The organism is Bartonella sp. CM86QHHN, from assembly GCF_042194695.1.
Lineage (GTDB): Bacteria > Pseudomonadota > Alphaproteobacteria > Rhizobiales > Rhizobiaceae > Bartonella.
In genome coordinates, this window is sequence record NZ_JBHIND010000057.1 from 1 (window position 1) to 56,795 (window position 56,795).

The following is a 56,795-nucleotide window of genomic DNA, read 5'->3' on the forward strand; positions in this document are numbered from 1 at the left end:
GGGCGCCTCCTTTGAAGCAGGTTATCGACTTAAGACGTCAAAGAACAGTTGGTTGCAGCCTTATGGACAATTTACATGGTTACAAGTTGAGGGTAAAGAAATCAAGTTATCGAATGACATGACAGGTGACATGCGTCCATTCACTTCATTACGCAGTGAGGTTGGCTTATCTTTAGGATATGAATTTGGTTTTCACATGGATTCCTCATCGCTTGCGTATATTACAGCAGCATGGTTGCGTGAGAATAAAGATGACAATCAAACGTTAATTAATCAACGCCATCCATTTACCACTGGCTTATCGGGGAATGCAGGTAAATTAGGAATAGGTTTAAGCAGTTTAGTGAGTGAGAAGTTAAAGTTATATGGTGAGGCCCATTATATTAAAGGGCGTAAAACAAAACAGTCCTTTCAGGGTATTTTAGGTGTACGCTATCGTTTCTAACGATATGGTTATTTTTTAATTGATCTCAATGATAATTTTGATAGGAAGCATTTAAGATTATGAAAGAAGATTCAATATTTATTGAGATTCTGTAGCGTATCTTTATGATGGGATGAGCAATTGCAGGTATTTTTATTAAAGTTTTCTTTATAATTTATTCTATGTTTTTGAGAATTTGTGTAGATTTTTGCAGAGTCACTTGGCAAAGGGCTCCTTGCTCGCTATAGAAATGGCTAGAGAATATTATAAATGAAATAAAGGTGGTTAAATGGCTTTAGAGCGTACTTTTTCGATGATTAAACCAGACGCAACCCGTCGTAATTTGACTGGCGCAATTACTAAAATGCTTGAGGATGCGGAGCTACGTGTTATTGCGTCTAAACGTGTCTGGATGAGCAAACGTGAGGCTGAAAAATTTTATGCTGTTCATAAAGAACGTCCTTTTTTTAGTGAATTGGTTGAATTCATGTCTTCTGGTCCAACCGTTGTACAAGTTTTGGAAGGTGAAAATGCAATAGCTAAAAACCGTGAAGTAATGGGGGCTACGAATCCTAGTGATGCAGAAGAAGGGACAATTCGTAAGGTTCATGCTTTATCGATTGGCGAAAATTCTGTCCATGGATCCGATAGTGCTGAAACGGCAAAAACAGAAATCGCCTTTTGGTTTCCTGAGGTAGAAATTGTTGGTTAATAAAGCGTTTATAATAATAAAGCGTATATAAGAAGCAAAAATCCGAAACACTATATTTCGGTTTTTTGCTTATGAGATTATAGATTTTTTTGAAAGCATATGGAGCATTAATCGTTTTTTTAGCTTTTAATATTGCAGCTGCTTTTACGAAAATATAAAGGCTATTTACTCTTTTCTGAGGAGTTTTTATCTACACGCTACCCTTGCTTGTAATGTGCAAAAAAGCATTTTATTGATCTATCATTAATAGATTTAAAATAAATCAATCTTATGCTATTCTCATCTCTTATTTAAGTACAAAAAGATAAATCATCATTATAAAATTCCATACTATTCATAGGATAACGTGTTTTAAACCTGCACGAAAATAATCCCACCCTGTCCACAATGTAAGGAGGGCAGAAATCCACAGCATAGTAATGCCAAACTCTACTGTGTAAGGGAAAATTTTATTACCGGCTGGTCCAGCTAAAAGAAATACAATAGCGATCATCTGTACAAAAGTTTTCCATTTTGCAAGACGAGAGACAGGAACACTAACTTTTAACTCCGCCAAATATTCACGTAATCCTGATACAAGAATTTCTCTGCAAAGAATGATAATAGCTGCCCATAGAGTCCATCCAGCGATGGTACTGTCTGCGGCAAGCAAGAGCAAACAAGCAGAGACGAGAAGTTTATCGGCGATTGGATCTAACATGCGGCCAATATTGGATGTTTGTTCCCAAATACGCGCAAGGTAACCGTCAAGAAAGTCAGTAATGGATGCAACGATAAAAATGGAAACAGCAATCCAGCGAGTGATATCACTTGATTGTAGTCGCCCTTCTAAAAAAAAGCATGCAACAACCATTGGGACTGCAACAATTCGTGCATAAGTTAAAATATTTGGAAAAGAAAAAGTATGATTTTTCATGGAGCCATTTTTAATTCTTGTGAAAGAGAATATATTTCCTAAACGTAACAAGGCGAAGGTTATGAAACAAGCCTATTTTTCATGAAAATGGTTATGAATTTTTTGTGCAATTGTCATAGAAATTCCCGTAACTTTTTTTAAATCTTCAAATGAGGCACTAGCAACAGCTTTGGCACTTCCAAAATGATGAAGCAATGCACGCTTTCTTGTCGGACCGATATTTTCGATTTCATCAAGTGGGTTTTTGAATGTTGCTTTTTTTCGTTTTATCCTATGAGTTCCAATCGCAAAACGGTGTGCTTCATCACGCAGACGTTGCAAAAAATAGAGGATAGGATCACGTGGAGGAAGTGTAAAGGGGGGGATACCTTTTATAAAAAATCGTTCATGTCCCGCATGACGGTCAACCCCTTTGGCGATTCCAACAACTGTGAAGAGATCATTTAATTGTAATTCAGCAAGTATTGCATGTACGCTGTTGATTTGTCCTTCGCCACCATCGATTAAGATAAGGTCAGGCCAAATGGGAAAAAGATCATCATCTTTTATGTTATGACTTCTATTTGGCAGATCATGCTCTTTAATAAGGCGTGACAATCTTCGTTTAATCACTTCTTTCATCATGCCAAAATCATCGCCAGGCGTGATATCTGTTGAGCGAATGTTGAATTTTCGATATTGATTTTTAATAAATCCCATTTGACCAGCAACAATCATAGCTCCTACAGCATTTGTTCCCATGATATGAGAATTGTCATAGACTTCTATCCGGCGTGGAGGAAAAGGTAGTTGGAATGTTTTAGCAAGACCTTGAAGCAATTTTGTATGGGTGGCTGTTTCAGAAAGCTTATGTTCAAGTGCTTCATGAGCATTGAGATAGGCACGATTAACAAGAGTTTTTCGTTCACCTTGTTTAGGTAAAGAGAGGGACACTTTGTGGTTTGCTTTGAGACTAAATGCTTCTGTAAGAAGTGCCTTTTCTTCAATTTCTTCAGATAAAAGGATGCTTTTGGGAAGTGGTTTATCATCGTAAAATTGGGCAAGAAAACTCGCTAAAATTTCAGTGCGGGAAAAAGAGGGATCTGCTTTAGGAAAATAGGCACGGTTTCCCCAATTTTGCCCCATGCGAAAAAAGAACACTTGAATACAGGTCATTCCTTCTTTTTGCGCAATTGCAAATACATCCGCTTCTTTTATTGTTTGAGGATTAATACCTTGATGGCTTTGTATGTGAGAAAGGGCTGATAAGCGGTCACGATAGGAAGCTGCTTGTTCAAAATCAAGATTTTCTGCGGCTTTATGCATAGCTTGAACCATATCGCTTTTAATAGATTGATCTTTTCCCGAAAGGAACGCTTTTGCTCCTTTCACCAGTTCTTTATAATCACTGTCACTAATTTCATGAGTACAAGGTGCAGAACATCGCTTAATTTGATAAAGCAAACAGGGGCGTGTACGGTTTTCAAAAACTGAATCAGTACAGGTTCGTAATAAAAAGGCGCGTTGTAAAACATGAACTGTTTGTGTCACTGCACCAGCAGAAGCAAAAGGACCAAAATAGTGAGCTTTTCGTGTTCGAGCACCACGATGTTTGTAAAGTGCAGGCACTCGATGATCATCTGTAATCATAATATAAGGGAAACTTTTATCATCACGCAGGAGTACATTAAAATGTGGATGCAATCTTTTGATGAGATTGGCTTCTAAAAGGAGTGCTTCTGTTTCTGTATGGGTGACGATAAATTCCATATGATATGTTGCACGAATCATGCGGGTAATACGATTATTGTGTCCTTGTTCACGTGTATAGTTTGAAACACGTTTTTTGAGATTACGGGCTTTGCCAACATAAAGAATATCACCATTTTCACCAATCATCCGGTAAACCCCTGGCTTATGCGGAAGGTGTCTAACAAACTCTTGTATGAATTTGATACCTTGGAACTGATTTTTCTCATTGCTTTGATTGGCATTATGCCATGTAACATTAGAGAGAAAAGAAAGTTTTTCCCGTTCATTTTGCGGACAATTTGTATTATTTTTCAGGACCATTCCGTTTGTTACGAATATGTTGTTTGTTTAATATATGAAATATTCTTTTTTATTAAATAATGATTATTTATGTCTTTATAATTTTTTTCTATAAATAATATCTTATAACATAAGAGTATGATTTTAGAGAGCCGATCTTTCATAAAAAATATGAGAGTTGTTATTCATAAGACAGCTTTATGAATTTGCCCAATTTATCCATTAAAATGATTGAAATAAGAAATCCATGATGATTAAGAGGATAGGCTTTCTAAAAAAAATAATTCACGCTGATCGTTATTAGCTTACCATTATAATATGTTGATATTATCCAAAGAATCAAAGAACTTGATCATTTAATGCCTTTGTATTTTACAACATGATATTTGATTTAGGAAAAATATCAGAGAAAGATCTAAAATAATAGATGTTCTTTTTGAAGCCACTTATGCGTTATTTTGGCATTTTCATCTTGTCCAAGACGGTTGATAAGAAAGGGGCTGAGTTTTTTCATTTCTTCTTCCAAAAGGTAGGGAGGGTTAATAATAATCATACCACTTCCATTCATTGTTGGTGGACTTGAACTTTTTCGGATACGCATTTCAAGTTGTAGAATCTTAGGAATTCCGGTTTGATAAAGCGCGTGAAGAAAACTTTCAATTTCTTTGTCATATTTAACAGGATACCATAAAGCGTAGATTCCTCCAGAAAAGCGACGATAGGCTTTCGTTAATCCATCAATAAGGCGGGAAAACTCTCCAGTTTTTTCAAAGGGAGGGTCAACAAGGATAAACCCACGTTTTTCTTTTGGTGGTACATGAGCATTTAAGGAAAGCCAACCATCTAAATGCAGAACTTTTGTCTGATAATCTCCTGCAAAGTTTTTTGCTAAAATATGATAATCTTCATTGTGCAATTCTATTGCGGTGAGGCGATCTTGTGTCCGTAATAATTGACGAATAAGAACAGGAGATCCAGGATAAAACATAATTTCTTTTTCCCCTTTATTGAGGGCATCAATGATATCACACCATGGACAAAGGAGTGTTCTTAAATCTTCTGGGATAGGAGTTGAAAAAAGTCGTTGGACACCTTCACGCCACTCTCCTGTTTTATGTGCTTCTAAAGAAGAAAGGTCATAAATACCGATTCCAGCATGCGTATCTATAACGCGAAAAGCTTTTTCTTTGCGTTTGAGATATTCTACAATGCGAGTGACAATAATGTGTTTAAAAACATCAGCAAAGTTGCCAGCATGATAAATATGCCGATAATTCATGGAGTAAACTCTATCATATGTATAACTGTACCGGATTATTAGCATAGAATAATAGAATTGATATCCATAAAAATATTCTTATAGAAATCAAACAATACCCTCACTCCCACATTATACACTACAGAAAAAATATTAATGTCATCGGAGCATTTATTCACAAGGCTATTTTTATATTATGAGATTAATCGTTAAAATTTTAAATTTTTTATATGAAAGATAGACAAGAAGAGATCAAATATTTCAATAGAGATATTTATGTTGTAAGAGATTTTTCTTTATGATCGCCGACTCTTCCAGGAAGACTATAAAAAACACTCAATTAACGAGAATATTAGTGAAGTTTTTTGAAAAATTGAAGGCTATCTTTCAAATTCATTCATAAATTTTCTTGTTTAAAGATTAAAGAATTTCAAATGCTTGATAAAAACATTGTTACATTTATAAGTTTTTTAGCAAGCGTAAAATTATGGATGGAGCAATAAAGTGCTGGTGTTATAGTGATGGATTTTTGTAAAAGTGTGAATGAATCTCATTGCTTTAAGCGGAGCCAAAGCTTTACATTATACACGCTAAATGGCTAGGTTATTGTGTATAATGCTAAAATAAAACTTTTGAAAATTGATATGTGCTCTGCAAGCTATCTCAATAAAATGAGGAAGTTTAAACTAAAGTAAATAGGTTTATCTATCTCTAACACTATATTATCGAGCGGCTTTATAAGGTAATCTTATAAAAAAGGCTAGGATAAGAAATTCTTTTTACATGGATTATGCTTCGATGCCATGCTTTTGATTGAATGTAATTTTCTATTAATGCCCATTCTGGTTTCAATACTGAGATAGGTTAAACACATGATATTATGAGAACGCATGCCCAGAATCCTGAGACTTGTAATAGTTAGGGCATGCAGTGGCTTAGAAAGCTGGTTATATGGAGGTACTTTACTGAATAAAGGCGCAAGCTGGTACCTTTTTTATTTTTTAGCAGTATTGCCATACCTCTTGGCACTTGAGTTGGTTCATAAAGTACATTTTTACTCTTTCCGCTAATAGTTTTTATTTACACGACAGATATTTAATTGAATGCGATGATGGCTCATATTTCGTATTGTATATGAAATAATGGATGATAAAATTCCTACCCCAACGCAAAGAATAAATGTTGTGCGTAAGATGATTGTTTTTGAAGAGATTGATGATGTGTTAAGAAAGTTTTTTAGAGATTTTTCTTTCTGATTTTTTTAATTGAATACGTAAAATGTTTTACAGCATGTTATGATTTTTATCAGTAAAGGATAATTTGGCGGAAATGTTTGTAATGATACGTACAACATTGTTTAAAAGGAAAGACATTGGCTATAGTATTTACAGGAAGATGAGTAACCTAAGAGATCAGATGAAGTTATTTTAGAAAAGTTTTTAAGTGTTTTGAACTTTGTATGAAGTGGTTTATCATTTTTGAATGGTTTGTGTTATAATACGCTAAAAAAGGATGAGAGGATAAAAAGTTCTTTTTGCAATAAAAGCGTGTAATTGCTTTTAAATTAAGAAGAAAATATATAAGTAAGATATTATATTTGATACCTCCTTCAGAGGAAGCATGAATAAATGAAATCAAATTTAAAAGCATAAAGTTAGAGAGAATAATGGGTAATATTTTTTCACCAACGCATTTAATTATAATTTTATTGATTATCTTTGTGCTTTTCGGTCGCGGTAAAATTTCTGAATTAATGGGCGATGTTGCTAAAGGAATTAAAGCCTTCAAAAAAAATATGAAAGAAGAAGATGATAGCATTGAGGATAAAGTTGGAATGGCTCCTACTTCCCAAATGATTGATGTAGAATCTCAACAATCTCAGCCGTTATCGGTAAAACATGCAACAGCGCGCAGAAAGGTTTCTTCTGCTTCTAAAAAAAGCAAAACATCTGTTGCTAAAAAATAGTAACAAAAACGCAATCATCATTGTGCAATATTTTTTGATGAGAAAGTCGAATTAAGAGATGTTTGGGATTGACGGACCAGAGTTTATCGTAATCTTACTTGTTCTCATCATTGTCGTTGGACCAAAAGATTTACCTAAAATATTAAAGACAGTAGCAAAGATAAGAGCGTATGTGTATTCAACAGCAAATGAACTTCGTCATCAGTTTGATGATGTAATAAAACAAATCGAGTGCGATGATTTGCAAAAAGTATGTTCGGATATTAGCGATTCAAGCAAGAAGTTGGCAGAAACTTTTGATCCCACTCAAAATATATTAGAGGATATCCACGATAATTGGGATGTTAAGGAAACACATCATAAATCAAAAAAAGATAAAGAAATTTTGGAATGTGATCAAAACGTAACCAATAAAGATACGACAGTATCTATTGCTTCTAAAGATAAAGAAGATATGTCATGAATGTTAAGAAAGATGGAGTTGATGCTCATATGGCACCACTTTTAGAACATTTAATTGAACTTCGTCAGCGAATTATTGCTGCCTTGGTTGCATTTATGATCGCTTTTATGATGTGTTTTCTTGTTAAAGATTATATCTTAAATTTTTTACTATGGCCATATCAGTGGGCAATGAAAATAGCAGGGGGTAATCCTGAGGGTATTCGTTTGCAATCAACGCAAGTATGGGAAACTTTTTTAACGAAGATGAAGCTTTCTGCTTTTGGGGGAATTATTTTATCTTTTCCCTATACGGCTTTTCAGTTTTATAGTTTTATTGCACCAGGGCTTTATAAAAATGAGCGGATGGCTTTTTTACCATTTCTCATTGGGGGGCCTATTTTATTTTGTATTGGGGGAGCGTTTGTTTATGGTCTATTAGCGCCAATAATACTATGGTTTAGCCTTTCTCAACAATTTCTTCCAGATGTTCATTTAAAAATAGAGTTTATAGTGCGTATTTCTGATTATTTGGGCTTTATGACATCATTTATCCTAATTTTTGGTTTGATTTTTCAATTACCTCTTGTCATCAGTCTTTTAACAAAAATTGGATTTTTAACGTCTCATGATTTGGTGTCTAAACGAAAATGGGCTATTTTGCTCTCTTTTATTATTGCGGCAATCATAACGCCGTCGGATTTTTTTACGATGTTTGCAGTGGCTTTACCAACGATAGCACTTTACGAGATTTCAATTTTAATTGCTTACAGTATAGAAAAGAGAAGAAAATCCGCTTAAGAAAAGTGTATAATCTTATGCGATAAGGAATGAATAAAAACAATATAAATGAGGAATTTTTATGCTTGATATTAAGTGGATTCGTGACAATCCTGAGAAATTAGATAAAGCACTCGTAAGTAGAGGTCTTGAGCCACAAGCTGAAAGGTTAATACAACTTGATCTTGCACGTCGCTCGCATATTGCTAAGGTGCAATTGGCGCAGGAACGTCGCAATGCTGTTTCAAAGGAAATAGGACAGGCTTTAGCGGTATCGGATCAGCAAATGGCTGAACGTCTTAGAGCTGAAGTTGAAGAGATTAAAGCTTTTCTTTCCTCTGCAACAGTGGAAGAAAAACAGCTGACGGAGAGTCTTGAGAAAATTCTTTCAGCACTTCCAAATATTCCATTAGATGATGTTCCAGAAGGTAAAGATGAAAGTGATAATGTCGTCATTCGACATTTTGGTACACCTCCAACATTTAATTTTACACCAAAGGAACATTTTGATCTTGGTCAAGATCTCAAGCAGATGAATTTTGAACGAGCTAGTCGTTTGTCTGGAACACGTTTTACAGTACTTTCAGGGGCATTAGCACGGCTAGAACGAGCATTAGGCCAGTTTATGCTTGATGTGCATGTCAATGAGAATGGTTACACAGAAGTCTCAATACCTCTTCTTGTTCGTGATGAGATTGTTTACGGAGCGGCACAATTACCGAAATTTGCTGAAGACCTTTTTCGTACAACAGATGGTCGATGGCTTATTTCCACAGCAGAAGTGCCATTAACCAATTTGGTCAACGATGAAATTCTTGAAATATCAGATTTACCACTGCGATTTTCTTCTTTATCTCCTTGTTTTCGTTCAGAGGCGGGAGCAGCCGGTCGTGATACGCGCGGTATGTTGCGTCAGCATCAATTTTGGAAAGTTGAAATGGTCTCGATTACCAGTGAAGAGCAGTCTTTAATTGAATTGGAACGTATGACTGAATGTGCAGAAGATATATTAAAACGGCTTGATTTGCCTTTTCGCACAGTGGTTCTTTCTACGGGTGATATGGGGTTTGCAGCGCGTAAAACCTATGACATCGAGGTTTGGCTTCCTGGTCAAGAATGTTATCGTGAAATTTCTAGCTGTTCAGTTTGTGGAGATTTTCAAGGTCGTCGTATGAATGCGCGCTATCGTAAAGACGGCGATAAAAAATTGCATTTTGTTCATAGCCTTAATGGTTCTGGTACGGCTGTTGGACGTTGTCTTATTGCCGTACTTGAAAATTATCAACAGGCTGATGGATCAATTATTATTCCAGATGTTTTACAACCTTATATGGGAGGCATGCGCTGTATTACTGCTTAATTTTACGAAAGGAGAGACAATATGCGTTTATTGCCAAGAGGTGATGATACACAGGCGCAAGTTTTTGCCATTTTAAAAGAAGCAGTTTGTCAGTATGATAAAAGTGCACCTTCATTGGAGATTGAATGATACTATGGGGCAAAAGGGTATTTTACAATTTCGTGAGGAGTTAGCCGCTCTTGTACTGAAAATGCGTAGCAAAGGCATTGATGACGTGCGATTTTTTTCTGCATTAGAGAAAATTCCGCGTCAACAGTTTGTTGCTGCTCCTTGGTTCAATAGTGCTTATGATAATAAAGTTATTCCCCTTGAGTGTGGTGAATATATGGAACGTTTGGAAGAACAACTCTTAATTCTTTCGGCATTATCGTTGAAAAAAAGGCATCGTGTCTTAGAAATTGGTACAGGATCTGGTTTTTGTACTGCTCTTATAGCATGTCTGAGTGACCGTGTGACAACGATTGATCGTTATAAAACGCTTGTTGATTTAGCACGACAAAAATTTCAAACTTTAGGAATTGAAAATATTGTTATACGGCAGATTGATGGAAGTCATAGCGTGACAGGCTTAGGATCATTTGATCGCATTCTTATTTGGCCATCACGTTTTGATGAACCAAAGGAATTTTTAGAACTTTTAGCTGAAAATGGAATTCTCATTCAGGCGATAGGACCTGACGAAGGGGTACAAACGGTGACGCGCTATACAAAAATTGGTAGTCGATTTGAGTGTTTAGAACTGTTCCAAGTGCGTTACCAACCTTTTATTAAAGGCATTGCGGAGATACTTTAATTTTTAAAAGCTAAGAAGTTTCTGCGAATTGTCTACGTTAAATTCATTTTGATCTTATATAAAGATATTTATGAATAAAACATCTCATTTTAACTCTTCGGTAATTTAAAAAAGCTTTAATGGAGTGAGTTGATTATTGATGAGTGAGCAAAACGATGTGTCTAAAAGCTTTGGATAATATTTTCCAGCATAATTTTCAGAGAATAACTTTGTTAGCGGTGGTAACTATTGTTGCTGGTTGTAGTTCTGGTACACAGCGTTTTTCCAATACGTTCTCTCATCGTACGGTATCATCTCAATCAAATATATCAAGCACTATGTATACAGACCCGCGAATGCTATCATACGGTAGTGGTATGATACAAAGCACTGAATTGCCACCTGTGGAATCAAGCGATGATTCGTGGGGAGATGATAATTCCCCCTATAATTTTCCACATCAAGATAGGATAACTTCTTCTGATGGTCGCGTTATGGGCTCCCCTCCACGTAATCTTGGAACACTTTCTCGTTCACAAATGGATAAATCTCCTATTTTTCGGCGGAATTCTTATATTGTCCAGAGTGGAGATACACTGCTCAGTATTGCACGACAAGTAGGGGTTAGTGTTGAGGCATTAAAATTAGCAAATGGTATAAACAGCAATTCCATTTATATCGGTCAGGTCCTTGTTGTTCCAAGCAGGCGTACATTAGCAGCTTCAAATGCACACAATAATAACGATTGGGCAGTGTCAACAACAGAATCTGCATCCCAATCTCAAGTGATGTTCTCTATAAAAAACAAGAAGTCCTCTCCTATATATAAAGCTCCTGTAACAACGCCACCCTCTGCAAAGATGAACAAATCAAGTTCTGAGAAAAATTTTTCTAAACAGATGACGCAATTGAAACATGAGACTGGTTTGTCAAGTACTGTTACGAATACAGATAATATGACGACTCCGCAAGCCACAGGAATTTCTAAGATGCGTTGGCCAGTACGAGGGCGTTTATTAAGCCAGTTCGGTCAAAAAAAGGGAACAGTAATGAATCGAGGAATAGATATTGCAGTGCCTGAAGGGTCTTCGGTAAAGGCGGCAGAAAATGGTGTGGTTATTTATGCGGGAGATGGACTAAAAGAGCTTGGTAATGTTGTGATGATTCGACATGAAAATGATATTATCACTATTTATGGATGTAATAGTAAGCTTGTTGTTAACAAAGGACAAAGGATAAGACGCGGTGATGAGATTGCTAAATCTGGTGTTTCAGGAAATGTTAAAACGCCACGTGTCTATTTTGAGATGCGTAAGAATTCATTACCTGTTGATCCCCTTAAATATTTAGAAAACTAATTTATTGATGACTTTTACATTTGAATAGTCTTACAGTTTATAGAAAATTCATGAAAAACAATTGATTTTCTTAAATCAATAACATTGCAGCAAAAAATCATTGGTTTCAGGAAAGTAGTTCGTTGGGGTCGTTAGATATTACCATCTTTGTATTTATGAAAGTGTAAGACAATAGTATCATACTATTTGTCAGCTTTGAGTGTTTAAATTGCTCTTGCATTTGAAAGAAGCATGAAAAAGATATTTTCACGCCTTTCTTAAAAAGTTTTTATCTACAGGCTCATTTAATATGTGTGACGTGCAAGAAAATCGTTTTGATTAATTCAGAAGGTTTGAAATGAGAGCGTTTTATTGTATTTAGATCTGTCATTTGATATCAAAAACGATAAATTATCTATATAAATTAAGTTTGTTCATTAGAAAAATTATCTTGTATAATTTATTGAGTTAGTGAAAAGATTTGTATTGTAGGATATACAATAGGGGAAAGTGAATCTATTTTTTAAGATTTTTCTCATTGTATTTTGGTATTCTGCCTCTTAAGGATTTATTGTATTTTTGTAAAGCTGTGATTAGATTATGTAGTTATTGCTTTTTATGATAAATTCTTTAGGAATTTTTTCTGTATCGGAATTTCATTTTAATAGAGTGGGAAATACCTGAGGTTTAACTATAGGAGATAAAAATGTTTATTACGAACGCTTATGCTCAAGTTGCAGGCGATGTTTCCGGTGGAATTTCATTTGCTAGCGCTGTCCCATTCATTTTAATTTTTGCAATTATGTATTTTTTTATCATTCGTCCACAGCGTGCCCAAATGAAAAAACGCCAAGAAATGCTTAATGCAGTACGTCGTGGTGATACAGTTATAACGGGTGGTGGTATTATCGGCAAGGTTACGAAGGTTCACGACGAGAGTGGTGAATTAGAGGTTGAAATTGGTGAGAGTATGAATATTCGTGTTATTCGCTCAACATTAGCTGATGTGCGTGTTAAAGGTGAGCCGGTTGCAGAAAAAAAATCAAAACTTAATGCTAAAGCAAAAAGACCACAAAAGTCTAAATCTAAAACGACAACGAAAGAAGATATGAGTATCTCTGAAGAGAAAAAAGCTATATCAAAGGAAAATGCATCTTAAGGTGTAATGGCAGTTTATTACATTTTTTAAGCATTTTTATAAAAAGCTTGGCAAGATCAAGACAATTTCATTGAAAAAGAGGCTTTTATAGTGGCTACAGAAAATGGAGTTTTTGTTTTCTTTAGATTATTAAAATAGTTGTTTTATTTATAGAATATTACGCAATTTTTTTCTGTTTTTTAAACAAGATCATTGTTTTTATAAAAAGCAATTTGTGAGTAAATAAGCTGAGGAAACTTTTTAAAAGATAGATTTATTTAAGCAGGTATAGCATTTTACAGCGGTTTATTCCCAAATTTTCATATATTTGTTGTATGAGAAGATTAGGGCATTATATAAAAATTTTCACTTCAATACTAGGCTATGTTTAACATATCAATGTTTATATTAGCCTTATTTTAATTTTTATGGTGAGAAGAAGCAAAGACAATTGGATTATTCAAAAATAAAAGGTGCATATTCATGTTCGATGCAATTCAAATTCGTGAAGCACATTTTCCAAGTCGCGCACCTATTGATGCTTATGGAAATGGTGGGTTTCGTTTTGCTGATATGTCTCATAGAGGTTCTATTATTTGTGTACCATCAGGTATTTATGGCATTGAGATGGCAGGGCCTGTTCCCACTCAAAGGGATATATCTCGTATTTTAGAAGAAGCTTCTGAAATCGAAGTTTTATTAATAGGTACTGGAATTGAATTATTACGATTACCTGAAGAGTTACGGGTGCTTTTATGGGAAAAACGTATTTCATCAGATACAATGAGTACGGGAGCGGCGGTGCGTACATTTAATGTTTTATTGGCTGAAGATCGCGCTGTTGCGGCGTTATTATTTGCGGTAGAATAGAGTATTGTTTAATAAAACAAAGGCTCTGGTCTAGCATGAAAGACTTGTGTGATTATTTTCTGCGCTGTAAAATACTGTCGTTTAAGGCGGTGATATAAGGGTATAGAATATACATAACTTAACACATTAAGTGTTTTTAAATACAGCAGCAAGTATTCAGGACAAAGTTTGCTCATAGTTCCTAATAAATCACATGAGTGATCAGCTCTTGGCACTTAAGACGGTTCATAAGAGGCATTTTAATTCTTTCTTATACAGTTTTTACCTACAAGCCAGTTCCGCTTGTGACGTGCAAGGGAATAGTTTTTATTGATGTAACATGGAATTGGTTTGAAATGAAAGCATATCTACGATATTTGGGATTCTAATTTAACATACAAAACACAAAATTATCATTATAAATCAATGCGTTTATAGTAACAGAAACGTACCGAGAGCAATTGGATTTTTTAGAAATTGGTGTTGGTAAGAACCTTTGTCTTTTAGGATGGGGAGGAGGTCAATGATTTGATGAAGTTTTTGTGATCAGTGCATTTTTTATAAAATAACATTGTCATTTATCCACTGAAAAAGTGTCTTGCATTGTTTGTTGTTCAAGTTTTACTATGCATGTTACGATTGGTTTTTAGCTTTTTATTGCAAATGAAAACTTGAAGTCCGATAAGATAAGTTTTATCAGAAAAATTATTTATTTAATTTTTTTCTTTCTAAAACGAAAAGGGACTAGAAAAGAAATTTTAATTCATAATACAGTTAAGAGACACATTTAAAAATCTTATTTTCTGAACTGTATTTGCTTATCCTTCATTTTTTAATATGAATAAAAAGAGGGTATTAATTTAATTGCTAAAAAAGGGACGTTAATAGGTTCATTGAATGATAGGCTCTCTTCCTTATTGTCTTGATATTTTACGTACCATAGATCGTGATCGCTATATATCGGTTTTATTTGCACCTAAAAAAAAGCGCCAAGCATTGGCTGCTCTTTATGTATTTAATGCTGAAGTTTCTCGTATCCGCGAAAGTGTACATGATCCTCTCATAGGAGAAATACGGTTACGTTGGTGGTATGATGCTATTGCTCATGGTGAAATGCAAACGAGTGGAAACAATCCGATTTTGAATGATTTATTAAAAGCAATGACTCTTTTTAATTTACCTAAGATAGCTTTTTTACGTTATTGTGATGCGCAAATTTTAGATCTTTATCACAATCCAATAGAAACACTTCATGATCTAGAGCATTATTGTGGTGAGACAGCAGGCATAATTTTACAGCTTTCTTGTCAGATATTAGATCCTGAAACTGCACAAGAGTTTACAGATATCTATGAACATGGAGGGATTTCTCAAGGATTAAGCGGTGTATTGCGTCTTTTATCATTCATGCAATCACGATATCAATATTATTTACCCACTGATATATTAAAGGCTGTAGGAGTGAATAGGGAAGATTTGGAATCTCATCGTCTCAGCGATCAACAAAAGGGTTGTATTGTTGAAGCTATGGTAGCATTATCGCGCGATCATTATACCCAATTTTACGAGTATTCTTGTACTTTACCTAGAGTTCTTAAGCCAGCTTTTCTTCCATTGGTCATTGTACCAGCTTCTCTTCAAAAAGCTATACAGCTGGGGGCAGCAATTTTTCAAGAGAGTGCAACTTTGCCATTGATGTATCGCTATTGGTTGATAACAAGGGCAGCAATAAGCGGCAATTTTCCAAAGATATTGTAAAAAAATATTACTACGTTGGAATGCGTAACATGTAGACTGATTTTTTCATATGAAGATAAAAGGAGCTATTGTGATTCCAAACCATTTTTTTGTTATAAAAAATGTTGATGTTTTGGTTGTTATGAACGCAAAAGAATAAGAAATTTTATGATCTTGAAAATACGCTGTATTTCTTCATCAGTAATATGTTTTATTCAGTGTATTGGATGGGTGAGATGCAGAGAAAGAAAAACATGAGCTAAATCTTAATACATTGGTTTGTTTGAAGAAGAACTTTTAAGTACTCTGAATGTATTGATTGTATCTCATTTGCAAATGAAATAAAATTTCTATTTTATGAGAGAAGTTATCTTAGCAGTCTATAAGTCTATAAAAAACTCTTATTTTTGAGAAATTATAACATCATAATTGATGACTGTTATGATTGATGAATATATTGATTTATAATGATAATTCGTTTTTTCTCATATTGAATGAGAGTCTTGAATAGAAAAAGATTTCTCCATTTTTATAATGAATTTTAAAAATAGTTTTTTTATCTATTATAAGTTTGGTGTGTAAATGAAATCATTTAAGGAAGAAGCAATATGCTCCCTATGAATGAATATTAAGAGTAGCAATATAATGAGCTATGAATGAATGACGATAGGGATGATATTTATAGCTTAATGGGCGGCAACCTTTACAACCTTTTGGATGGATAATGTTTTTTAATGCATTGCAAAAACGATTCTACATTCCATTGACTATTTTCTCGCAAATCCATACATGCACTGTTTTGCGAGAAAATGAATCATTATACAAACGCTGATCCTAAGATATGCAGACAAGAAATCCGTCTTACCTCTTCAACTATAGAAGAAGAGCTGATGAAAACTTTATCAATAAGTTCTTAAAATTATGCACAATCTTTTTATTGGAGAGCGTTAAAGATCTGATTATAATTTGTGCTATTAATTTCCAAAGGATGTTCTTTATTGGCAACTTGTAGCATTTCTAGCTTGAGATCTTCTCTTATCATCATATCTATATTGGCGCGGACCTCAGTTGAAAGAGTATGAGACGTGATATCTTTAGGCATGGTTACAGTCTTTATTTGATAAATGATACGGTTTGTTGCAACCGGACCTTTTATGATGCCATAATGACCTTTGGGAGCAGCAAATAATGCTTTAATCCCTTCAACGCCAAGGATTTCAGATGCGTCTTGACGCCGGAGGGCGGGTGTTGTTTGTTTTGTAACACCAAGGGTATGAGCAAGAGCAACAAGACTTTTTCCTTCTGTGAGCTGTTTGAGAGCATTTTGGGCTTTTTCATCAAGAAGACGTTGGATTTCCTCATTTTTCCATTGAGAAAGAACATCTAGCTTAGCCTCTTCAAGTGTCTTATCGCGGGCAGGAATAATTTTATCGACCTTGTACCAGAGATATCCACCATTTTGAAAAGAGAGAGGATCAAGATCGACTCCTTCGTTTGATTGATAGATGGCATTCAGTAAAATATCTTTTTGAGGTAAATCCGTGAGTATTGCACCTTCAAACGTTTTTCCCGTTTTATCAATAGTAATTGTGCGCAAAGATAACTTGTATTGGTCAGCTAACTCTTTGAGAGAAGCTCCCTCAAAACGAGCATTTTCAATGGCAGCATAATTGTTATGGATATCATCAGTAGCACGATTTTTGGCAAGTGTTTGGCGAATATTTTCTTCTACACTTTCAAAAGGAAGAGAGCTTGAAGGTTCAATATGCGTAACGCGAATGAGAACAGGTCCCTGTAAGTCATTGATCACAGGACTGACTTGGCCTTGTTGAAGTTCAAAAATTTCAGTTGTCAGATGATTAGGAAGTTCATTTTCTGCGAGAGGACCTTTTTTTATGTCATTAAGAGTCTTTTTTTCAGCTTTTACCAGTTCATCAAAACTCAATCCATCAGCTATTTTTTTTGCTGCATTATCGGCTTCTTCGCGTGAGGGGAATCGCAGTTCTTCGAATGTACGCTTTTCAGGCGTTACAAAACGTGAAGCATTTTGTGTATAATAGGCTTTCGCCTCATCTGTTGAGATATCTTTAGGTTTTACAAAATCATTAAGTTCCATAGATAGCAAAGAGACAGTACGGTATTCTGGAGCACGAAATTGACTTTGATGTGTTTCAAACCATTTTTGTAATGTTTCGTAATCAGGATCAGCAATTGTTTCCTTTTCTTTTAGATCAATAACGAGATAATCAGCAATACGCATTTCTCCTTGATAAAGAGCAAGTGCTTTATAAAAGAGATTTGGTGCCTTCATATCAGAAAGTAAAGCAGCAATAAGCTGATTACGCTTTTCTTGTTTGGTGTAATAATTAAGAAAAGCACTTTCACTAATACGTAAATGCTGAAGATAGTTATAAAACAAGTTTTTATCAAAAGTGCCATTTACCTGGAACATCTTATCAGAACCAATCGTATGAGCTATTGTATCTTTTGAAAGACTTATTTTCATTTTACGTGCTTGTTCATCAAGCAGTACATTTTGTTGTAATTGATTAAATACAAAAGCAGGAATTTGGTATTGCTGCATTTCATTTGTTGTAAACATTCGTCCAAGATGAGCAGCATATGCTAAACGTGCGCTTTTATCGGCGAGTGCAAGACGATAATCATCGACAGTTACTGTGGACTTTCCAGAAGTAATAAGATCTCTTTCACTTTTTTTGTGTAACTGCGGTACCCCCCATAAAAGAATGAAGCATAAGAGTAAAATAGCAAGGAAAATTCTAAAAATCCAAGAATTTGTAGCATTTCTTATGATGTCAAGCATTGTTCAAGTCCATTTTTAATGTGAGTTATTATCAAAGCTGTAATGGAATTTGCAATAAAGAGATGAAAGATGCAAGCTTTAAAGACTTGCTTTCATTTTATAATTTGGTAACTACAGATAAACAATGTATTGTAAAAGCTCTTGAGGTGAAAATATGTCTCAAAATATTCGGCCTTTTCTTGCTGGAAATTGGAAAATGAATGGAACGAGTGAATCGCTTGGAGAGTTGCGTGCTATTGCTACAGGCGTTAGCTCTGATCTAGGTCATCTATTTGAAGCCCTAATTTGTGTTCCAGCAACGCTTTTATCGCGTGCTTCTAATACGCTGAATGGTGAAAATCTCCTTTTAGGAGGACAAAATTGTCACTTTGATGATCATGGTCCTTATACTGGAGATATTTCAGCTTTTATGCTTAAAGAAGCGGGAGCAAGTCATGTTATTATTGGGCATTCAGAACGTCGTACAGTGTACCAGGAAAATGATGCGATTGTCTGTGCCAAAGTGCAAGCTGCGTGGCGAGCAGGTCTTGTGGCTCTTGTATGTATTGGTGAAACATTGGAGGAGCGTAATAATAATAAAGTACTGGATATTCTCACGCAGCAGCTTGAAGAATCTCTCCCAGATGATGCAACAGCAGAGAATACCATTATCGCTTATGAACCAGTTTGGGCAATAGGCACCGGCAATACAGCGACTCCAGAAGATATTGCAAAAGTACATCATTTCATTCGTGATAGGGTGCGCTCTCGTTTTGGTGATGAAGGCAATAAGATACGTTTGCTTTATGGTGGATCCGTAAAACCATCCAATGCATTTGAGCTTTTAAGCATTGCTCATGTTAATGGTGCTTTGATAGGTGGAGCAAGCTTAAAAGCGATTGATTTTTTAACTATTTGCGATGTTTGTCGTAAACTATAGCAGAGAAATTTGAGTTTCCCCTTGGATTGTGCGTTATTTATGTGTAAATAGCTATTAAAGAGTTATTTGAAGAGCAGGGTTTATGCAAACAGTACTTATAGTTATTCATTTTTTGATTGTGATTACTTTGGTTGGTGTTATATTAATTCAACCTTCAGAAGGTGGTGGGCTAGGTGTGAGTAATAGCTCAGGGTTGATGAAAACTCGTGGATCTCGAAACCCTTTAACACGTTTGACTGCTATTTTAGCCTGTTGTTTTTTTGTTGTGTCTATTGGACTTACCGTGGTGAGTAATATATCAAATTCTAGTTCTGATATCTTAAAGCGTATACCGGTTAATTCAGAACAGAATTCTACCAATAAAGACTCAGGATCAGTCCCATCGTCAGGTGGTGAGTCTTCCCCTTCTATTCTTGAACAGCTAGGAGGCACTTCGAATTCTTCGCAGGAACAGAAACAGTCCACAAATCCTGAAGCAGAAAGTCCAGTTCCTCAGGTTCTTGAAAATACAGTTCCCGATAACAGTACAAAATAGTTTTTTAAGAAAACATAGACTTTTTAAAAAAGGTGATTTTTTTCGCCTTTTTTATTTTAGAAGAAAAATTGTTTCTTTTTGCATTTTTTGCTGGAAAAATCATTATAAATTGCTTATCACCATAAGCCCATGGCACGTTATGTTTTTATTACTGGTGGTGTGGTTTCTTCCCTTGGAAAAGGCATCGCAGCGGCGGCGTTAGCAGCGTTATTACAGGCTCGTGGCTATCGCGTACGTCTTCGCAAACTTGATCCTTATTTAAATGTTGATCCAGGTACGATGTCACCTTATCAACATGGTGAAGTATTTGTGACCGATGATGGTGCAGAAACGGATCTTGATCTTGGTCATTATGAGCGTTTTACTGGGCGTTCTGCAAATAGCCAAGATAATATTACAACAGGGCGTATTTATCGCAATATCATTGAACGAGAGCGGCGTGGTGATTATTTGGGGGCAACAGTCCAAGTTATCCCTCATGTTACAGATGAAATTAAGAGATTCATTACGATGGGAAATGAAGAATTTGATTTTGTTTTGTGTGAGATAGGTGGAACGGTTGGTGATATTGAAGCAATGCCTTTTCTAGAAGCGATTCGTCAGCTTCGCAATGAGCTACCGAGACAAAATGTCGTTTATGTCCATCTCACATTAATGCCTTATATTCCTTCAGCAGGTGAATTAAAAACGAAACCAACACAACATTCTGTCAAAGAATTGCAAGCAGTTGGTATTTCTCCTGATATTTTGCTTGTACGTGCAGATCGATCTATTCCAGAAACAGAACGGTGCAAATTATCACTTTTTTGCAATGTTCGCTCCAATGCAGTCATTCAGGCATTAGATATGCCAACAATTTATGATGTTCCTATGGCATACCATAAGGAGGGTTTGGACTCTGAAGTTCTTTGCGCTTTTGGAATCGATTCGGCACCTTCCCCCAAGATGGATCGTTGGGAAGATATTACGCATCGTATTCACCATCCTGAAGGAGAAGTTACGATTGCTGTTGTGGGAAAATATACGGGCTTAAAGGATGCTTATAAATCTCTTATTGAAGCGATTGCGCATGGTGGTTTAGCGAATAGAGTGAAGGTTAATATTGAGTGGATTGATTCGGAGCTTTTTGAAAAAGAAGATTCTGTTTCAGCTTTACAAAAAGCCCATGGAATTTTGGTTCCAGGTGCTTTTGGGGCACGAGGGGCAGAAGGGAAGATTCGAGCAATTCAATTTGCGCGAGAGCGTAAAGTTCCATTTTTAGGGATTTGTTTTGGGATGCAATTAGCTTGTATAGAAGCTGCGCGCAATATTGCACAGATTGAGAATGCTTCATCAAGTGAGTTTTGTGAAACAGACAATCCAATTGTAGGTTTAATGACAGAATGGCTTAAAGGAGACGTTCTTGAAAAACGTACAAGAAATGGTGATCTCGGCGGTTCAATGCGCCTTGGTGCTTTTGCTGCTGAATTAAAAGAAGAGAGTCATATTGCTCAAATTTATGGGGTGACCAAGATTGTCGAGCGACATCGTCATCGTTATGAGGTCAATATTGATTATAAGGATAAGTTAGAACAGTGTGGTTTGATTTTTTCTGGGATGTCTCCTGATGGTATTTTACCAGAAACGATAGAATATGTAGATCATCCATGGTTTATTGGTGTTCAATATCATCCAGAATTAAAATCCCGTCCTTTTGATCCACATCCGCTTTTTTCTTCTTTTATTGAAGCTGCTGTAGAACAAAGTCGATTAGTTTAATGCATAAATTGGGTTACTTTGCTTTTGAGGGATAAAATGACTAAACCAAATGCCCGTGTGAAAGTTGGAAATATGATTTTTTCAAATGAAATGCCTCTTTCATTAATTGCAGGGCCGTGTCAGATGGAAAGTCGTGATCATGCTTTTGAAATGGCTGGTCGTATTAAAACAATTACCGATCAGCTTGGTATCGGGTTTGTTTATAAATCAAGTTACGATAAAGCCAACAGAACCTCTTTGGGGGCGGCACGTGGTATTGGTCTTGAAAAAGCAATGTCCATTTTTTCTGATTTAAAAAAAGAGTTTAATTGTCCCATATTAACTGATGTGCATACAGAAGAGCAATGTACAATTGTTTCTTCTACAGTTGATATTTTACAAATACCGGCTTTTTTATGTCGTCAAACAGATCTTTTGGTAGCAGCCGCCAAAACAGAATGTGTTATTAACATTAAAAAAGGTCAGTTTTTAGCGCCGTGGGACATGGAGAATGTTTTAAAAAAGGTTGTTTACAGTGGTAATCCGAATGTTATGCTTTGTGAGCGAGGCACGTCATTTGGTTACAACCGACTTATTTCTGATATGCGTTCGTTGCCTATTTTACGTTCATTTGGTGCTCCTGTTATTTTTGATGCAACGCATTCTGTTCAAGAACCTGGGGGGCAGGGGGCTTCATCTGGTGGGCAGCGTCAATTTGTTGAAATTTTAGCGCGTGCAGCTGTTTCTGTTGGGGTAGCTGGTATTTTTTTAGAAACACATCAAGATCCAGATAATGCACCTTCTGATGGACCCAATATGGTTAAAGTTGATGATTTACAAAGATTGCTTGAGACTTTAATGGAATTTGATTATCTGTCAAAAAAGTTGAGTTGAGAAGAGAAAAAATATTTCATTAATAGGGCTTTATAAATGAATCGAGACTTTTATTGGATAAGGAAACACATATGACTATAATTGTCGATATCATTGGGCGTGAAGTTCTTGATAGCCGTGGTAATCCAACGGTAGAAGTTGATGTTCATTTGGAGAATGGAGCTTTTGGTCGCGCTCTGGTTCCTTCGGGAGCTTCAACAGGAGCACACGAGGCTATAGAGCTTCGTGATGGTGGTTTGCGCTATCAAGGGAAAGGTGTTGAAAAAGCGGTTGCTGCAGTTAATGGCGAAATTCTTGAAGAACTTGGTGGGCGGGATGCAACAAATCAAATTGCTATTGATCAAGCAATGATTGCTTTGGATGGAACGCCAAACAAAGCCCGTCTTGGTGCCAATGCACTTCTTGGTGTTTCATTAGCTGTTGCAAAAGCAGCTGCGGATTCATTAAATTTACCTTTGTATCGTTATATTGGTGGTACACAAGCGCATATTCTTCCAACCCCCATGATGAATATTATTAATGGTGGTGTTCATGCTGATAATTTGATTGATTTTCAAGAGTTTATGATTATTCCTATAGGAGCTCCTACTGTAAAAGAAGCTATCCGTTATGGCGCTGAGATTTTCCATGCATTAAAAAAGCGTTTAAAAGATGCGGGTTATAATACCAATGTTGGTGATGAAGGTGGTTTTGCTCCTCAATTTAAAAGTGCTGATCAAGCAATTGATTTTATTATGGAATCTATCATGATATGTGGTTATAAACCAGGTGAACAAATTGCCATTGGTTTAGACTGTGCTTCAACCGAATTTTATAAAAATGGTTCGTATTTTTATAAAGGTGAGGGGAAATGCCGAGACACCCAAGAGCAGGTAGATTATTTAGCGCAGCTTGTGAAAAATTATCCTATTATTACAATTGAAGATGGAATGGCAGAGGATGATTGGGAAGGTTGGAAGCTACTTACTGACACAATTGGAGAAAAATGTCAGCTTGTTGGCGATGATTTGTTTGTAACGAATTCAGCACGTTTGCGTGATGGTATCAAAATGGGGGTAGGCAATTCTATTCTCATAAAAGTTAATCAAATTGGTACATTGAGTGAAACACTTGATGCTGTAGAAGTAGCACATAAAGCAGGTTATCGTGCCATTATATCTCATCGTTCAGGCGAGACAGAGGATTCTTTCATTGCAGATCTTGCTGTTGCAACGAATTGTGGACAAATTAAAACAGGTTCTCTTGCACGTTCGGATAGATTAGCAAAATACAATCAACTTATTCGTATTGAAGAAATGCTAGGAGCCCAAGCGCATTATGCTGGTGATTTATATCGTGTATAGTTGTGAGCACAAAATATGAAAGTATAAGATCATTTAGATTATGAAATTGATATTTCTTATCAAAGGCATATACGCAATAATTTTTAAGTGTTTAAATTTATAGGGATTAAGATGAGAGGTATAATTATTAGTCAAGATCAAGGAAATTATCTCGTTTCGGGTGATGATGGTAAACGTTATCAGTTTGCGACTTGGGATTGGTTGGGAAAGAATCCACCAAGGATTGGTAATGCTGTTGATTTTGTCTGTGAAGGAGGTGTTGTCAGTTCTGTTTTCCCATTGTTGAGACCAGGTACAGAGAACACAAAGATAATGTTCGCACTGCTTTGTTGGGTTGCAGGTATCTTTGGTGTCCATCGCTTTATGGTTGGTAAAGTTAGGACTGGTGCTTTAATGCTGGTTCTATCTTTATCATTGTTTGGATTGATAATTACCGGAATTTGGGCAGTTGTTGATTTTATAGTCATTCTTGGAGGAAGATTTACGGATAAAGATGGGAATCAGATTACAGATTTTTAAAAATTTTATAATAAAGAGAAAGTAATTCAGTTCGCTTTTTATTTTTATAAATAATTAAGTTGCATTATGCAAAATTATTGTACTATATTTATTTGATATGAGATATTAAAAAACATGTATAGCTAAGTAAAAGTATTGAAAAAGGCAATGCTATTTTATACGGGTAAAGAAAAGACGCAAATTAATTAAGGCGTGCATTATTTTTCTGCTTATAGCAGTGGATAGCATTGGATTATTGGAGGCTCCAAACTATCCTAATTTCACGTTTATTACGGCTGCTACAAATTGTATTTACACCGTGAGGTTAATCCGCATATTATCAAATTAGAAATAATCTCTTTATGAATAACACATAAGGAGCGTGGGTAAGGATGAAGAGTAAAATTATTGTTCAAAATCAAGGGGTTTATTTCGTTTTGGGAGGTGATGATAAGCGTTATCAATTTGAGGATTGGAATTGGTTAGGAAAAAACCACCAAGCAGAGGGGATACCGTTGATTTTATCTTCATTTTAATAGGAAATTTTAGGAAAAAAGCTACAAATTAGAGGATATCCAATATTTATAATATAAAAAGTGAGGCATTCAACTTACTTTGATCGTATTAAGGGGGGGATAAATTGAAATAACAAATTATTTTGGTGTAGATTTGGTAATGAGGTATTAATCAAAATCATGCATAGTTGGGCAAAATATCAAGAAATTTGTGCTGTAAAGACTGTGCTATTTTATGTGGACAAAGCAGAAACGTCGATCAATCAAAGTACGCTTTGTACTACCTCTTATGACGGTGGGAGTCTTAAGCTATTTCAGTTATCACATTTATCATGGTGAGTATGGATTGTATTCACGCAGTGAAGTTAATCAGCATATTAGCGAATTAGAAAAGGAGCTTCATGAAATAGAAGCTGAGCGGATATTCATGGAAAAGCGTATTTCTCTTTTACGCAATGGGCATATAGAAAAAGATATGTTGGATGAGTATGTCCGAAAGAATTTGAACTTTTCTAAGCCAAATGAATTGACAATCTTAATACCTTGAAATGATACCAAAGGTAAATGAAAAATCGCTTAATTTAAACAACAATCAGCAATGATATTGTTTAAGCCGATTGATAAGGCTTGTAACTTTTGTTCGTAAAGGTTATTCCTAAATAATCATAAAAGGGAGTTTAATATGGCAGAACGACTTAAAAAAAATTCTGCGTCGGCGGCGCGCACTGCATTATCAAGCACCACAAAGAAAGCACCAATAGCAGATTTTACAAAAGAAGAAGAAATTGATGCCTATCGTGAAATGCTTTTAATTCGCCGTTTTGAAGAAAAAGCAGGACAACTTTATGGTATGGGGCTTATTGGGGGATTTTGTCACCTTTATATTGGTCAGGAAGCCGTTGTTATAGGAACATTGAAAGCGGCAAAAGAAGGTGATCAGGTTATTACGTCTTACCGTGATCATGGTCATATGTTAGCCGTTGGGATGAGTCCGCGTGGTGTTATGGCAGAATTAACGGGACGTCAAGGTGGCTTTTCCAAAGGGAAAGGTGGCTCGATGCATATGTTCTCTAAAGAAAAGAACTTTTATGGGGGACATGGTATTGTTGGTGCGCAGGTTCCCATTGGTTCAGGTTTGGCATTTTCGAATCAGTACCTTGGTAAAGATAATGTGACATTGGTTTATTTTGGTGATGGTGCTGCAAATCAGGGGCAGGTTTACGAGAGTTTTAATATGGCTTCACTTTGGAAGCTTCCCGTTGTTTATATTATTGAAAACAATCAGTATGCTATGGGAACGTCAGTTTCACGTGCATCTGCAGAAACTGATTTTTCCCGACGTGGTCTTTCTTTTGAAATTCCAGGTATTGTTGTTGACGGTATGGATGTTCGATCAGTAAAAGGAGCTGCTGATAAAGCAATTTCTTGGGCACGCTCAGGTAAAGGACCGATCATTCTTGATATGCAGACCTATCGCTATCGTGGTCATTCCATGTCTGATCCAGCAAAATATCGTTCAAAGGAAGAAGTCCAAAAAATAAAAGAGGAGCACGATCCGATTGATCAAGTAAAAAGTCGGATTCTTAAAAAAAATTGGGCGAGCGAAGACGATTTAAAATCTATTGAGAAAGAGGTCCGTGCAATTGTTGCTGATGCGGTAGATTTTGCACAAAGTGATCAAGAGCCAGATGCTTCTGAGCTCTATACTGATATTTTAGTTTGATGCGAGGGAAGCAAGTATGTCTATTGATATTTTGATGCCGGCGCTTTCACCAACTATGGAAGAAGGTAAACTGTCTAAATGGCTCAAGAAAGAAGGTGATAAGGTTAGCTCTGGCGATGTTATTGCTGAAATTGAAACGGATAAGGCTACAATGGAAGTAGAGTCCGTTGATGAAGGTACTCTTGGTAAAATTTTTGTGCCTGAAGGTTCAGATGGCGTAAGGGTTAACACTGTTATCGCAATTTTGTTAGAAGAAGGTGAGCGTGCTGAGGATATTTCGCAACCTACTGATACAGCACAAAAACCTAAGGAATCTTCTCTTTCTCTGCCTTTGTCAGTTCCGCAGGCTGCTCCTACTTTTGATACATCTCTTAATTTTGATATTCCAGCGGGAACACAAATGGTTACAATGACAGTTCGTGAAGCGCTTAATCAGGCTTTGGCTGAAGAAATGCGGCGTGATGAAACAGTTTTTCTTATGGGGGAAGAAGTTGCGCAATATCAAGGTGCCTATAAGGTTAGTCAAGGTTTGTTGGAAGAATTCGGAGAACGCCGAGTTATTGATACCCCCATTACAGAGCACGGCTTTGCTGGGCTGGCTGTCGGGGCTGCTTTTGGTGGGTTACGTCCTATTGTCGAGTTTATGACCTTTAATTTTGCGATGCAGGCGATGGACCAAATTATTAACTCAGCAGCCAAGACACGTTATATGTCTGGTGGACAAATGACCGCTCCTATGGTTTTCCGAGGTCCCAATGGTGCGGCTGCCCGTGTTGGTGCTCAACATTCTCAATGTTATGCAGCATGGTATAGTCATATACCAGGTCTGAAAGTTGTTATGCCTTATAGCGCTGCAGATGCAAAAGGTTTGCTGAAAGCTGCTATTCGTGATGATAATCCTGTTGTTTTCCTTGAAAATGAGATTTTGTACGGGCATCAATTTGATGTTCCTCAACTCGATGATTTTGTTTTACCTATTGGTAAGGCGCGTATTCATAAGTCTGGACAAGATGTGACAATTGTTGCATGTGGGATTGGAATGCATTACGCGGTTGAAGCATTACCAGAAATTGAAAAACTTGGTATTGATGTTGAATTGATTGATTTACGAACCATTCGCCCGATGGATCTTCCAACAATTCTTTCTTCAGTTAAAAAAACAGGTCGTTTGGTAACAATTGAAGAGGGATTTCCTCAGTCATCCGTGGGAACTGAAATAGCAACGCGTGTTATGCAGCAGGCTTTTGACTATCTTGATGCGCCAATTGCTACGATTTCTGGCAAAGATGTTCCGATGCCTTATGCCGCTAATCTTGAGAAGTTGGCTTTGCCTAATACTGCTGAAATCATTGAGGCCGTTAAGGCTGTGACATACAGAGCATAACGGAGGAAAGCATAATGCCCATTAAAATTACAATGCCAGCGCTTTCCCCTACGATGGAAGAGGGAAATTTAACAAAATGGAATATTAAGGAGGGAGATAAGGTTTCCTCTGGTGATGTTATTGCTGAAATTGAGACGGATAAAGCGACAATGGAAGTCGAAGCCGTTGATGAAGGTAGGGTTGCTAAAATTGTTGTTCCTGCTGGAACACAAGGCGTTAAAGTAAATGCTTTAATTGTTGTTTTAGCAGAAGAAGGTGAAGATTTAGCTGAAGCTGCAAAAGTTGCAGAAGAAATCTCTTCTTCTACAAGACAAAAACCAGAGGGCATCAAACAGACAGATTCTCTGAAACAGACGGACTCAAAGGGAATAAAAATGTCTCATGAATCATCAACTGGGCAATTAATACAGCAAGATAAAAAGGAAGCTCGTCTTTTTGCCTCTCCCTTAGCGCGGCGATTAGCATCTCAGGCAGGTCTTGATTTATCCCTTATTTCTGGAAGTGGTCCGCATGGGCGCATTATTAAGCGCGATGTAGAAAAAGCTGTGAGCAGCGATATGTCTAAAGTGTCTTATTCATCATCGATAGGGGAGCTAATAGCTACAGGTGCTTCGGACAAACAGATATTGAAACTCTTCAAAGAGGATGAATATAGCTTCGCTCCCCATAATAATATGCGTAAAACAATCGCGACACGTTTGGTGGAATCAAAACAGAGAGTCCCACATTTCTATGTAACGGTAGATTGTGAACTTGATGCGCTATTAGCACTGCGTACACAACTAAATGCTGCTGCTCCAATGGTTAAGGGGCAGGAAGAAACTCAGCCTACTTATAAGATTTCTGTTAATGATATGGTGATCAAAGCTGTCGCACTTTCTTTGAAAGCGGTTCCTGATGCGAATGTTTCTTGGCTTGAAGGCGGGATGCTTCATCATAAACATTGTGATGTTGGGGTTGCTGTTTCTATTCCCAATGGATTAATTACACCGATTATTCGCCATGCAGAGAAAAAGCCGTTATCACTTATTTCCAAAGAGATGAAGGATTTTGCAAAGCGTGCGCGCGAGGGCAAATTAAAAATGGAAGAATATCAGGGTGGAACAACAGCTGTATCAAATATGGGGATGTATGGTATAAAAAGTTTTTCGGCTATTCTTAATCCACCGCATGCGACGATTTTTGCGATTGGTGCAGGGGAGCAACGCGCCGTTGTTAAAAATGGTGCATTAGTTGTTGCGACAGTTATGTCAGTTACGCTTTCTGCGGATCATCGTGCTGTCGATGGTGCTTTAGCAGCAGAGCTCGCGCGGACTTTTAAGAAGATGATTGAAAATCCATTAGCAATGTTGGTTTGAACTGTTTAACAGTTCTTCACGTAAATTGTGAGAGAGTGTATTTAAGAGAATAAAAACAAATTTAAAGAGTTTGAAGAGCAGAGGTATTGCTGTTTCTAGTTTGGGTAAAGCATTTATAGAAAGCTTAGAGTATAGAGACATAAGATAATTCTGTTATGTTCATTTTCAGTCTTAAGTTCAAAAAATGCATATCCATTTTATATATATATCCATGGAGGAATTACTGTGGCAAATCTTTATGATGTAATTGTGATTGGATCAGGTCCAGGCGGATATGTAACCGCAATTCGTGCAGCACAATGTGGCTTTAAGACTGCGATTGTTGAACGTGAACATTTGGGAGGGATCTGTTTAAATTGGGGATGTATTCCCACAAAGGCCCTTCTACGTTCAGCGGAAATGAAACATTTTGCTGAACATGCGAAAAATTATGGACTAAAAATTAATGGTTCAATTGAGGCAAACATCAAAGATGTTGTGGCACGTTCACGCGGTGTTTCAGCACGTTTAAATGCTGGTGTTGGTTTTTTAATGAAAAAAAACAAAATTGATATTATCTGGGGTGAAGCAAAGCTTACTAAAGAAGCAAAGGGAAGCCTTCCTGCGGAAATTATGGTTTCTTCATCCTCCAAACCGATTATGCAACCGCAAAATCCAGTCCCTAAAGGGACGTTAGGGGAGGGAACTTATCAAGCAAAGCATATCATTATTGCAACGGGCGCACGTCCTCGTGTCCTTCCTGGTATTGAGCCAGATGGAAAACTCATTTGGACTTATTTTGAAGCTATGATACCGCCAGCAATGCCAAAATCGCTTTTGGTTATAGGGTCTGGGGCTATTGGCATTGAATTTGCTTCTTTTTATCATGATATGGGGGCGACAGTAACTGTTGTTGAAATGATGCCCCATATCATGCCTGCTGAAGATATTGAAATTTCAACGTTTGCTCGTAAACAGTTAGAGAAAAAAGGTTTACGCATTCTTCGTCAAGCAAAAGTAACAAAGGTTGAAAAATCTTCCGATTCTGTAAGTGTACATATTGATGTTCAAGGTAAAATAGAGTCAATGACTGTTGACCGGTTGATTTCCGCTGTTGGGGTGCAAGGTAATATTGAGAATCTTGGTTTAGAAGCTTTGGGAATAAAAACCGATCGCGGCTGCATTGTAACTGATGAATGGAGTTGGACGGGGGTGGAAGGCATTTATGCTATTGGTGATGTAGCAGGTCCTCCTATGTTGGCCCATAAAGCAGAAGAAGAAGGTGTGATATGTATTGAGCATCTTGCAGGTTTGAAGAGTGCTCATCCGCTTGATAAAAGAAAAATTCCAGGGTGTACATATTGTACACCACAGGTTGCTTCTGTAGGGCTTTCAGAAGTGGCTGCAAAAGAAGCAGGTTATGATATACGTATTGGTCGTTATTCTTTTGCTGCGAATGGTAAGGCGATTGCTTTGGGTGAAGATCAGGGGTTAGTAAAAACGATTTTTGATAAAAAAACAGGACAGCTTCTCGGGGCCCATATGGTAGGGGCTGAGGTAACAGAATTGATACAGGGTTTTGTTATTGCTATGAATCTTGAAACAACAGAAGAAGAATTAATGCATACTGTCTTTCCACATCCGACCTTATCGGAAATGATGAAAGAAAGTGTATTAGATGCTTATGGTCAAGTTTTAAACGCTTGATGACTGGATTGTATGAAAAATTTTATATTTTTGATTGTTACTTCGTATTTATAAGGCAAAGGCTTACATGGTTACGGTTGTTGATAGAGTTGCAAATAGACGATTGCGTCATCCTGAAAAGGCACATCGTCCTGATACAAGCGTTCAAAAAAAGCCAGATTGGATTCGTGTAAAAGCGCCAACATCACCAATTTATAAGGAAACACATGGTATTGTACGTACGCATAAGTTAGTGACTGTATGTGAAGAAGCTGGTTGTCCTAATATTGGCGAATGTTGGAGCCAGAGGCATGCTAGCTTTATGATTTTAGGTGAAATATGTACGCGTGCTTGTGCTTTTTGTAACGTTGCAACAGGTATTCCACTTGCCGTTGATGATAATGAGCCAGAACGTGTCGCTGATGCTGTTGCACGGATGGAATTAAAACATGTTGTCATTACATCTGTTGATCGTGATGATCTTGCTGATGGTGGTGCTGAGCATTTTGCAAAAGTTATTTATGCGATTCGTCAAAAAACTCCTAAAACAACAATTGAAGTTCTTACACCTGATTTTCGTCATAAGGATGGCGCTTTAGAAGTTGTTGTTGCTGCTAAGCCTGATGTTTTTAATCATAACTTAGAAACAGTTCCTTCTAAATATTTGAAGGTCCGTCCAGGGGCACGTTATTTTCATTCAATTCGTTTATTACAACGTGTTAAAGAACTTGATCCAACAATTTTTACAAAATCGGGAATTATGGTTGGCCTTGGGGAGGAGCGAAATGAAGTTTTGCAATTGATGGATGATTTGCGCGCTGCTGATGTTGACTTTATGACAATTGGACAATATTTGCAGCCTACACGAAAACATCATCCAGTTGTTCGTTTTGTGCCTCCTGAAGAATTTGAGTCTTTTGCCAAGATTGGTAAAGTAAAAGGATTTTTACATATGGCCTCCAATCCTCTAACGCGTTCATCTCATCATGCTGGAGATGATTTTGCCATTTTGCAAAAAGCGCGTGATGAAAAATTTTCCTTACAGAGATAATTATGCCGATTTTTACAATACATCGGCAGATCACCCATAGTGCCAGTGAAATGTTTGATCTGGTTTCAGATATTGAGCGTTATCCTGAATTTTTACCAATGTGTGAGTCTTTAATAATACGTTCTCGAAAAGAATATGGAAAAAAAATATTGCTTCTTGCGGATATGACCGTTGGCTATAAGATTATTCGTGAAACTTTTACGACTCAAGTATTTCTTCAGCCGGAAAAAAGTCTTATAGAAGTTAAATATATTGATGGTCCATTCAAATATCTTGAAAATCGTTGGGCCTTTCATGATATTGAAAATACCAATGCATGTAATGTAGAGTTTTTTATTGATTATGAATTTAAAAGTAAAACGCTTGGATTAGTGATGGGCTCAATGTTTGATATTGCGTTTCGTAAATTTACCGAGGCTTTTGAGAAGCGTGCGCATCAGATTTATGGCTCTACGGTAACATAGTCTATTCTGTTATTTTTTAACAATACGTATTGCTTAAACAGCGTGAAGGTGAAAACCGGTTTCCATCTTTACTATTTGTTTTTAATTCAGCTTTCAAAAGCATATTGAGGGAATATCATTTTAAATGATGAAGATGATGCACAGCTTCATGCTTTTGTTTCTCTCTTTTTTAATGGATGCACACTCGTTAAACAAAACGCCCAAATAGAACATGCTTGCGTCATACCCATTTCATAATAGTGCTCATAATAAATAGTATAGATTCTCGTAAAAGTATATAAAATCTACATCTGTACACTTATGAAGAAGTTCTCCTGTATCATTTATTTGCCATCTCTCAAGATGTTGTACCAGCTCTTAGCACTTGAGAGAGAGGTACAAGTTTTCCTTTCATTAATCATTTTATTTACTACAGTTTTTTCTCTTGTGGCGTGTAAGTGAATAAATTTGATTAATTCAACCTACACAGGACTAAAGTGAGATAATTTTACGCTAGTCAGATCGTTCATTTTCAAGTTGTGATACAATAAAATTTTTTCAAGATGTTGACGATTATAGACTCGATGGGGAATAAAGAATTTTGAAATTAGTATGGGGAATTCAGTGAAGCAATTCCAGAATCATTTTAAAAGCATTTTCAACAGTTGCATGGCGGATAGCATTGCGATTAAGATGAGCAAAGTGCATTTCTTTGTGCAGGGGGGAGTGGTTTTTATAAGCTACTGCGCAATGCACAAGTCCTACAGGTTTATCAAGACTTGCACCTCCTGGACCAGCAATTCCTGTTACAGAAACTGCAATGTCAGCTTGTGAATGTTTTAATCCACCCTCAGCCATTGCAAGAGCAACTTCTTTTGAAACGGCACCATAGGTTTTTATAAGTTCAGCACAAACGCCAACAAGGCGTGTTTTAGATTCATTTGAATAAACAACAAATCCACAATCGAGAACATCTGATGATCCTGCTATATTTGTGAGGCATGCAGCAATGAGTCCCCCTGTACAAGACTCTACAGTTGTTAACAGCAAACCTTTTTGGCGAAAGGTATTAAGGACTTCATGTGCTTGTTTTTCACAAAGATATGTCATTGGGGAAGTTCTCCTGAATAAAGAACGCTCGCTGTTGCAAGAGCAGCAATTCCTTCACCACGACCAATAAATCCAAGCCTTTCATTTGTTGTTGCTTTGATAGAGATTCGATCAGGTGTCATTGAAAGTATTGTCATAAGATTTTCTGTCATGGCATGACGATAGGGACCAATTTTAGGATTTTCAGCGATAATTGTGATATCAACATTGGCGATACGACCACCTGCTTGTTTTATAATATCAAGAGCATGATGGAGAAAAATTTCTGATGATACATTTTTCCATTGAGGATCAGAGGGAGGAAAATGTGTACCGATATCTCCAGCACCTTGAGTTGCAAGAAGGGCATCTGTTAATGCATGAAGAGCAACATCCGCATCGGAGTGTCCATTTAATTTTTTATGAAAAGGGATTTTTATACCACATAATATAAGAAAATCACCATCCTCAAAAGAGTGAACATCATAACCATTGCCGGTACGAATATCAGGAAATATTTGCATTTTCTTTTGGAGATATAAATGTGCAGTATTAAAATCTTCATGCCATGTAATTTTTATGTTGTTAGGATCTCCAGGAACGGTACGCATAGGAATTCCAAACCATTCGGCAATTGCGCAATCGTCAGTGAATTCTTGTTTGCAAGCTTGTTTTGCTTGTTTATGGGCCGCTAAGATATGTTCAAAGGGAAAACACTGTGGAGTTTGTGCACTATAAAGATGGGTACGGGGAATTGTTTCTAAAACATGCTGATTATTTATACGTTTAAGGGTATCAGAGATGGGCAGAACAGGAAGAACACCTTCTTGAGGCGTGATAGTGTTGTGAATGTTATTAAGAAGCTTGTTTTCGATAAAAGGGCGTGCACCATCATGAATATGCACATATTGGGGGGCAAATTTTTTGAGTGCCTGAAGTCCATATAAGGTAGAGATTTGACGTGTATTGCCTCCTTCAACGATAATAAGGCGCTCTTTAAAATCGTCAATAGCTTGTTCACAGATTTGACGATCTTCTGGATGAATAACAAGAATAATTGTTGTGATAGCTGGATGCTGCAAAAAACAATGCAAGGTATGATAAATAATTGGCTTTTGCCCTAGAAGCCGATATTGTTTTGGAATTTTATGGGGAGATCCTGCTCTTTCACCCCGTCCAGCGGCTAATATTATTGCTGCAATAGAAATACTTAATCTCCTTGTATTATAATCTTAGTTTGCTTTTTTGTCATTAATTTTAAAATGATTTTGAAAGGATGGTTGTTGTAGATCAGCAAGGGATATCACGGATAACACCTCAAAAAAAGCATTTAATGCTTTTTGAAGTGCGGTATTTAAACCACAAAAATCAAACAAGGGGCAAGTTGGTTCTGCAGTATCGAAACATTCTGCGAGGGAAAAGTTGTCTTCTGTTACTTTCACAACATCCGCGACTGAAATCTCTGCTGCGGGTTTAGCCAATCTAACTCCACCATTGCGTCCACGCACTGTTTGTATAAAACCTGCTTGAACAAGCAGCTGAAGGATTTTAAATAAAAAAAGCTCTGAAACGGCATATGCTTTAGCAATTTCTGGCACACGACTGAGAGTTCCCTGATTATCTGCACAATACATGAGCATTCGAAGAGCATAATTTGTTTGTTTTGTTAATCGCATCTCATTTCCTTCGTAAAGTATCGTCGAACACAGTCTATTTTAAAGATATTTTGCAAAATGTAGAAGTTTTTTCTCGTTGACTATATTTGCCTATTTTAAATGTAGTATTAGTATTGTCAATTTTTGCTACAAAAGGTTATATGAGAATAATGGGATAAGGGTATGTAAGCTCATGACGAATATAACATCTGTGACGAATCTTCAAGACATAGATAAAAATACTTATAACGATGAGTTGTATCGTTTAAGTAAGGTATATATTTTTTTAGGGATTACAATTATTGTATTGGCTTTACTTACGGCCTCTGTTTCATTTATTATTCTTATTGGATTAACTCCTGTTGTTCCCAGTAGAACAGTAACCCTTATTCTTATAGGAATTAATAGTTTTTGGGTTTTAGGGCTTATTGTCATCGTTTTTTATGAGATGATACCGATCATTCGTGCTTGGCGTTCAAGGCGTGCAGGATCGCGTCTTCATGTGCGCCTTATTTCATTGTTTGCACTTGTTGCGACAATGCCAGCTGTTGCTGTAGCTCTTGTATCGGGTCCAGCACTAAATTTGGGACTTGATCGATGGTTTGATACAACAACGCGGCAAATTGTGGGCTCTTCTATTGATTTAGCAAATGCTTATGCAGATGAAATGCTCCAAAATTTAAAAAATTTATCCTACGCGATGGCATTTGCACTTGATAACAAAAAACTCTTAGAACGTAATTCAGCTGAATATAGGATGCAATTGACGCGTCATGCTCTAGGACGCAATTTGCGTGGTGCATTTTTGTTAAGTTCTAGTGGAGCTATTTTTGTATCGAGTGCTCTTGGTGATGAAGATAAACTGCCAATTCCTCCTTCTCATCTTATTGAACGTGCAACCAGTGCGAGACCTTTTTCTTTTCAACCAGGCGTTCATGATTATTTTGGTATTATTTTAAAATTTACCAATATTCCAAACACATTTTTATATTTGGTGCGTGACGTTGATAAAGGTGTTTTATCTGCTTTGCGTTTGACAGAAGTTAATACAGATCGTTATCGTGATTTAAATGAAAATCGCCTGCTGACACAGATTGCATTTGGTATGCTTTATTTGTGTCTTTTTTTTAGTTTATTCTTATCAGCCATTTGGGCTGCTATTGCTGTTGCTGATCGCTTAGTACGTCCTATTCGTCTTCTCATTAGTGCTGCCGATGATGTTGCTTCTGGAAATATGGAAATTTTCGTGCCAGTACGAGCAAAAGATGGAGATATTGGGCAATTATCCAAAACTTTTAATTACATGGTCAGTGAATTGAAAAGTCGGCGTAATGAATTGATTGCAGTGCGTGATCAAATTGATGAAAGACGGCGTTTTTCTGAAGCTGTGTTATCGGGTGTAACAGCGGGAGTAGCAGGGATAGATGATAATGGTGATATCACCATTATCAATCGGTCTATTGAAGCGATGTTTGATATTCGCTCAGAGCACGTTGTTGGAAAAAGTCTTTTATCTTTAAGCGCTGAAATTTGGCAGGTTTTTCAGTTTGTGCGTTCATTGGATCGTAAAAACCATCGTGAGCAGGTCACTTTAAACGTTGCAGGAAAAGAGCGTGTCTGTAATGTCCAAGTTACGATGGAGGAGGATGATGGACAAGGGCAATCTTGGGTTCTAACAATTGATGATATTACAGACCTTGTTGCAGCGCAACGTACAGCGGCGTGGGCGGATATTGCGCGGCGTATTGCACACGAAATTAAAAATCCTCTTACACCTATTCAGTTATCCGCTGAACGCATTCGTAAACGTTATAACAAAGCTATTACACAAGATAGAGAGGTCTTTGAGCGGTGTATTGACACAATTATTCGGCAGGTTGGAGATATTGGGCGTATGGTTGATGAGTTTTCCTCTTTTGCACGTATGCCCAAACCCAAAATGCATATTTTAGATATACGAGAATTGTTGCGCGAAGCATGTTTCTTGATAGAAGTGACGCGACATGATATTCATTTTGAGCAAGATTTAGGAACTCTACCACTTATGGGTGCATTTGATAACCGTCTCATTGTACAGGCTTTTTGCAATGTTATCAAAAACGCGAGCGAATCCATAGATTCAGTTATGCGAGAGGAAAATATTCACGGTCATATTCTTATCCGTTCTTATCGTCAGGAAGAATGGGTGGTTGTGGATGTTGTTGATAACGGGAAAGGACTTCCTAAAGAGCAAAGACAAAAGTTATTAGAACCCTATATAACAACGCGGGAAAAAGGAACAGGGCTGGGGTTAGCTATTGTGCGCAAAGTTATTGAAGATCACGGTGGTTTCATGGAGCTTCATGATGCACCGAAGAGTTTTTATGAAGGTCGTGGTGCGATGATCCGTTTGATATTTCCAGCGGATGGGGGTAAGCAGGGTAATATTATACAAGCCATAAATCATAAGATAGGGGAATAGTATGGTATCAGATATCTTGATTGTTGATGATGAAGCAGATATTCGTGAGCTTGTTGCTGGTATTTTAGATGATGAAGGTTATGAAACGCGTGTTGCTTGTAACTCTGATGAAGCATTGGCTCAAATTAGTGAGCGTATTCCAAAGCTCATTTTTTTGGATATTTGGCTACAGGGTAGTCGTCTCGATGGTTTAGCACTGCTTGATGAAATTAAAACACAATATCCGGCTCTTCCGGTCGTTATGATCTCTGGTCATGGTAATATTGAGACGGCTGTTTCCGCTATAAAGCGAGGGGCATATGATTTCATTGAAAAACCTTTTAAAGCTGATAGACTTGTATTGGTTGCAGAGAGAACACTTGAAAATTCAAATTTAAAACGTGAGCTTTTAGAATTGCGAAAGCGTTCGAACGAGACATTAGAGTTGCTCGGAAAATCGACAGTTATAAAAAATTTGCGTCAAATCATAGAAAAAGTAGCACCAACCAATAGTCGCATCATGATAACAGGTCCTTCAGGTGCAGGAAAAGAGACTGTTGCACGAACTATTCATGCGCTCTCAACGCGTTCGAATGGGCCATTTGTTACAATAAATGCTGCAACGATTACTCCGGAAAGAATGGAAATAGAGCTGTTTGGCAGCGAAATGGAGGGAAGAGAGCGTAAAATTGGTGCCTTAGAGGAAGCTCATGGCGGTATCTTATATCTTGATGAAATTGCTGACATGCCGCGTGAGACTCAAGGGAAGATTCTTCGGGTTTTAACGGGGCAAACATTTGAGAGAATTGGCGGCACAAAACGTGTTAAGGTGGATGTCCGTATCATTTCTTCGACAGCGCAAAATCTTGAAAACCTCATTTCTGATGGGCGCTTTAGGGAGGATCTTTTTCACCGTCTTTCCGTTGTTCCTATTGTTGTTCCGCCCCTTTCAGCGCGTCGTGAAGATATTCCAGAACTTGTACATCATTTTGTAAAAACAATATCACAGCAGGTTGGGATTAAACCGCGTGCAATCAGTGATGATGTGATTGCTATTTTGCAAACGCACGCTTGGCCGGGTAATGTGCGGCAATTACGTAATAATATTGAGCGTCTTCTTATTCTTGTGCGGGATGGGGATGGTCCTATAACAGCGGACTTTCTTCCCAGTGAAGTAAGTGATTCCTTGCCACGTCTTCAAATGGATTCAGATGAAAGTATAATGGATTTGCCGTTACGTGAAGCTCGAGAATTATTTGAAAAGAGATATTTAGTGGCGCAGATTGGGCGTTTGGGTGGAAATATATCACGTACTGCTGAATTTATAGGCATGGAGCGTTCAGCTTTGCACCGTAAACTTAAAGCGCTTGGAGTTTCTTAAAGCGATGCGTATTATTATTTGTGGAGCAGGACAGGTTGGTTATGGGATAGCAGAGCGTCTTGCTGCTGAAAATCACGATGTTACTGTTATTGATATTGAAACGAGATTAATTGAAAAGATTCGCGATACATTGGATGTGAGAGGTTTTGTTGGTCACGGTTCACGGCCTGAAGTTCTTTTGGCTGCAGATGCAGACAAAGCTGATATGTTGATTGCTGTCACTTTGTTTGATGAAGTTAATATGGTAGCTTGCCAAGTAGCACATTCATTATTTAATGTGCCCACAAAAATTGCTCGTATTCGCTCACAATCTTATTTAGAACCACGTTATAAGACGCTTTTTTCCAGAGAGAATATTCCCATTGATGTAGTTATTTCGCCAGAAGTTGAAGTTGGAGAAATGGTTTTGCGCCGTATTGCTTTACCTGGTGCAATAGATGTTCTTTATTTTTGTAATGATGATATTGTGGCACTAGCTTTGGAATGCATGGAAGATTGTCCAGTTATTAATACACCTTTACGTCAATTAACAGAGCTTTTTCCAGATCTTCATACGACGGTTACTGCTATTAAACGTGGCGCGGAATTATTGGTTGCACATTCAGAAACGCAATTACGTGTTGGTGATATAACCTATCTTGTTGTTTCTCGTGAACAGATGCGTCGTGCTGTTGGGCTTTTTGGTCATAAAGAACAAGATGCCCACCGCATGATTATTGCAGGGGGTGGCCACATTGGCCTTTATGTTGCACAGGCTATTGAAAAGCGTTTCCATAAATTAAAATTGAAGATTATAGAAGCGCATAGAGAAAGAGCCCTCACAATTGCTGATCAGCTTGAAAAAACAACAGTTTTATACGGTAATGTGTTAGATCCAGTGATTCTTCAAGATGCGGGAATTGATCAGTCCGATTTAATGATTACATTGACCAATCAAGATCAGGTTAATCTCTTAAGCGCTATTATTGCTAAAAGATTGGGCTGCAAAGCCAATATGGTATTGATTAATAATGTTGCCTATCAAGAATTTAGTCGTGCTGTTGGTGTGGATGCATATCTTAATCCCCATAGCGTTACAATATCGAGAATTTTGCAACAAATGCGCCGTGGGCGTATTCGTTCTGTTCATTCAGTTTTTAATGGCCGAGCAGAAATTATTGAAGCTGAAGTGATGCAAACATCTTCATTGGTTGGTAAGTCATTATCAGAGCTCAATTTATCAGATGGTTTGAGAATTGGTGCAATTTATCGCAATAAGACAATAATACAGCTTTCGGCAGATACGCGTATTTTGTCTGGTGATAGAATAGTGATTTTTGCTCTTGCTGATAGGGTTCGTGATGTTGAACAACTCTTTCGCGTTAGTTTAGAATATTTTTGATATATTATCTATGGATATTTGTACTTTTTGGTATAGTGGACAATTAAGATTGGTGGATAGGCTTTGTTTGTCTTCAATGGTTAAAACTGGACAGCGCGTTAAGCTTTTTAGTTATGATAAAAAATAGATAATCTCCCTGCTGGTGTTGAGCTGCATGAAGCCGAATCAATTTTACCACGCTCAGCAATTTATCGCCTTGATCCCGATTTTTCTGATGATAAACTAGGGTGTACAATTGTTCAGTTCTCGGATTTTTTTCGTGTTATGCTGATGAAATATCAACAAGGTGTTTGGTTAGATACAGATGTTTACCTTGTTAAACAATTTCATCCAGATGCGGATAAGGTTTGGTTGGCAAGAGAAAATAATACAAGAGTAGGCGTTTCTGCACTTTATTTTCCGCCCAATAACCCTATTATAAAAATATTTGAGGATTATTGGGCTGGCACAGAAATTATTCCTCATTGGCTTGGGTTTAAGCGTCGTGTTTGGAGACCGTTCTGGTTAAAGAGGAAAAAAATGCCGATTTTACCGGGAAATCTTGGCGTTACAATATTTGGCAATGATGGTATTTCACGATTAGCAAAACGATATGGTTTTTTTCATGAAGCAAAGGAAAAGGAAACTTTTTATTATTGGACTGGGCGAAAAACTGAACGTATTTTTGAACCAGCTTTTGGCGTAAAGCCGCTTACAGATTCACGCTTGATAGGCTTTCATATTCACAGAAAGACAAAGACCACGAAAAGACCTCAGGAAGGAAGTTTTTACCATTGGGCGGTATCTCGCATTCCGGATGTTCATCATTTGTTTAGGTAGAGTTATTATTGCTATTTTAACTATTGAGATTTTAATCTATCTTATACAATCTCTTGATTGTAGCTTGCACAAGAGAGTAATGTTAACATATGGACAAAAACATTGAATGTGTAAAGAGCGGTTGTTATATGAACGGAAAGTAAAAATATGAGTGATCCAATGAAAACAGCATTAAGCCTTGTTCCTATGGTTATTGAACAAACAAATCGTGGTGAACGGGCCTATGATATTTTTTCCCGTCTTTTAAAGGAACGGATTATTTTTATTAATGGACCTGTTGAAGATGGTATGGCAATGCTTGTTTGTGCACAATTGCTTTTCTTGGAAGCGGAAAATCCTAAAAAAGAAATTAGTCTTTATATTAATTCTCCAGGTGGTGTCGTAACATCTGGTATGGCTATTTATGATACTATGCAGTTTATTCGCCCTCCTGTTTCTACGCTTTGCATGGGGCAAGCGGCATCTATGGGGTCTTTATTGTTAACGGCTGGAGCAAAAGGTCATCGTTTTACATTGCCAAACGCACGTATTATGGTGCATCAACCATCTGGTGGTTTTCAAGGTCAAGCTTCAGATATTGAGCGACATGCGCAAGATATTATAAAGATGAAACGGCGTTTAAATGAAATTTATGTTCAACATACGAATCAAGATTATGAGGTTATAGAGAGAACTCTCGATCGCGATCATTTTATGACAGCAGAAGAAGCCAAAGCGTTTGGCTTAGTTGATGATGTTATACAATACCGTGCAGAAACTGAAAAAGAAGAAAAAGATTAAGAGTTTTTATAGAAAAAACAGCTACTTTAAATCAAAGAGTTTTATAAAAAATATCGCAAAATAAGAGAAACACCTAAAAGTATTGAGACATGCATGGTTTTCTATATGTCTTTTAGTTTTCATGATGAAAAGCTTCCTTTGAAAAGGCAAAGTGTTCATATATTGTGGTGAAAGGAAAGAAAAATGAGCAAAATTAGCAATAGCGGGAACGAATCAAAAAATACTCTCTATTGCTCGTTCTGCGGCAAGAGTCAGCATGAGGTGCGTAAGCTCATTGCGGGGCCTACTGTATTTATCTGTGATGAATGTGTAGAGCTTTGCATGGATATTATTCGGGAAGAAAATAAGTCTTCTGGGGTTAAGGTGCGTGATGGTGTTCCTACGCCACAGGAAATTATAACAGTTCTTGATGACTATGTTATTGGTCAGCAGCATGCAAAGCGTGTTCTTTCTGTTGCTGTTCATAATCATTATAAACGGTTGGCGCATCAGTCTAAAAGCAATGATATTGAGTTGGCTAAATCAAATATTCTTCTTGTTGGTCCAACGGGTTGTGGTAAAACTTATCTTGCACAAACATTAGCACGTATTATTGATGTGCCTTTTACGATGGCGGATGCGACCACTTTGACTGAAGCGGGTTATGTGGGAGAAGATGTTGAAAATATTATTTTGAAGCTTCTTCAAGCAGCAGATTATAATGTTGAACGTGCGCAGCGTGGTATTGTTTATATTGATGAGGTTGATAAGATTTCTCGTAAAGCAGACAATCCTTCTATTACAAGAGATGTTTCGGGGGAAGGAGTTCAGCAAGCATTATTAAAAATTATGGAAGGAACGATTGCTTCTGTTCCTCCTCAAGGTGGACGTAAGCATCCGCAACAAGAGTTTCTTCAGGTTGACACCACAAACATCTTATTCATTTGTGGGGGAGCTTTTGCAGGTTTAGAACGGATTATTTCAGGGCGTGGTGAAAAAACTTCTATTGGTTTTTCTGCGACTGTTAAGGCTCCGGATGAGCGTTGTGTCGGTGAAATTTTTCGTGATTTAGAGCCTGAAGATCTTATTAAATTTGGTTTAATACCAGAATTTATTGGGCGGCTTCCTATAGTCGCTACCTTAGAGGATTTAGATGTTAACGCCCTCATGCAAATTTTATCCCAACCTAAAAATGCGTTAGTAAAGCAATATCAGCGTCTTTTTGAAATGGAGAATGTTGAGTTAGCATTTCATGAAGATGCTTTACGTGTTATTGCAAAGAAAGCAATTGAACGTAAAACTGGTGCTCGTGGTTTACGTTCTATTATGGAGAAGATCCTTCTTGAGACGATGTTTGAGCTACCGGCTCTTGAAGGCGTTCAAAAAGTGGTTATTTCGAGTGATGTCGTTGATGGTAAAGCGCGTCCTCTTTATATTTACTCAGAACGTGCAGAAGATAAAGAAAATGTATCAGCATGACATTGTGCGATGCACAATATAAAAGGTGGTAGTGAACGGTATTTGATAGGTGTTTCTAATAATATCATTATAATGCTTGATTTATGTATGAGTAATTACCACTTCATGTACAGTGAAGAGCTGAGATTTTCTAAAGGTGGGCTAATTGTTGTAGATAGCTCATAGGCTCCAGAAAGGAGAGTTATGCAATATATTGATGAAAAGACAGATGAAGTAAGAGATGGGGTTTATGCTGTTTTACCTCTTCGTGATATTGTTGTCTTCCCCCATATGATTGTTCCACTTTTTGTGGGCCGCGAAAAATCAATTCGTGCTCTTGAAGAAACGATGGCGGTTGATAAGCAAATACTATTGGTGACACAAAAAAATGCTTCTGATGACGATCCAAAATCAGAGGATGTTTATCATATTGGTACATTTGCTAATATTCTTCAACTTTTAAAGCTTCCTGATGGTACTGTAAAGGTTTTGGTTGAAGGAACTGCACGTGCAAAAATTAGTCAATTTTCTTTAAGTGAAGGTTATCATCAGGCTTTTGCAACTGTTACAGAAGAACCTAGAGAGAGTGATGTTGAGATTGAAGCTCTTTCAAGGTCAGTGATTACTTATTTTGAAAACTATGTAAAGCTTAATAAAAAAATCTCTCCTGAAGTTGTGAATGCGATTGGCCAGCTTGATAATCCTTCTAAGCTTGCCGATACGATTGCTTCTCATTTGATGATTAAACTGGCAGAAAAACAGGAAATATTAGAGCTCTTACCTGTGCGGGCCCGTCTTGAACGTGTTTTGTCCTTCATGGAAGGAGAAATTTCTGTTTTGCAGGTTGAAAAACGTATTCGTTCGCATGTTAAACGGCAAATGGAAAAAAACCAACGAGAATATTATCTCAATGAGCAGATGAAGGCTATTCAAAAAGAGTTAGGAGCAGGTGATGATAGCCGAGATGAACTCTCTGAATTAGAAGAACGTATCAAGAATACAAAACTATCCAAGGAAGCACAGGAAAAAGCTGGAGCAGAATTGAGAAAATTACGGAATATGTCTCCTATGTCTGCAGAAGCGACAGTTGTACGTAACTATCTTGATTGGTTATTAGCAATGCCTTGGGGTAAAAAATCTAAGATTAAAAACAATTTAGATTTTGCTGAAAAGGTCATGAATAATGAACATTTTGGTCTTGAAAAAGTTAAGGAGCGAATTATTGAATATTTGGCCGTACAAAGTCGCGCGTCAAAGATAAAAGGTCCCATTATTTGTTTGTTAGGTCCTCCAGGTGTAGGGAAAACATCATTAGCGCGCTCTATTGCAAAGGCAACGGGACGTGAGTATGTTCGTATCTCATTGGGAGGTGTCCGAGATGAAGCAGAAATTCGTGGACATCGCCGAACATATATTGGCTCGATGCCTGGGAAAATTATCCAGTCTATGAAAAAAGCAAAAAAATCTAATCCGCTTTTCTTGCTTGATGAAATTGATAAAATGGGCCAAGATTTTCGTGGTGATCCTTCATCCGCTTTATTAGAAGTTCTTGATCCTGAACAAAATGGTACATTCATTGATCACTATTTGGAAGTTGAATATGATCTTTCTGATGTCATGTTTATCACAACTGCCAATACGCTTAATATTCCAGGTCCGTTAATGGATCGTATGGAAATTATTCGTATCGCTGGTTATACTGAATGTGAGAAAATGGAAATTGTTAAACAGCATCTTTTACCAAAGGCACTAAAAGATCACTGTTTATCTAAAAAAGAACTCAGTATTTCTGATGGCGCACTAAGGTCAATTATTCAGTTTTATACACGTGAGGCAGGCGTTCGTAACCTTGAACGTGAACTCATGAAAATTTCCCGCAAATCCGTTACAAAAATTCTCAAAACACATCAAAAATCTGTAAAAGTTACAGAAAGTAATATTCATGATTTCTTGGGTGTTAAACGTTATCATTACAATCAGATTGAAGGAGAAAATCAAGTTGGTGTTGTAACAGGTCTTGCGTGGACAGAAGTCGGTGGAGAGTTATTGACTATTGAAGGAGTTATGATGCCCGGCAAAGGGAAGATGACTGTAACTGGAAATTTACGTGATATTATGAAAGAGTCCATTTCAGCGGCAGCATCTTATGTACGTTCTCGTGCTGTTGATTTTGGTATTGAACCTCCACTTTTTGAAAAACGCGATATCCATGTTCATGTTCCAGAGGGTGCGACACCAAAAGATGGCCCATCGGCTGGGATTGCAATGGTGACAGCAATTGTTTCGGTCCTTACAGGAGTAGCTGTGCATAAAGATATTGCAATGACTGGTGAAATTACTTTACGTGGACGCGTTTTACCCATTGGTGGATTAAAAGAAAAACTCTTAGCAGCTCTTCGAGGAGGGATAAAAAAAGTACTTATTCCTGAAGAAAATGCAAAAGATTTGGTTGATATTCCTGATGATGTCAAAAATAATATGGAAATTATTCCGGTAAATCATGTGAGTGAAGTTTTGAAACACGCTTTGGTTCGTTTTCCAGACACTATTGAATGGAAAGAACCCTCTACAGGGGCTGTGCCAATCCGGTCAGAGAGCAGTGATAGTGAAGGAATACAGATTGCGCACTGATTCACTTATCTCATTTATAACGGCATTTTTTAGGTGGTAGAAGATGTTGTTGAGGTTATTATTCTGTTTTTTGTTGGAAAAAGTGAAAAATTCCGTGAATAACTGTGATTATTGCTAAAAAAACAATGTTTTGGATAAAAATAAGACTTCTGTTTGCTGTACTTTTCAATAAACTGACCAATAACATGATTAAGTCATGTTCAGGTAATATAGGGAAAGGAAATATTTTATGAATAAAAGTGAATTCGTTAGCTCCGTTGCTGAAAAGGCAGGTGTTTCGAAAGCGCAAGCTGGTGCTGTTGTTGATGCTTTTATGGCTTCTGTAACAGAAGCTTTGGCTTCAGGGGGAGATGTTCGTCTTCCAGGTTTTGGCACTTTTGAAGTTTCTCATCGTGCTGCAACAAAGGGGCGTAATCCTTCAACTGGTGCTGAAATCGATATTCCAGCACGTTCTGTACCCAAATTTTCTGCAGGAAAAAGCCTTAAAGAAGCAGTTAATAAAAAATAATTTAAGCTACATTAAAAAAACCCGATTTATTTATAAGCGGGTTTTTTTAACACATGTGTTATGCTTGTTTTTCACATAAAACTTTGAGATCCTTGCGATATTTTTTATTTTCATGTATTGCTGAAATATATTGTTTTTAGTCTTTTCAATGAAATATTGTACTGTATTAATTGAGCGCGGGTATGGCTTATAAAATGTAATATTAACTTTTATTACGCTGAAGTGTTACGGTATTTATTTCAAAACAAGATCCGTAAATAATATGAAGCGGAAAACTCTGTAAAGTCCATAAAAGTTATTATATATCACCATTTACGCTTAATAAAAGTGCATGTTGGTGCCACCTTGCTATCTATTTTCTCAGTTCCTATAATGTTGCGACTAGCCCCAGATATCTGAGACGAGTGCATAAGGGATAGTTTTATTCTTTTACTCTTATACGCCAACCTTTCTTGTGACGCACCAAGAGGATAATTTTATTGATTTATTATAAGATCCTGAAATAAAAAAATCTTTTGATATTCAGATTTGGTTTTTAATATTGGGATTTTTCTTGGCATTTGAGAGGGGAGAGATAGCTCCAGCTCTATCCTACAAATATTTTTTCCATATCTTTATTTCACTTGTGATATGCAAGCGAGTATTTTTCCTTCATCATACAAGAGTTAAAATGAGAGAACATCACAAATTTTGAGGGAGGAAGTTAAAAAACAGAAAAATTACTCTTATAAAATAATATACATTACGTAATATAAAAACTATTAATAAAGATAGTACAGTATTACTTGTGTATCTCCATTTATTTATTTTGATTATTCATAATATGTTTATATAATTATTTTGTTTTTAGTCATTAAATCATATTAAATTATTGATAGCGGTAAAGTTTTTTTATAGCCAAAAGTTATTTTACAGCATCTACATAATTGAATAAATGATGAAACGTAGGGTAGTATTTATTGATTGGGGGAGACAGTCTTTAAAAGGCTTTAGAATGATTTTTTCACGAGAGTTATAAAGATCTATTCAGTAGGAGAGAGGCGAATCGTGTGTTTTTTATAAACAGGAGCTCTTTGATTCTTTATTTGCTAACCACTGAGTACAATCATTGAGAGCTCTCGCTGTTATGGCTTGTTTTTTTACTAATTTTTTTTCTTTACTTGGTAAGCGTTTTCCTGAATGTTTAATAGAAGCAATAGGCGGAAAGAGTCCGAAATTGATATTCATTGGCTGAAAAGATTGTGTTTCTGCTTTTTCATCTATGATGTGTCCCCCTGTAATATGATTCAAAAGGGCTCCGAATGCTGTAGTTTGTGGGGGTAGGCAAGGGGAAATATGATGATATTCGGCAGCAGCAAAACGTCCAGCAAGAAGCCCTATTGCCGCTGATTCTACATAACCTTCACATCCGGTAATTTGCCCTGCAAAGCGTAGTTGTTTTTTTTGTTTTAAACGAAGGGTTTGATCAAGAATAATTGGCGAGTTGAGGTAGGTATTGCGGTGAAGACCACCAAGACGCGCAAACTCTGCTTTTTCAAGACCGGGAATCATTCTAAAAATGCGAATTTGTTCACCATATTTCAATTTTGTCTGAAAGCCGACCATATTATAAAGCGTTCCAAGTTTATTATCTTGGCGTAATTGAACGACGGCATAGGGTTTAACTGTAGGGTTATGGGCATTAGTTAAGCCCATAGGTTTCATAGGACCATGTCTTAACGTTTCAAGTCCGCGCTCAGCCATAATTTCAATGGGGAGGCATCCATCAAAATAGGGCGTTTTTTCAAAGTCACGAAACTCTGTTTTTTCAGCATTTTTTAACGCTTCAACGAATGTTTCATATTGTTCTTTGTTGAGGGGACAATTAAGATAATCTTTTCCTGTTCCCTCAGGACCAATTTTATCATAGCGAGACTGATACCAACAAATGTTGATATCAATACTGTCGGTATGGATAATAGGTGCAATTGCATCAAAAAAAGAAAGAGCTTTTATACCGGTTATTGCTTGTAATTTTTGAGCAAGTGCAGGCGATGTAAGGGGGCCTGTTGCAATGACAACATGTTTCCAAGCTTTAGGAATTTCTTGAACTTCTTCACGTTTGATTGTTATAAGAGGGTGGTTTTCAAGTGCTGTCGTAACGGTTTTTGAAAATCCATCACGGTCAACAGCAAGAGCACTACCTGCGGGAACTTTGTTGGCATCAGCAGCTTTCATAATTAACGATTTTGCTAATCGCATTTCAGCATGTAAAAGTCCTACGGCATTTGTTAATGAATCATCGCAACGAAACGAATTTGAACAAACCAGTTCTGCCAATTTATCGGTTTTATGGGCATCTGATTTTTTTTCGGGTCGCATTTCATGCAAAACAACAGAAATTCCTGACTGAGCGATTTGCCAGCTTGCTTCACACCCCGCAAGACCGCCACCGATGATATGAATTGGGATATCAAATGTCTTTAACATAATTGACTTTTAGCGTAAGCAGTTATGTATGAAAAGCATAGATTTTGTTTTTTTTAATATATTTGTTTGCTTTTTTTCTGTAATTAATGGTATAGAAACGCCGCTTGTATAAGGTTATTAGCTTGTAAGTTTGAGCGGATGTGGCGAAATTGGTAGACGCACCAGATTTAGGTTCTGGCGGGAGACCGTGGGGGTTCGAGTCCCTCCATCCGCACCAAAGCAATCCCTTAAGTGCTACGGATTTCTACGTGTCTGAAATTCCGCTTCATGGTAAATGTAACACTCGAAGTGTTAGAATGTAATGATTATTAGAGTGGGTTGATCCCTCTCCTTAGAAAAATGAAGGTGTTTAATGCAGGTTACCGAGACGCTTAATGAAGGACTGAAGCGCGAAATTAAGATCGTGGTTCCAGCGAAAGATTTAGAAGAAAAGTTGAATGAACGATTGGATGATACCAAGGGAAAAATCAAGCTTAATGGTTTTCGTCCCGGTAAAGTGCCTAGTGGGCATTTGCGAAAAATGTATGGTAAATCCTTTATGGCGGAGATTCTCAATGAGATACTCAGTGATGCACCCCGTTCTATTTTAGCGGACCGCAATGAACGTGCAGCGATGCAGCCAAAAATTGATATAGATGAAGATGAAAAAATTCTAGATGGCAAAGCTGATTTTACTTTTAGTTTAAAGTATGAAGTTTTACCAAAAATTGACATTAAAGATTTTGAACATATTAAGGTTATCCGTGAAATTGCAATTATTCCTGAACAGGATATTGATGATCAAGTCAATCGCGTCCTTTCTTCTACGCGTAATTATTCTCTAAAAGAGGGGAATTCTGAAGAAGGTGATCGCATTACCATAGATTATCAAGGTAAGCTTGAAGGCGTTCCATTTGAAGGTGGGGCAGATAGTGATGCACAACTGATTCTTGGGTCAAAACAATTTATTCCTGGTTTTGAAGAGCAATTGGTTGGTGTGAAAGCTGGGGATGTAAAAACGATTTTTGTTAAATTTCCTGATAATTACAGTGCGGCACATTTGGCGGGACGGGAAGCAGAGTTTGACATTACTGTCAAAGCTGTCTTTAAACCAGATGAATTAAAAATTGATGATGAAGCAGCGCAAAAAGTTGGTTTAGAGTCTCTAGATCGCTTACGTGAGGTCGTTCGTGGGCAGATTGAAAGCCAATATGGTTCAGTGACACGTCAAAAAGTTAAGCGTCAAATTCTTGATGCTTTAGATGCTGATTATAATTTTGAGATTCCTGAAGAACTTTTAGAGGTTGAGTTTAACAATATATGGGCTCAGGTTAATGATGATTTGAAAAAGGCTGGGCGCAGTTTTGAAGATGAAGGTATTACAGAAGAAAAGGCACGTGAGGAATATCGTGTCCTTGCGCAGCGTCGTGTTCGTCTTGGTTTGGTGCTTTCTGAAATTGGAATGAAGGTTGGTGTTAAAGTTAGTGAGGATGAGCTAAAAGCAGCAGTTTTTGATCAGGTTCGCCAATATCCAGGACAAGAGAAAGAGATTATGGATTTTTTCCGTAAGACTCCGGAAGCTGTTGAAAATCTACGTGCTCCGATTTTTGAAGAAAAGGTCATTGATCATTTATTAGCACAGATAAAAGTCACAGATAAAGAAGTGACGGTTGAAGAGTTGATGAAAGAATATGACGAATCAGATGTCCCTGAAGAAAAGCAGGCAAAGAAAAAGTCTGAAGTGAAAGAAAAGTCTACAGAGAAAAAAACAGCTAAGAAAAAGGCTCCTAAAAAAGCTTAATATTTATGCAAACAACACAAGCCCGATAAAATCGGGCTTGTGTTGTAAGATTTATATCCTAGGATTGCACTGAGAGAATGGTTTTAGATAAGCCATGAGTGAATTTTAAAATATTGGTAGTGGATTGGCAATGAGCATCATTGATACGCGTACTCCTGATTCTAAGCGTTTTATTTCTGGAGTTACAGGTGATTGGGAAGTCATCATTGGCATGGAAGTTCATGCGCAAATCATATCAAATTCAAAACTTTTTTCAGGAGCATCAACCAAATTTGGTGCAGAGCCGAACAATCATGTATCACTTATTGATGCAGCCATGCCAGGTATGTTGCCTGTTCTTAATCAAGAATGTGTTCGTCAAGCGGTTCGAACGGGGTTAGGATTAAAGGCGCATATTAATTTAAAATCTGTTTTTGATCGCAAAAACTATTTTTATCCAGATTTACCGCAGGGGTATCAGATTTCTCAATTTCGCTATCCGATTGTGGGAGAGGGAAAGATTATTATATCTGTTGGTCCAGATTCGAATGGCCAATTTGAGGATATTGAAGTGGGAATTGAGAGGTTGCATCTTGAACAAGATGCTGGAAAATCGATGCACGATCAACATCCAACAATGTCTTTTGTAGATCTTAATCGTTCTGGTGTTGCTCTTATGGAAATTGTTTCCAAGCCTGATATGCGCTCATCAGATGAAGCCAAAGCCTATATGACAAAATTGCGTACGATTGTTCGTTATTTGGGCACTTGCGATGGCAATATGGATGAAGGTTCTATGCGTGCAGATGTCAATGTATCTGTTCGTCGTCCTGGTGAAGATTTTGGAACGCGCTGTGAAATTAAAAATGTTAATTCTATTCGCTTTATTGGTCAAGCAATTGAATATGAAGCGCGTCGTCAGATCGCAATTTTAGAAGATGGAGGCGTCATAGATCAAGAGACTCGGCTTTTTGATGCCGCTAAAGGTGAAACGCGTTCTATGCGCTCAAAGGAAGAAGCGCATGACTATCGTTATTTTCCTGACCCTGATCTTTTACCATTAGAATTTGATCAAGCATTTGTGGATGCTTTGGCAGCAGACTTACCAGAATTGCCTGACGCTATAAAAGCACGTTTTATTAAGGAAATGGGATTGACAGTGTATGATGCTTCCATTCTTGTGACAGAAAAGGCTATTGCTGATTATTTTGAAGAGGTAGCGCGTGGGCGTGATGGAAAAATAGTTGCCAATTGGGTGATTAACGACCTTTTAGGGGCTTTAAATAAAGATAATCGTGAGATTGAAGAGTCACCAGTATCGCCAAATCAATTGGGAAGCATTATTGATCTTATAAAAGAAGGAGTTATTTCTGGAAAAATTGCCAAAGATCTTTTTGAGATTATTTGGAATGAGGGGGGAGATGCACGCCAAATTGTAGAAGAACGAAATATGAAGCAGGTAACGGATACAAAGGCTATTGAAAGAGCTGTTGATGAGATCGTTGCCAATAATTCTGATAAAGTTGCGCAAGCAAAGCACAAACCTGCTTTAGCTGGTTGGTTTGTTGGACAGGTAATGAAAGTAACAGGTGGTAAGGCAAATCCCCAAGCTGTTAATGAATTGGTTAAGATGAAACTTGGCATAGATTAAATTTTATGGGGTGGAGAAGAAGCCATACATATGATATCTTCTTGAAATTAAAGGATAGCACGTTAACCTATCAATTGGAATTGTAGTTGAATTTACTAGTAACTTTTTCGATAATTTCAATCGTTAATAATTTTATTCCAACGATTAATTTCATGAGCGCACTAAATGAATGGAATAGCAGATGGCTCGTTTTTTTAAGCAAATCTTCACATGGTGGAATGGTAATACCATTGGTACGCGTTTTTTCACATGGCGCAAAGGTAAGCGGATAGGGGAAGATCAGTTTGGAAATATATATTATGAAGGAGGACTTCATAAGGATGGTTATCCGCACCGTTGGGTTATCTATAAAGACTATTCTGAGGCCTCTACTATTCCACCAGGTTGGCATGGCTGGATTCATCATCGCTGTGAGTGTCCACCAACACAAGAGGATTATCATCCTTATGAATGGGAAAAGCCTCATGTTGCAAATATGACAGGAACAAGTGAGGGCTATCGACCAAAGGGAGCTATCACCTCCAATGGAGAGCGTTCTTGTGTGCATGAAGATTATGATGCGTGGTCACCTAAAAAATAACATGTTTTAATGTGCGTGTGTATTTTTGTCTTATTTGACTCTATGTTATGAAAAGAATTATTTTTTAAGGTGCGATTGATTTTGATATGATGAGATTTTTTTTATTGTTAGGGGTGAGGCATTTTATATATATTTTTTTAATGGGAATTTTAGTGTTTTTATCCTTAAATAATGGGGTGCGGGCTGAGCGTATTAGCAATGGAATTGCTGTTTTTGCAGGTCTTGACAAAATCACGGGACGGACCACACGTTTTGAAGTTACTCTTGGTAAAATTTATCAGTACGGTGCATTACAGGTAACACCACGTGCGTGTTATACGAGCTCTAAAGATGAACCCACGCGTACAACTGGTTTTGTTGAAGTCAATGAAGTAACATTAGATAAAAAAGTACGGCGTATTTTTACAGGATGGATGTTTGCAGATAGTCCTGGTTTGAACGCTGTTGAGCATCCTATTTATGATGTGTGGTTAAAGGATTGCAAGCAGAATGCTCAAGATCTTCCTCTTCAATAATTAGTGTGTTATCTATTTATAATACATTGATTTATAATGGTCCTTTATCATTTTACAACTTAATAGCAAATTCCTATGATTACCTCATTTAATTTTTTTTATATTGAATAATCCAAACTATTCTCTTGCGCGTTACAAGTGGCGGATGTGTCAATAACACTGTCTAAAAAAGGAATAAAAAATTCCGTCATGAACTGTTTAAATTCAAAGATGCATCATTAGAATCAACATATTTTTTAAGTGTTTCATAAGAGACAGTTCTTGAATTATATCTGTTAAAGGTTGAAATGAAAGGCTTGTTTATATTTGTTAAAGAGATGAACTGACGCTTTTGCATGTATGAGGGAAACAGATTATCAAGTAAGTAATTTATCATGAAACACTAATTATTATATCTAGAGAACGCTGTATTGGTATTTTTTCTCATAGAGATGTCGTTTTTCGTTCAAAGCATAGAAGCAATGCAGGCCATATTAATGGAAAAATTGAGATTTAAGATTCTTTAAAGTTTATCAATCGAAGTATAGCTTGGTTAAAAAATGCAATAATCAATATATTTCTAGTAAGAAAATAATGTTTATATATTTTTATTATACACCACCTCATAAGTGAGTTTGTCTATTCGTAAGTTCTTGTATATTGCATGGTAACTTCACATTTAAGTAAGCGGGATACCACTAAGTTTGTAAATCATATTCTTGATATCCATGCTTTTTAAAATCTTTTGTATAAAATACACGTGTTTTCATGTAGAGCTATTGAAAATTTAAAAAGGGGTTTCGAAGAGGCGTTGAGAAGATTCTGCATCACTGGGAATGGTATATTTATTTTGTATAAAGTATAACCCATTTTCTAAAAAATACGAGATTTTATACAATGAAAGTTTCTAGTCACCAACATAATGATGTTTCCCGATTGCCAAAACAACCTAAAGAACCCTTATTGAATGTTCCATTTATTATAGTTGTTTTGATAGCATTTTGTTTTTGTCTTTATTGCATTTCTCAGTATTTTTTTTCTCATCAGGTTTATGTTGAAAGCCTTGAGCTTTTTTCATTTATACCAGCATTGTTTAAGAGGGATCCTGTAGCATTTTGTTATACCATGGTGAGTTATTCATTTATGCATAGTAGTTTTAAACATGTTGCTCTTAATATGGTTTGGCTTTTGGTTTTCGGCTCTCCTTTAGCAAGGCATTTTGGTGTTTTACGTTTTTTAATTTTTTGGGTGTTAACGGCAGTTATTTCTGTTTTGACTTATTTTACATTTCATCAAGAAAGTACCATATCACTTATTGGGGCGTCAGGTGCCGTATCTGGAATGATGGGTGCTATTGCACGTTACGGTTTTCCTAGTGGTAATCTAGCTGTCAATGCGCAGAACGAAAAACTTTTAGGACCTTTATTATCTGTCAAAAAAGCTCTGTGTTCTAAGGGGGTTCTTGTTTATATGAGTGTATGGCTGACGACTGATTTGATCATAGGTATTTCTTCTATTTTGTTTGAAGAAAATGGCATCTCAATAGCATGGGAAGCTCATATTGGCGGGTTTTTTGCGGGTTTTTTGTTGGTTGGTTTTTTTGATGTTTCACAAAAAATTAAAAACTAGAATCTAAGATATTGATGTGCCACATAAAGAGCTATTGTTGCTGCATTTGAAACATTTAATGATTTAATATTTCCAGGCATGTCAAGGCGTGTTAAAGCGCAAACGGTTTCGCGTGTTTTTTTACGTAAACCTTTACCTTCTGCTCCTAAAACAAGAGCAATTTTATTCCCTGTTAATGCTGTTTCTAGAGGTTGGTCACCTTCTGAATCGAGACCAAAGCTTGTAAAACCTGTTTGATGAAGTTCTTGAAGAGCTTCAGCAAGGTTTCGTACGGTAATATAATGAATCATTTCCAGAGCTCCAGATGCCGCTTTCGCAAGAACACCGCTTTCGTGGGGAGAGTGACGGCAAGTTGTAATAAGTGCTTTAGCTTTCAATGCAACTGCAGAGCGCATAATAGCGCCAACATTATGTGGATCGGTAATTTGATCCATGACAATGACCAGATCAGTATTGGTTAGTTCCGACAGTTTGCATGGTTTGAGGGGGAGAGTTTCCAAAACAATACCTTGATGAACAGCCTCACTTCCAACAAGCGAATCAAGATATTTGGGGGTGCATAATGTAACAGAGCAAGGATAATCTGATTCGGATATATTTAATCGTTTTAAGGCATTTTGTGTAACGTAAAGACATTTTAAAATTCTTTTTGGGTTTTCTAAAGCAGCCTGAACAGAATGAATGCCATAAAGATGGATGATCTCTTGCTGTAAAGAAGCAGCTTTCTTCTTTGGGTGTGTAAAAGATCGAGAAGGAGAGCCTTTTGTATCGCGATATCGGCGACGCAAACGAGCATAATGAGAATTTTGTGATGTTTTTTCTTTCATAGCTTCTTTATAACGTGTTAATAAGAAAAATAGAGAGAAAAAATCTATGATTTAAAATTATGAGCAGGAAATTTGTACAGAATTGTATTTATTCTGTTGACAGATACAATAGTAATCGTCATAACCACTTCGCAATCAGATTGAATTGAATGGGTATTCAAGATGGTTGTCGTGATGTCTCATTGCGCGACTTTATCGGTGTAATGGAGGGGTGCCCGAGTGGTTAAAGGGGGCGGACTGTAAATCCGTTGCGTATGCTACGTTGGTTCGAATCCAACCCCCTCCACCATTCATCGAAGGAGAGTTAGTACGTGGGTCATGCGGGTATAGCTCAATGGTAGAGCAGCAGCCTTCCAAGCTGAATATGCGGGTTCGATTCCCGCTACCCGCTCCAAATGATTATTGATGATTGGGCAAATAGGTATGATGGAGGATATTCCATTTATAGATTTGGTGGGGTTTTCCGTCTAAGAGTTGTGGTGATTGGGCTGTTTTCAGTCTGGTCAGACTTAAGTTTTGCAGAACTGTCCCTAGGTGCTAATAAAAATAGGGAATAAAACAAGAGATTAATAGCAATGGCGAAGAGCAAGTTTGAACGAACAAAACCGCATGTTAATATTGGTACGATTGGTCACGTTGATCATGGGAAGACCTC

The 56,795-nt window shown here is 37.0% G+C and carries 46 protein-coding genes, 3 tRNA genes and 2 pseudogenes; 42 read left to right on the top strand and 9 right to left on the bottom strand.

Annotated elements, in window-relative coordinates; genetic code table 11:
- The coding region (locus tag ACFIKX_RS05515; RefSeq protein WP_375628948.1) for an autotransporter outer membrane beta-barrel domain-containing protein at positions 1 to 445 on the top strand (445 nt) is incomplete at its 5' end.
- Positions 446 to 713: 268 nt separating this feature from the next.
- Positions 714 to 1,136, top strand: coding sequence for a nucleoside-diphosphate kinase (gene ndk, locus ACFIKX_RS05520; RefSeq protein ID WP_375612918.1), 423 nt, complete (start codon positions 714 to 716; stop codon positions 1,134 to 1,136).
- A 334-nt stretch (positions 1,137 to 1,470) separates the two neighbouring features.
- Here ndk and pgsA read toward each other — a convergent pair whose 3' ends face one another.
- From pgsA to ACFIKX_RS05535, 3 genes are all read right to left on the bottom strand, one after another.
- Positions 1,471 to 2,052, bottom strand: a complete 582-nt coding sequence (pgsA, locus tag ACFIKX_RS05525) for a CDP-diacylglycerol--glycerol-3-phosphate 3-phosphatidyltransferase (protein ID WP_273723320.1) — start codon at positions 2,050 to 2,052, stop codon at positions 1,471 to 1,473.
- Between the two features lie 72 nt (positions 2,053 to 2,124).
- The gene (uvrC, locus tag ACFIKX_RS05530; RefSeq protein ID WP_375628949.1) at positions 2,125 to 4,104 is read right to left on the bottom strand and encodes an excinuclease ABC subunit UvrC; all 1,980 of its coding nucleotides are present in this window, start codon (positions 4,102 to 4,104) and stop codon (positions 2,125 to 2,127) included.
- Positions 4,105 to 4,498: 394 nt separating this feature from the next.
- Complete coding sequence (locus ACFIKX_RS05535) at positions 4,499 to 5,362, bottom strand: 23S rRNA (adenine(2030)-N(6))-methyltransferase RlmJ (protein ID WP_375628951.1); 864 nt, start codon at positions 5,360 to 5,362, stop codon at positions 4,499 to 4,501.
- A 1,645-nt stretch (positions 5,363 to 7,007) separates the two neighbouring features.
- Here ACFIKX_RS05535 and tatA point away from each other — a divergent pair.
- The 9 genes from tatA (at position 7,008) to ACFIKX_RS05580 (ending at position 15,742) form a co-directional block, all read left to right on the top strand.
- Positions 7,008 to 7,307, top strand: coding sequence for a twin-arginine translocase TatA/TatE family subunit (gene tatA / locus ACFIKX_RS05540; protein ID WP_375628953.1), 300 nt, complete (start codon positions 7,008 to 7,010; stop codon positions 7,305 to 7,307).
- A 58-nt stretch (positions 7,308 to 7,365) separates the two neighbouring features.
- Positions 7,366 to 7,770 carry a twin-arginine translocase subunit TatB gene (locus tag ACFIKX_RS05545; protein WP_375628955.1) on the top strand — a complete coding sequence of 135 codons (405 nt, stop codon included), beginning with the start codon at positions 7,366 to 7,368 and terminating at the stop codon, positions 7,768 to 7,770.
- Positions 7,767 to 8,549 (top strand): twin-arginine translocase subunit TatC, encoded by a 783-nt coding sequence (gene tatC / locus ACFIKX_RS05550; RefSeq protein ID WP_375628956.1) that lies wholly within the window; start codon positions 7,767 to 7,769, stop codon positions 8,547 to 8,549. Before ACFIKX_RS05545 ends, tatC begins: the two co-directional genes overlap by 4 nt.
- 61 nt (positions 8,550 to 8,610) lie before the next feature.
- Positions 8,611 to 9,888, top strand: a complete 1,278-nt coding sequence (gene serS / locus ACFIKX_RS05555; protein ID WP_375628958.1) for a serine--tRNA ligase — start codon at positions 8,611 to 8,613, stop codon at positions 9,886 to 9,888.
- Positions 9,889 to 10,021: 133 nt separating this feature from the next.
- Entirely contained in the window at positions 10,022 to 10,681 is a 660-nt protein-coding gene (locus tag ACFIKX_RS05560; protein WP_375606265.1) for a protein-L-isoaspartate(D-aspartate) O-methyltransferase, read from the top strand.
- Between the two features lie 155 nt (positions 10,682 to 10,836).
- Positions 10,837 to 12,018, top strand: a complete 1,182-nt coding sequence (locus tag ACFIKX_RS05565; RefSeq protein ID WP_375628959.1) for a peptidoglycan DD-metalloendopeptidase family protein — start codon at positions 10,837 to 10,839, stop codon at positions 12,016 to 12,018.
- A 685-nt stretch (positions 12,019 to 12,703) separates the two neighbouring features.
- Positions 12,704 to 13,156, top strand: a complete 453-nt coding sequence (yajC, locus tag ACFIKX_RS05570; RefSeq protein ID WP_375628961.1) for a preprotein translocase subunit YajC — start codon at positions 12,704 to 12,706, stop codon at positions 13,154 to 13,156.
- 462 nt (positions 13,157 to 13,618) lie between these two features.
- Entirely contained in the window at positions 13,619 to 14,005 is a 387-nt protein-coding gene (locus tag ACFIKX_RS05575) for an Mth938-like domain-containing protein (protein ID WP_375611259.1), read from the top strand.
- Positions 14,006 to 14,881: 876 nt separating this feature from the next.
- Entirely contained in the window at positions 14,882 to 15,742 is an 861-nt protein-coding gene (locus ACFIKX_RS05580) for a phytoene/squalene synthase family protein (protein WP_375628963.1), read from the top strand.
- Positions 15,743 to 16,655: 913 nt separating this feature from the next.
- Here ACFIKX_RS05580 and ACFIKX_RS05585 read toward each other — a convergent pair.
- On the bottom strand, positions 16,656 to 18,545 hold the full coding sequence (locus ACFIKX_RS05585) for a peptidyl-prolyl cis-trans isomerase (protein WP_375628965.1): 1,890 nt from the start codon (positions 18,543 to 18,545) through the stop codon (positions 16,656 to 16,658).
- Between the two features lie 154 nt (positions 18,546 to 18,699).
- Between ACFIKX_RS05585 and tpiA the strand changes: the two genes are divergently transcribed.
- From tpiA to ACFIKX_RS05655, 14 genes are all read left to right on the top strand, one after another.
- Positions 18,700 to 19,464, top strand: a complete 765-nt coding sequence (gene tpiA, locus ACFIKX_RS05590) for a triose-phosphate isomerase (protein ID WP_375612907.1) — start codon at positions 18,700 to 18,702, stop codon at positions 19,462 to 19,464.
- An 82-nt stretch (positions 19,465 to 19,546) separates the two neighbouring features.
- On the top strand, positions 19,547 to 19,999 hold the full coding sequence (gene secG / locus ACFIKX_RS05595) for a preprotein translocase subunit SecG (protein ID WP_375628967.1): 453 nt from the start codon (positions 19,547 to 19,549) through the stop codon (positions 19,997 to 19,999).
- Positions 20,000 to 20,128: 129 nt separating this feature from the next.
- Positions 20,129 to 21,757 carry a CTP synthase gene (locus ACFIKX_RS05600; protein ID WP_375611264.1) on the top strand — a complete coding sequence of 543 codons (1,629 nt, stop codon included), beginning with the start codon at positions 20,129 to 20,131 and terminating at the stop codon, positions 21,755 to 21,757.
- Between the two features lie 36 nt (positions 21,758 to 21,793).
- Positions 21,794 to 22,630 carry a 3-deoxy-8-phosphooctulonate synthase gene (gene kdsA / locus ACFIKX_RS05605; protein ID WP_273791141.1) on the top strand — a complete coding sequence of 279 codons (837 nt, stop codon included), beginning with the start codon at positions 21,794 to 21,796 and terminating at the stop codon, positions 22,628 to 22,630.
- A gap of 71 nt (positions 22,631 to 22,701) precedes the next feature.
- Complete coding sequence (gene eno / locus ACFIKX_RS05610) at positions 22,702 to 23,973, top strand: phosphopyruvate hydratase (RefSeq protein ID WP_375628970.1); 1,272 nt, start codon at positions 22,702 to 22,704, stop codon at positions 23,971 to 23,973.
- 111 nt (positions 23,974 to 24,084) lie between these two features.
- Complete coding sequence (locus ACFIKX_RS05615) at positions 24,085 to 24,492, top strand: TM2 domain-containing protein (RefSeq protein WP_375612903.1); 408 nt, start codon at positions 24,085 to 24,087, stop codon at positions 24,490 to 24,492.
- Between the two features lie 371 nt (positions 24,493 to 24,863).
- Positions 24,864 to 25,007 carry a hypothetical protein gene (locus ACFIKX_RS05620; RefSeq protein WP_375628972.1) on the top strand — a complete coding sequence of 48 codons (144 nt, stop codon included), beginning with the start codon at positions 24,864 to 24,866 and terminating at the stop codon, positions 25,005 to 25,007.
- A gap of 214 nt (positions 25,008 to 25,221) precedes the next feature.
- Positions 25,222 to 25,533: a septum formation initiator family protein gene (locus ACFIKX_RS05625; RefSeq protein ID WP_375612902.1), complete on the top strand. Its 312-nt coding sequence runs from the start codon at positions 25,222 to 25,224 to the stop codon at positions 25,531 to 25,533.
- Between the two features lie 135 nt (positions 25,534 to 25,668).
- Positions 25,669 to 26,709, top strand: coding sequence for a pyruvate dehydrogenase (acetyl-transferring) E1 component subunit alpha (gene pdhA, locus ACFIKX_RS05630; RefSeq protein WP_375628974.1), 1,041 nt, complete (start codon positions 25,669 to 25,671; stop codon positions 26,707 to 26,709).
- A gap of 16 nt (positions 26,710 to 26,725) precedes the next feature.
- On the top strand, positions 26,726 to 28,093 hold the full coding sequence (locus tag ACFIKX_RS05635; RefSeq protein ID WP_375628976.1) for a pyruvate dehydrogenase complex E1 component subunit beta: 1,368 nt from the start codon (positions 26,726 to 26,728) through the stop codon (positions 28,091 to 28,093).
- Between the two features lie 14 nt (positions 28,094 to 28,107).
- Positions 28,108 to 29,451 carry a pyruvate dehydrogenase complex dihydrolipoamide acetyltransferase gene (locus tag ACFIKX_RS05640; protein WP_375628978.1) on the top strand — a complete coding sequence of 448 codons (1,344 nt, stop codon included), beginning with the start codon at positions 28,108 to 28,110 and terminating at the stop codon, positions 29,449 to 29,451.
- 225 nt (positions 29,452 to 29,676) lie between these two features.
- A complete protein-coding gene (gene lpdA, locus ACFIKX_RS05645) occupies positions 29,677 to 31,137 on the top strand; it encodes a dihydrolipoyl dehydrogenase (RefSeq protein WP_375628980.1) in 1,461 nt (486 codons plus the stop codon).
- 67 nt (positions 31,138 to 31,204) lie between these two features.
- Complete coding sequence (gene lipA, locus ACFIKX_RS05650; protein ID WP_375611273.1) at positions 31,205 to 32,167, top strand: lipoyl synthase; 963 nt, start codon at positions 31,205 to 31,207, stop codon at positions 32,165 to 32,167.
- 2 nt (positions 32,168 to 32,169) lie between these two features.
- The gene (locus tag ACFIKX_RS05655; RefSeq protein WP_273791149.1) at positions 32,170 to 32,631 is read left to right on the top strand and encodes a type II toxin-antitoxin system RatA family toxin; all 462 of its coding nucleotides are present in this window, start codon (positions 32,170 to 32,172) and stop codon (positions 32,629 to 32,631) included.
- Positions 32,632 to 33,231: 600 nt separating this feature from the next.
- Here ACFIKX_RS05655 and ACFIKX_RS05660 read toward each other — a convergent pair.
- The 3 genes from ACFIKX_RS05660 to rirA are packed head-to-tail and all read right to left on the bottom strand — an operon-like array spanning position 33,232 to position 35,375.
- Entirely contained in the window at positions 33,232 to 33,720 is a 489-nt protein-coding gene (locus tag ACFIKX_RS05660; RefSeq protein WP_375628982.1) for a CinA family protein, read from the bottom strand.
- Positions 33,717 to 34,907 (bottom strand): bifunctional 2-C-methyl-D-erythritol 4-phosphate cytidylyltransferase/2-C-methyl-D-erythritol 2,4-cyclodiphosphate synthase, encoded by a 1,191-nt coding sequence (locus tag ACFIKX_RS05665; protein ID WP_375628994.1) that lies wholly within the window; start codon positions 34,905 to 34,907, stop codon positions 33,717 to 33,719. Before ACFIKX_RS05665 ends, ACFIKX_RS05660 begins: the two co-directional genes overlap by 4 nt.
- Before the next feature lie 24 nt (positions 34,908 to 34,931).
- Positions 34,932 to 35,375 carry an iron-responsive transcriptional regulator RirA gene (rirA, locus tag ACFIKX_RS05670; protein ID WP_375611276.1) on the bottom strand — a complete coding sequence of 148 codons (444 nt, stop codon included), beginning with the start codon at positions 35,373 to 35,375 and terminating at the stop codon, positions 34,932 to 34,934.
- 172 nt (positions 35,376 to 35,547) lie between these two features.
- On the opposite strand from rirA, the gene ACFIKX_RS05675 reads away from it, so the two are divergent.
- The 8 genes and pseudogenes from ACFIKX_RS05675 (at position 35,548) to ACFIKX_RS05710 (ending at position 46,731) form a co-directional block, all read left to right on the top strand.
- A complete protein-coding gene (locus ACFIKX_RS05675) occupies positions 35,548 to 37,815 on the top strand; it encodes an ATP-binding protein (protein ID WP_375628984.1) in 2,268 nt (755 codons plus the stop codon).
- A gap of 1 nt (position 37,816) precedes the next feature.
- Complete coding sequence (locus ACFIKX_RS05680; RefSeq protein WP_375617700.1) at positions 37,817 to 39,175, top strand: sigma-54-dependent transcriptional regulator; 1,359 nt, start codon at positions 37,817 to 37,819, stop codon at positions 39,173 to 39,175.
- Positions 39,176 to 39,179: 4 nt separating this feature from the next.
- The gene (gene trkA / locus ACFIKX_RS05685; protein WP_375611279.1) at positions 39,180 to 40,556 is read left to right on the top strand and encodes a Trk system potassium transporter TrkA; all 1,377 of its coding nucleotides are present in this window, start codon (positions 39,180 to 39,182) and stop codon (positions 40,554 to 40,556) included.
- Positions 40,557 to 40,566: 10 nt separating this feature from the next.
- A pseudogene (locus ACFIKX_RS05690) lies at positions 40,567 to 41,375 on the top strand (hypothetical protein).
- 147 nt (positions 41,376 to 41,522) lie between these two features.
- Complete coding sequence (gene clpP / locus ACFIKX_RS05695) at positions 41,523 to 42,155, top strand: ATP-dependent Clp endopeptidase proteolytic subunit ClpP (RefSeq protein ID WP_375628986.1); 633 nt, start codon at positions 41,523 to 41,525, stop codon at positions 42,153 to 42,155.
- Between the two features lie 183 nt (positions 42,156 to 42,338).
- A complete protein-coding gene (gene clpX / locus ACFIKX_RS05700; RefSeq protein ID WP_273723371.1) occupies positions 42,339 to 43,613 on the top strand; it encodes an ATP-dependent Clp protease ATP-binding subunit ClpX in 1,275 nt (424 codons plus the stop codon).
- A gap of 183 nt (positions 43,614 to 43,796) precedes the next feature.
- Positions 43,797 to 46,223 carry an endopeptidase La gene (gene lon / locus ACFIKX_RS05705; RefSeq protein ID WP_375628987.1) on the top strand — a complete coding sequence of 809 codons (2,427 nt, stop codon included), beginning with the start codon at positions 43,797 to 43,799 and terminating at the stop codon, positions 46,221 to 46,223.
- Between the two features lie 229 nt (positions 46,224 to 46,452).
- Entirely contained in the window at positions 46,453 to 46,731 is a 279-nt protein-coding gene (locus tag ACFIKX_RS05710; protein WP_375611283.1) for an HU family DNA-binding protein, read from the top strand.
- A 1,056-nt stretch (positions 46,732 to 47,787) separates the two neighbouring features.
- Here ACFIKX_RS05710 and trmFO read toward each other — a convergent pair.
- On the bottom strand, positions 47,788 to 49,200 hold the full coding sequence (trmFO, locus tag ACFIKX_RS05715; RefSeq protein WP_375612893.1) for a methylenetetrahydrofolate--tRNA-(uracil(54)-C(5))-methyltransferase (FADH(2)-oxidizing) TrmFO: 1,413 nt from the start codon (positions 49,198 to 49,200) through the stop codon (positions 47,788 to 47,790).
- Between the two features lie 134 nt (positions 49,201 to 49,334).
- On the opposite strand from trmFO, the gene ACFIKX_RS05720 reads away from it, so the two are divergent.
- The 6 genes from ACFIKX_RS05720 (at position 49,335) to ACFIKX_RS05745 (ending at position 55,313) form a co-directional block, all read left to right on the top strand.
- Positions 49,335 to 49,417, top strand: a tRNA-Leu gene (locus ACFIKX_RS05720).
- 135 nt (positions 49,418 to 49,552) lie between these two features.
- A complete protein-coding gene (tig, locus tag ACFIKX_RS05725) occupies positions 49,553 to 50,980 on the top strand; it encodes a trigger factor (RefSeq protein ID WP_375628989.1) in 1,428 nt (475 codons plus the stop codon).
- A gap of 130 nt (positions 50,981 to 51,110) precedes the next feature.
- Positions 51,111 to 52,610, top strand: coding sequence for an Asp-tRNA(Asn)/Glu-tRNA(Gln) amidotransferase subunit GatB (gatB, locus tag ACFIKX_RS05730; RefSeq protein WP_375628991.1), 1,500 nt, complete (start codon positions 51,111 to 51,113; stop codon positions 52,608 to 52,610).
- 181 nt (positions 52,611 to 52,791) lie between these two features.
- Entirely contained in the window at positions 52,792 to 53,190 is a 399-nt protein-coding gene (locus ACFIKX_RS05735) for an NADH:ubiquinone oxidoreductase subunit NDUFA12 (RefSeq protein ID WP_375612891.1), read from the top strand.
- Positions 53,191 to 53,279: 89 nt separating this feature from the next.
- Positions 53,280 to 53,705 carry a DUF2155 domain-containing protein gene (locus ACFIKX_RS05740; RefSeq protein WP_375613043.1) on the top strand — a complete coding sequence of 142 codons (426 nt, stop codon included), beginning with the start codon at positions 53,280 to 53,282 and terminating at the stop codon, positions 53,703 to 53,705.
- A gap of 876 nt (positions 53,706 to 54,581) precedes the next feature.
- Complete coding sequence (locus ACFIKX_RS05745) at positions 54,582 to 55,313, top strand: rhomboid family intramembrane serine protease (protein ID WP_375612890.1); 732 nt, start codon at positions 54,582 to 54,584, stop codon at positions 55,311 to 55,313.
- Here ACFIKX_RS05745 and ACFIKX_RS05750 read toward each other — a convergent pair.
- The gene (locus tag ACFIKX_RS05750) at positions 55,310 to 56,140 is read right to left on the bottom strand and encodes a TrmH family RNA methyltransferase (protein ID WP_375612889.1); all 831 of its coding nucleotides are present in this window, start codon (positions 56,138 to 56,140) and stop codon (positions 55,310 to 55,312) included. The two genes, ACFIKX_RS05745 and ACFIKX_RS05750, sit on opposite strands and share 4 nt — an antisense overlap.
- 205 nt (positions 56,141 to 56,345) lie before the next feature.
- On the opposite strand from ACFIKX_RS05750, the gene ACFIKX_RS05755 reads away from it, so the two are divergent.
- From ACFIKX_RS05755 to ACFIKX_RS05765, 3 genes and pseudogenes are all read left to right on the top strand, one after another.
- A tRNA-Tyr gene (locus tag ACFIKX_RS05755) sits at positions 56,346 to 56,429 on the top strand.
- Positions 56,430 to 56,460: 31 nt separating this feature from the next.
- Positions 56,461 to 56,534, top strand: a tRNA-Gly gene (locus ACFIKX_RS05760).
- Between the two features lie 181 nt (positions 56,535 to 56,715).
- Positions 56,716 to 56,795: pseudogene (locus tag ACFIKX_RS05765) on the top strand (elongation factor Tu); the annotation flags it as partial.

Excerpts from the sequence above, each read along its gene's own strand:
- serS (WP_375628958.1), top strand. The coding sequence starts at position 8,611 with ATGCTTGATATTAAGTGGATTCGTGACAATCCTGAGAAATTAGATAAA.
- gatB (WP_375628991.1), top strand. The coding sequence starts at position 51,111 with ATGAGCATCATTGATACGCGTACTCCTGATTCTAAGCGTTTTATTTCT.
- kdsA (WP_273791141.1), top strand. The coding sequence starts at position 21,794 with ATGACTAAACCAAATGCCCGTGTGAAAGTTGGAAATATGATTTTTTCA.
- tatA (WP_375628953.1), top strand. The coding sequence starts at position 7,008 with ATGGGTAATATTTTTTCACCAACGCATTTAATTATAATTTTATTGATT.
- ACFIKX_RS05745 (WP_375612890.1), top strand. The coding sequence starts at position 54,582 with ATGAAAGTTTCTAGTCACCAACATAATGATGTTTCCCGATTGCCAAAA.
- yajC (WP_375628961.1), top strand. The coding sequence starts at position 12,704 with ATGTTTATTACGAACGCTTATGCTCAAGTTGCAGGCGATGTTTCCGGT.
- ACFIKX_RS05740 (WP_375613043.1), top strand. The coding sequence starts at position 53,280 with ATGAGATTTTTTTTATTGTTAGGGGTGAGGCATTTTATATATATTTTT.
- ACFIKX_RS05675 (WP_375628984.1), top strand. The coding sequence starts at position 35,548 with ATGACGAATATAACATCTGTGACGAATCTTCAAGACATAGATAAAAAT.
- clpX (WP_273723371.1), top strand. The coding sequence starts at position 42,339 with ATGAGCAAAATTAGCAATAGCGGGAACGAATCAAAAAATACTCTCTAT.
- tig (WP_375628989.1), top strand. The coding sequence starts at position 49,553 with ATGCAGGTTACCGAGACGCTTAATGAAGGACTGAAGCGCGAAATTAAG.
- eno (WP_375628970.1), top strand. The coding sequence starts at position 22,702 with ATGACTATAATTGTCGATATCATTGGGCGTGAAGTTCTTGATAGCCGT.
- lipA (WP_375611273.1), top strand. The coding sequence starts at position 31,205 with ATGGTTACGGTTGTTGATAGAGTTGCAAATAGACGATTGCGTCATCCT.
- ACFIKX_RS05635 (WP_375628976.1), top strand. The coding sequence starts at position 26,726 with ATGTCTATTGATATTTTGATGCCGGCGCTTTCACCAACTATGGAAGAA.
- ACFIKX_RS05565 (WP_375628959.1), top strand. The coding sequence starts at position 10,837 with ATGTGTCTAAAAGCTTTGGATAATATTTTCCAGCATAATTTTCAGAGA.
- ACFIKX_RS05710 (WP_375611283.1), top strand. The coding sequence starts at position 46,453 with ATGAATAAAAGTGAATTCGTTAGCTCCGTTGCTGAAAAGGCAGGTGTT.
- pgsA (WP_273723320.1), bottom strand. The coding sequence starts at position 2,052 with ATGAAAAATCATACTTTTTCTTTTCCAAATATTTTAACTTATGCACGA.
- rirA (WP_375611276.1), bottom strand. The coding sequence starts at position 35,375 with ATGCGATTAACAAAACAAACAAATTATGCTCTTCGAATGCTCATGTAT.
- ndk (WP_375612918.1), top strand. The coding sequence starts at position 714 with ATGGCTTTAGAGCGTACTTTTTCGATGATTAAACCAGACGCAACCCGT.
- ACFIKX_RS05680 (WP_375617700.1), top strand. The coding sequence starts at position 37,817 with ATGGTATCAGATATCTTGATTGTTGATGATGAAGCAGATATTCGTGAG.
- ACFIKX_RS05575 (WP_375611259.1), top strand. The coding sequence starts at position 13,619 with ATGTTCGATGCAATTCAAATTCGTGAAGCACATTTTCCAAGTCGCGCA.
- ACFIKX_RS05585 (WP_375628965.1), bottom strand. The coding sequence starts at position 18,545 with ATGCTTGACATCATAAGAAATGCTACAAATTCTTGGATTTTTAGAATT.
- ACFIKX_RS05660 (WP_375628982.1), bottom strand. The coding sequence starts at position 33,720 with ATGACATATCTTTGTGAAAAACAAGCACATGAAGTCCTTAATACCTTT.
- ACFIKX_RS05735 (WP_375612891.1), top strand. The coding sequence starts at position 52,792 with ATGGCTCGTTTTTTTAAGCAAATCTTCACATGGTGGAATGGTAATACC.
- tatC (WP_375628956.1), top strand. The coding sequence starts at position 7,767 with ATGAATGTTAAGAAAGATGGAGTTGATGCTCATATGGCACCACTTTTA.
- ACFIKX_RS05620 (WP_375628972.1), top strand. The coding sequence starts at position 24,864 with ATGAAGAGTAAAATTATTGTTCAAAATCAAGGGGTTTATTTCGTTTTG.
- uvrC (WP_375628949.1), bottom strand. The coding sequence starts at position 4,104 with ATGGTCCTGAAAAATAATACAAATTGTCCGCAAAATGAACGGGAAAAA.
- ACFIKX_RS05535 (WP_375628951.1), bottom strand. The coding sequence starts at position 5,362 with ATGAATTATCGGCATATTTATCATGCTGGCAACTTTGCTGATGTTTTT.
- ACFIKX_RS05560 (WP_375606265.1), top strand. The coding sequence starts at position 10,022 with ATGGGGCAAAAGGGTATTTTACAATTTCGTGAGGAGTTAGCCGCTCTT.
- ACFIKX_RS05750 (WP_375612889.1), bottom strand. The coding sequence starts at position 56,140 with ATGAAAGAAAAAACATCACAAAATTCTCATTATGCTCGTTTGCGTCGC.
- pdhA (WP_375628974.1), top strand. The coding sequence starts at position 25,669 with ATGGCAGAACGACTTAAAAAAAATTCTGCGTCGGCGGCGCGCACTGCA.
- ACFIKX_RS05640 (WP_375628978.1), top strand. The coding sequence starts at position 28,108 with ATGCCCATTAAAATTACAATGCCAGCGCTTTCCCCTACGATGGAAGAG.
- ACFIKX_RS05580 (WP_375628963.1), top strand. The coding sequence starts at position 14,882 with ATGATAGGCTCTCTTCCTTATTGTCTTGATATTTTACGTACCATAGAT.
- ACFIKX_RS05615 (WP_375612903.1), top strand. The coding sequence starts at position 24,085 with ATGAGAGGTATAATTATTAGTCAAGATCAAGGAAATTATCTCGTTTCG.
- ACFIKX_RS05655 (WP_273791149.1), top strand. The coding sequence starts at position 32,170 with ATGCCGATTTTTACAATACATCGGCAGATCACCCATAGTGCCAGTGAA.
- trkA (WP_375611279.1), top strand. The coding sequence starts at position 39,180 with ATGCGTATTATTATTTGTGGAGCAGGACAGGTTGGTTATGGGATAGCA.
- ACFIKX_RS05545 (WP_375628955.1), top strand. The coding sequence starts at position 7,366 with ATGTTTGGGATTGACGGACCAGAGTTTATCGTAATCTTACTTGTTCTC.
- trmFO (WP_375612893.1), bottom strand. The coding sequence starts at position 49,200 with ATGTTAAAGACATTTGATATCCCAATTCATATCATCGGTGGCGGTCTT.
- lon (WP_375628987.1), top strand. The coding sequence starts at position 43,797 with ATGCAATATATTGATGAAAAGACAGATGAAGTAAGAGATGGGGTTTAT.
- secG (WP_375628967.1), top strand. The coding sequence starts at position 19,547 with ATGCAAACAGTACTTATAGTTATTCATTTTTTGATTGTGATTACTTTG.
- ACFIKX_RS05600 (WP_375611264.1), top strand. The coding sequence starts at position 20,129 with ATGGCACGTTATGTTTTTATTACTGGTGGTGTGGTTTCTTCCCTTGGA.
- tpiA (WP_375612907.1), top strand. The coding sequence starts at position 18,700 with ATGTCTCAAAATATTCGGCCTTTTCTTGCTGGAAATTGGAAAATGAAT.
- ACFIKX_RS05625 (WP_375612902.1), top strand. The coding sequence starts at position 25,222 with ATGTGGACAAAGCAGAAACGTCGATCAATCAAAGTACGCTTTGTACTA.
- clpP (WP_375628986.1), top strand. The coding sequence starts at position 41,523 with ATGAGTGATCCAATGAAAACAGCATTAAGCCTTGTTCCTATGGTTATT.